This is a genomic window from Paenibacillus sp. FSL H3-0286 (assembly GCF_045040705.1).
Classification (GTDB): domain Bacteria; phylum Bacillota; class Bacilli; order Paenibacillales; family Paenibacillaceae; genus Paenibacillus_AQ; species Paenibacillus_AQ odorifer.
This window is the reverse complement of the sequence record NZ_CP150285.1, coordinates 2,364,533-2,422,203: the sequence shown is the minus strand read 5'-3', so window position 1 is coordinate 2,422,203 and position 57,671 is coordinate 2,364,533. Positions and strand designations below refer to the sequence as shown.

The window sequence follows — 57,671 nt, the reverse complement described above, 5'->3', positions numbered from 1 at the left end:
TCGCTTAAGAAACTGTAGCGTTCCTGAGGATGAAACTGCAGGCTATGTGCCTGATAGGAGTTATCATCGCTAATGGCCTTGCCGTGTTCACCGATGACGTACATCAGATTAATCTGGGGATACAGAATAAACAAAGAACGAAACAAATACTTCTGAATGTCATTCGTATATTGATAGTAGGAGAAGCTATCCTCCGGGTCCATATCCAAGAACTCCTTGACTTGATTGTAGGACAGGATGGAATCGCTAGCCTTTTCATAATTTTGCAAATACAGATCCGTTTGATAAGACGCACTTCTGATGACTTGAGCAATGGACTTCTCAGAAGACTTATCCAGCTCAGCCGAAGCCTGAAAATAAGAGATAAATCCAACCATGGACAAGGATAGAAGAATGACGGTCAGAAAGGAGGCAAACAGCTTGTTCGACAGACTCTTTCTCATCAATCGATCCCCAGCTGGTTGCGGTACTCAGAAGGAGCCAGCCCGGTGAACTTTTTGAACGTCTTCGTAAAATGAGGATGGTCTGCATACCCGACTTCATAGGAAATATCGGTGATCCGATAGCTTGCATCGGCAAGTAATCTTTTGGCCTTCTCCATCCTGCGTTTTATGCGGTAATGTACAAAGGTCTCTCCTGTTGAGTGCTTAAACATCTGGCTGAAATAAGAGGCATTTAGCCCAAGCACTTCCGCCACTTCTTCCAGCGATACTTCCTGGGCGAGATGCTTTTCAATAAATGCTTTAGCTTCCTCTATCGGATCCTTCGCTTTACCCTTGCGCTTTCTACGAAGCTCTTCCAATATAGCTGCTGACGCTTCTGCGAAGCAGTGAAATAACTGCTCAGGTCCAGCTGCTGCGGACAAGTCTAACACGCTTTTACCGGCTGTAACTGAATTGACAAGCAGCTTCTTCACGAGTAAAGCATAGCCCTCTTCCAGAAGCTCTTTTTGCTGAATTCGGCTCATCTTACGCTGGAGGAAGTCAGTTTCCCATTCCTTCAGTACAAGGTACAGCCTTTCTTTATCCAAGGTCCAGATGGCATCATCCATACGCACGACCCATTCATCGAGCTTAGCGACAGAGACAAAACTCTCTAACTTCTCTCTATGCGCTTCCAGTTTGGCGATCACATTTTGAAGGTTCCCTTTGCTCACGGGTTTCAGGAGATATTCTTTCACTCCATAGGACACGCATTGGCGGGCGTATTCAAAATCCCCATAACCCGAGATGACAACAGTCTGAATATCCGTCTCCATCTCCGACAGCCGCCGGCACAGCTCCAGTCCGTCTACCTTGGGCATACGGATATCTGTAAAAAGAAAATCCGGCTGCTCCTCCATAATGAGCTGGATGGCCTCCTCGCCATTCTGGGCCAGCTTAATGTTATACGGATGCTCGCCGCATTGCTGGATCATGATAGAAAGTCCCTTTCGAATCATGGGCTCGTCGTCTACGATTAATACACATCTCATCCATGGATACCACCTTCCGATTCGTCTCGCTTAACGCGTTCCTATTCTACCACACTATGATAGATCAGGATTTGACGGATCCGACCATCATTCCTTTAACGAAATGGCGTTGAAGAAACGGATAAATCATGATAATCGGAATAGTAGCGACAATGATAACAGCCATTTTGATGCCCTCAGGTGAGGTGTGGGCCAAAGAGCTATAAACTGAGGAAGCCGGATCAATGCTGATATCGTCCGTCTCGAAGAGCTTCTTCAACATCACTTGCAGAGGCCATAATGACGGCTTGTTGATATAATACAGAGCGCTCATGTACGTATTCCAGTGCCCGACGGCGTAAAAAATCCCCAATGAGGCCATTACCGGTTTGGACAACGGCAGTACCATATTGACTATGATCCGCAGCTCGCCACACCCATCGATTCTGGAGGAATCTATCAGCTCCTGAGGCAGCTGCATAAAGAAGCTTCTCATCACGAAAAAGTTAAATGCGCTGATGGCCCCCGGAATCATAAGTGCCCATAAGGAGTTCATAAGCCCCAAATTTTTGATCAGGATAAAGTTTGGAATAAGAGGGGCACTGAATACCATAGTGAACAATACCATCATGACGATGTATTTACGTCCTACGAATTCCGGCCGCGACACCGGATAAGCGAGAGAAGCTGTCGCAATCAGATTAATGGCGGTGCCCAGTACCGTAATATAGACGGAGACACCGAACGCCCGCCAAATGGAATGATCGCTGAAAACGTACTGATAATTGATCGCGGTAAATTCCTTTGGCAGCAAGCCTACCCTGCCATTAATAATTGCTTCAGAGCTGCTAAAGGACTGGGCAATCACATTCAGAAACGGCAGAAACATAGCCAAAGCGAGAGCGGTCAGAAACAAAAGATTGAACACATTAAATAGATTCTGGCCGCGAGTATAGCGTACTCTCATCATCCCTACCTCCATAAAGAGCGATTAATACAGCGATTCACCGGTTGTTTTTTTGCTCAAAATGTTGCCGATGAGCACCAGAATGAGTCCAACTACCGACTTGAATAGCCCCACTGCTGTTGTATAGCTGTATTGCTGAGACAGCAGCCCCGCCTTATAGATATAAGTGTCCAGAATCTCCCCGTTCCCGGTATTAAGCGCGTTCAGGAATACCCATACCCGCTCGAAGCCAAGATCAAGAAATCTCCCGATATGGAGAAGGAACAAAATCATAATCGTCGGTATCAGAGACGGCAGTGTAATGGCTAAGGTTTGTTTCCAGCGCCCGGCTCCGTCTACTTCAGCAGCCTCATAAAGATCTGGGTTTATTCCTGCCAACGCGGCCAGATAAATGATCGTACCGTACCCGGAATCCCTCCAGATACCGGAACTGATCAAAATCGTGCGAATGTATGAATTTTCACCAAGAAAATAAATCGGTTCAAAGCCGAAAGCTTGTAAAGCCTGATTCACAATCCCTGTTCCTGGGGAGAGGATACCCAAGGCGATACCGCTGACAATTACCCAAGATAGGAAATGGGGCATATAAACCACCGTTTGCAAAAACCGTTTGTAAAACACAAGCCGAATTTCATTCAGCAGAAGCGCAAGCAATATTGGAGCCGGAAAGGCGAATATAAGATCATACAAGCCTAGCAGAATTGTATTGCTCAAGATTCTTCCGAAATCCTGGTATTGGAACATCGTCCTAAAGTGCTCGAGTCCCACCCATTCACTGCCTGTAAAGCCTTTAAAAATATTGTAGTTCTGAAACGCAATAACTGAACCAGCCAACGGCAAGTACTTGAAAATAATAAAATACAAGATCCCGGGAATCGCAATCACATAGAGTGCTCTGAATTTCCACATGTTTAAAAGCAAGGACCTTTTCGTGTCGGCTTTGTAGTTAATAAGGTCAACCCCAGTTAACTTAGCTTTCATAACCGTTTCCTATAGTTCCTGTTTTCAGCAGGTTCGCCGGAGCATTCTCATCCAGGGGAATTTCTTGAAATTCGACGGTAATAAATCGTTCCTCCCGTTCAATAATTCGGGATAACTCCCGCGTGAATACGGTGACTATCTCCTCCTTCTGCTCACTCGTTCGGCCTTCGTACATCCTAATCTCAATATGTGGCATCGGCTTTCCTCCATTTCCTTAAATAGTGAATGAATCTAACCTCATTCTACCTACAATAAAGCGCTTGCAATATGGAGTTTCTATGAGTGAGCTTGTGTTTTCTTTAGGGTATAATCGGTAACGGCCAACCCTCTACTACTACATGATCATTTTTGAAATAATTGCAACTTATACTGTCAATAAGATTACCCTGCAGGATGATCCCTTTTCCAGCAAGAAGTCGAATACCGTTCGTATTGCCAATCAGCGAATTTGCGATCAATTGAACGTCCTGCGGGTCGCCCGCTCCGATATCATTTGCTTTGCTGTCGCCGGGATCATGCTCAAGGGATACAGCCCAATAATTCGACGCGGTGTTGTTGCGAATGATATTCTCCTTAATGATAGTACCTGGCCCGTTCAAAATCTGAATGCCCTTGGCGTTCTCTATATGCGTTGTATTCTCAATCACATTTCGCTCAATGACTGTATCCGGGGTGCCCATAGTTACATTGATTCCTTCTCTTGTATTACGAATCGTATTGTCATGGATATAGTTACGCGGTCCTGACTTACTGTGATTGCTGGGTGCTGTACCCCCAGTGTTTCCCAGTCCGATCGCCGCGCCGTAGGGAATATCGCTAATCACATTGCCGTATATCTCGTTCAAATATTCGAGTTCTCCGTGCAGATCGATGGCATCCAGCTTTGTATTCATAAACTGATTGTTTCGCAGGACATTGTTATGGGCAACAAATTGGATCAGCGCCCCATGCCGCAAATAAGGGCCTTCGAAATGGGAGTCCTCCACAACATTCCAAACCGTGTCGTTCTCATACCCGTTGCGATCCTGCTTGGCCATGCCCTGAATCGACACACCATAGCCAGCACCGCCCGGACCTACATCTGTCGCATTTCGGAACGTGCTGCGGCGTACGACGATATCACGGCTGTTGTCGATACGCACACCCATACGTGAATACTTCTCTACAGTAACTCCATCAACCGTGACGTTGTATGACGGAACCTCACCAAAATTTGCGATGGTAATCATGCTGTCGGGACCACCGGCGTCCGGGTTGTTCACTTTGTGATCCGTCGTGTAGACACCGTTCCATGTAGAAGTCAATGTGAGATTAGTTATGGACAGATCATGCTGTCCGGATACTTTCATCAGGGCGCTGTTTTTTACCTTATTGAGAGATGTCTTGAGGATGGTTGTTGATTGATCCTCACCGCGAAGGTTTACTCCTGACTTGAGCTTCAAATTGACAAGAGTATCCAATGTTGAGTTCAAATTATAAACCCCAGACGGCAAATAGACCTCATCGCCGGGCTCAGCACTGTTTATGGCAGCTTGAATAGCAATACCGTCATCTGTGTCGTTATCGGCGAGATCAGCATTATAGTCCAGCACGTTCAAGATGCGCCCAGTGGTAGTAGGTGAGGAATGAACCGGATGCACCGTACCCTCAGGTTCGGTTAATCCGGGAGCTGTGAATGGGATCGGTTCCCGGGGGGGATTAGGTGTGTAGTTCGGGATGCTGGCTACAGGTGTATCGCCATTTGCGAACGGCGCATAGATGTTTACCTCCGATAAACTTGTAAACGCGCTGCCATCAGAATTTCCAAGACCCACGATCCGCACATATCTGGCTTCTGTGTCAGGAAGATCAAAAGGTTGCATCTCTATGGTTCTGTACATGCTTGCACCAGTCCATATGGTAGTCCAAGCCAAACCGTCATTTGAAGTTTCGATACTCAATTGAGCCGTACGCGTGTCACCTTTATAAACGGCAATACCTAAATAACTGATCTGCTTCCGTTCGCCTAAATCGTATTGGACCCACGGGCTGTTACCTGCGGCGGACCAACGGGTGAACAAGTTATTATCGATGGTATTCGTTGCGATATTGCCATCGCTGTCGCTGGCTGTCACGTTTGCAATCGCGTAAGGAATGATGGGTTCTGTAAGCGTTGACCGCGTAAAAGAAAGCGGTACGGATGTATTGCCCGACTGATCCACCGCTTCAACCTTAAAGCTGTACGCCGTGCTAGGGCTAAGCCCAACGGCTGTGTACGTTGCACCGGTAACATTGGATAACAGGGTGTTATCCCGGTATACGCGATAGGAGCCGATACCTTGATTATCGCTGGCGGCCGGCCATGAAAGTTGAATGAACTCTGTACCTATATTGACAGCTTTCAGAGAACTTCCATCCGGCCAGGAAGGTTTCTCATGGTCGCTTGAAGGTGTAACCGCTTCTTGAACAACAAGCTGTGGACGGGGGTTGCTGTTGCCATTAGCTTCTTTCGAATAGACATTGAGGGAAATTCCAGTGCTTGCCGCATCACCAAGCAGAAAAGCGATATTACCGCCCGATGCGGACAATCTTTCTCTGACAAACTCGGACACATCGATGCTGTAAACCTGTGGAGCTCCTGATTTGTCTGCCGTTACGGTAAATTTCCCACTTAACGAAGCAATGGTCAGATCCGTGACAGGCGCATTGCTCCAAGTCAGCTCCGATTCAGTCCAATTTGTATCCTTTAGGCCGAATAACGAAAGTTCGAGGTCCGCATTGGATGAACCCTTTTTGGCAGCAACATTAAAAATGTACCTGTTTGCAGGATTGCTATATAAAGAGACATCAAATTTAAAATACACATATTTCTTGTTCTCGGCGCCAGAAGAAATACTGAACAATCCATTGCTACTGCCCGTCGCGCTATTGAAGTTTACAGTGGGCATGCTGCTGTCGATGACTGCATCGTCGCTCGGTGCCAGACTGGCTAGATCGCGATATACAACCTCATCATCAGGTGTTGTTGCCATTCGATTCTTTACATATTGATCCATAAAAGCCCAAGCCTCGGCGCTTGCTTGCTCAGCCGCTTCGCCTATAAAACCGTGACCTTGTTTAGGTACAATTTTTACATCGACCACTTTCACGCCTGCATCCTTCAATTGATTGGAGAACGTAATGCTGTCCGTGTATGGGATCGTTGCATCCACATCCCCATGGCGGATGAAAAAAGGCGGATCGTCCGGTGACGCATAAGTGCCAGGCATGGCCAACCTTGCCTGGTCTGGCACAGAGAACGCGTCGTTCCCGCCTAAAAGCGCTTTCACAGATTTATAGCTATTAGCGAAGTTTGTTGTAAAATCCGCTGGACCGTAGAGATCGACAACGGCTTGCACTTGATCAGAATATTGCTGCCAACCGCCATTCCCAGCCAAATCCGGAACATTTACGGTATGTCCTGTATCCAATGTGATTGTCTCGCCTGACTTATTGTTCCCAGTCGTACCGAGCAGTGAGGCCAGATGCCCCCCTGACGACGAACCCCATACACCGATCCGACTCGGGTCCAGATGGTATTCTGCCGCATGCGCGCGCAAGTAACGAATAGCAAGCTTCACATCCTGAATTTGCGCCGGGAATGGCGCTTCCGGGGTTAAGCGGTAATCCAGCGATACTCCGATATATCCTCGCTTGGTTACATAGTTGCAGATACTGGCAAGGGCTTGCTTCCGGTCTCCGTGATTCCAACCTCCGCCATGAATGTATACCATCACTGGCACGGGTGCTTGAGGCAGGATCTTGGGTACGGCAATCGAAGTATAAATCGGCCGCGTTCCAGCATTCCCAATCCGCACATCTTCATACAGCTTAACGCCTTCAGGAACCACAAACGGCTTAGGTTCAGCCGGTGTAGGGATTGGCACCGGTGTCTCTGCGGGTGGTATTCCGGGAATCGTTTGAGCTTTGAGGGCGACACTATCGATGTACATATTCGCGCTCATAAGCTCCCCCACACGAACCCGGATTTTGACGTTCGGGTTGTTGTCAGCTCCGCTGCCCAAGTTTTGGACTTTGAGTTGGTTCGGCTCACTGTTCTTTTGTTCCAGCGTTCCTGGGGGCAGCTTAAATTCCTCCAGCGTTGTCCAATTTATCCCTCCGTCACTTGACCATTCTACGATGACGCTTCCTCCGATGTAGGAGGATGCCCGTGTATAATAACTCAATTGAAGATTGCGGTACCCCGTCGAATTCACTGGCAGCGCCAATGCATCCTTGCCATCGATTTTCACCAGATTCGGTACGGACGGGGCCGTGGACGAAACCGAAGTTTTCGCCATACTGTTTCCTTCGCCTTCCTGCAGCCAAGGCCCCGGAATGGCAATACCACCGGTAGATCCAAAATTGTCAGGGTCATCGAAGTTTTCCTCGTAGAGCGTAACATAGTCATCGGTTATTCCGTCTGCATAAACTTCAGTAAGCGCTTGCATTTCCAAAGGCGAATATAACAAAGCCAAAGACAACAGTACTCTAATGCCCACTCGAAAAGCTTTCCTATATAGTCCGTTTCTCAAATAAATTCCTCCTTGACATGGTATAGGTAATCACAAGCATTATGGAGTTCAAACCTCTTGTGAGATGCAGCTTATTAATGTCGGGACAAAATCACACCGTCGTTATTGTTATAACGTTCTGTTGCTTCCTTGACGACGTCACTTCCCCCTTTCTGCAGCCATTCCTCCACCACCTTCGGATAGTCGGAAATCGGCTTTTTTCCGTATACCATATTGATCACATGCGTCAATATAACTGGTGGCAATTTATCTCCACCTGGGGTGATGTCCGGGTTTTTCTGATAGCCTTTTACTTGCGGTTCAAATTGAATCCCGTCGCGTCCCTCATTCGCAAGTACTGTGTCGTAGAGCTTCATCAAATCTTTTCCTTCGGGTGTGAGACTAAGCGCACCTTTATTGTAGGTAGTATCCTGTACGAACCACAGCAGGATTTGACGGAACGTTTCTTCATCAACTTCATCAGCTGTTTTCGGTCTGTTATAGTTAATATTTCCGTTCTCTACAGTGTAGTTTTCCCCTTCAATTCCGAAGGTAAAAAACTTCTCCGCTTCGTCACTAACCATCCAGTTGAAAAACTTGACGATCCCGGCAGGGTCTTTCGCATTCTTGTTAATTAAATACGCTCGCGGCACCGTACCGACAAGACGAAGTCCCCCCTTACCGTCTGGCCCTGTGGGCGAGGCGATCAGCTTCATTTTACCTGTAGGCACCTGTTCTCTTAGCTGCTGATCCCATTGGATCAACAGGTTCGCATTCATGTTCCAGATGCCCGCCTTGCCTGCAAGAATATCGTTCTTAAATTTCGTGGGATTAATTGTGACGAATTCCTTGTTGATCAGTCCTTCGTCGAACATTGTCTTGTACGTTTGGATCGTCTTTTGCATATTTTCGATATTCATAAATTTCGGGACAATTTGATCCCCTTGTTTCATAAAGAAATTAGCAAAGGTATCGTAAGATCCGAAGAACATATCCGAATATACAAAGTCCTCCCGGCCCATATAAGGATTCTCCACACCCAGCTTCTTAAAAGCACGCATGACATTCAGGAAGTCATCTACTGTTTTAGGCTCTGGCAGCCCTGTTTGTTCCAAAAGATCCGCACGAATCCAAGTTGCCCGGCGTGACGGATTGGACAGCCATTCCGGAATCGCATAGATATTACCTTTCGCATCGGTCTCCTTCTCCCATGCCTCCTTCGGGACTTTCTTGAGAAGATCCTGCCCATACTGCTCAAGCAATTCATTTAGGGGCATGAATACTCCGGCCTCCACGGAACCTGCCAACTGAGGGTTCGTCAGCCCAGAGCTTGCTTGCACGACATCCGGAATGTCGTTGATCGCGAACATTTGAATCATTTGCGAATCAAAATTTTTCTGCTGCATCAAACGGATGTTAAGATCTGTATTTGTAAGTTCCTCCAGCTTTTTGACCCATTTGTCATCATTAATATCCGGATGATTGTCTGCATACGAAATGTTTCCGCTCCGGAACGATATGGAGAAAGCAGTGGTTTTTTCCGGACTCTCCCCTGCTTGTTCTTCTCCCCCCTTATTAGAAGAGGAACATCCATTCATAGAGGCGGCTAATAATGAAACTGCCACCATGATAAGCATCCAACGCTTCATTTCCATCAACTCCCTATTATAAAATTGGGGACACTTCAGTAGAATGACTAGAAGTTCGGAGGGGTTCGATCATGGGCCGCAACAGCTTTGCTAAATGCTCGCTCATTAGCGTGTGTCCATAATCGGAAGGATGAATAAGATCGGAGGTCAGCGAGGTAAGATCGCGCATGACTGATGCGCCATCCAGCAGATGTAGTTGTGGATGTTTATTGCTCTCACAGTAACGAAGCAGCACTTCGTTAAAAACCGCCTCTTGGACATGAAGAAGATGGCCTGTATCAAGAAAATACGTTGCACGATTCGGATAAATCGTAGTAACGAACACAGGTTTGTCAGGATGATTTTTGATAACCCGGTCCAGCATGTAAGACACTCTACGCTTGAATTCCTCGGGAGACACTACAGCACGCATATTGACACCAAGTTCCAGAAACAGAAAATCCCAATCCTCACGTTCAGCCAGATGATCGGCAACTACGTCCTCGCAATAACAAGATCCGCTAAGCGCAAGATTTAGCACATCCACACCAAGTCTGCGCGCTGTCTGCTGTAAGTAACCATTGAAATGATGCGTGGATCCCGCGCTCTGGCTGATGGAAGATCCATAGGCGAGCATCGTAAGCTTCGGTACCTCTTCCGGTCTAGGCGCACGTACTTCACAACCAAAAGCATCCACGTCGTAGAAAACAGCTCCGAAACGATCAAAATGCAAACGCCATACGTTAGAGGAAAATCCAGACTGATTCAGCCGCTTACTTGATACCTCTGTAAAACGTTCCGGCTCCTCCAAGTGCAGAGTAGTTACCGTACCCGCCTGCAGAAAATGCTGAGAATGAAAAAAATCCCCTCTGCATACCACAACGCGGCCGTTACTATCATTCGATCCGACAGTGACCCTAACATGCTTGGATTCGGTGACAAACCGCAATTCGCAGCCGTTCGATTGTATAGCTTTGGTTCTTCCTTTCTCTGACAAGCCATTGCGCACATGCTGTGGAAAACGCTGGAGATGCAATCCAGATTGATAGGGTTTATGAACCAGCTCCGAAACATTGTGAAAATAAACGCCTTCCTTTTCCATCTTTGCAGCTACACCACCTTAATAAAATCGAGTTCGCGTTAACTCATATCTGACTTCTATTGCATCATATAATAACAACAAAAGCACAGTCAACAAGTTTTTATGTTTATTATGAGTCATATATGAGTCAAGTCTTGTGCAACAAACAAATACTTCAACATAACAAAAAGCACAGATTCAGAATTGAACCTGTGCCGGGATTTTCACATAAACTTTCAGTCCTCAAGAGTGCTGAGTCTCCTGATTTACCGCATTCAATATTTCCTCAAGTCTGCGGCATAACTCGTCGTTGTCCAGTAGACCTGAAACAAACAACATGATATCACGTTGAATCTCTTTCAACTGGAGGTTGCTCAAACCCAGCTCTGTAACCAGACGATAGGTAGGGAAGATCTCACGATAAAGCTGAAAACGGGCCGGACGATAACCCACTTCCTCACCTTCCCAATCCATCACCAAACGGTTGGCTGCAATATTCAGCGTCTTGCGCCTAATGATCAGTTGCGCCTCATGTGAGGTGAGAAAATCAACGAGCAGCATGGATGCATCCTTGTTCTGTGATTTGCTGTTAACCGCCAGTCCATTTATAATCAGCAGCGTATCAGCATTTTGCAGCCGCGGCAATGGAGCAATATCGAATGCCAAATCGGATTGACGCAATTGATTCAAGAAGTAATAGGTCGTCATTATCATGGACACTTTGCCTTGCAAGAACAAGGCTTCCGCATCCGCATCGCTCTCAGACAATACAGCTGGAAATACATCTTTCATGCCTATCAGCTTTCGGATGGTTCCTAAACTGTCGAGTAGCTTTGAGCCGCTGAACCGGTATTTCCCTTCGTCATCCTGTTCTGCCGCAAACGTTGTGCCGCTTTGAAGCAGGAACAACGGCCACCGGTTACGAGAAGGCAAATAAAAATAAAAACCGTACCAGTCTTGACCTTCTGCTACCTTTCGACCATTAGCAAACAAATCGTCCCAGGTCCAGCTACTGTCTGGTGGTGATACGCCGGCTTCCTTAAAGTGCTGTTTATTATAACAAAGCACGACTGGAGAATAAATGAAGGGGCGAACGCGATTACGGTAACCATACCGGAACGGGTCGGAAAGAAAACGATACGTGTCCGGCTGTTCCTCCATCGGCTCCAGCAGCTCCGTACAGCCTTGCTCCAAAAAATCCTGATAATTGTTATTATTCATCAGTACGACATCCATGATTTCCGACTGCAAATATTCCTTCAAAGATGTCGAGTAGTTTCCTGAAGACAACTCGAGCGGCTGAACGTCGATATGCGGATAGCGTTTGCCGAACTCATTCAGTAGCTCTTGCATCTCTACAAGCTTGGGGATGGTGTTCACATATCCGAACTTGATCGTCGTTCTGCCTTCCTCTACGGGGGGAATTACCCGATTGCCAACACGCGGAATTTTCTCAATTAAGCCTTCATCCACCAGCACCTTGAGCCCGTTGCGCACAGAAGCGTTGCTAAGTCCGAAGCGCACCTCTAAGTCGCTTTCTGAAGGAAGATAACTGCCGATCGCTATACTTCCCGAATGAATTTCATGTCGCAAGGTTTGAATCATTTCCTCTAGCCTGATACGGAAAAATTTTCTGCTATTCCTTTTCTGCATTGGGTTTCCTCGCCATCTTCCGATTAATCGAGCCCATAGGGACAAGTTTATATAGTATTCATCATACTGAAATCCTTTGGGAACGACAAGTATCGGAGTCTGGCCCCATATAGCGTATGTTCTGCACCCACGGTGTCATACAGAGCGTCAATACACCGTAATCCTCTTAATACCCCATATAACTCTCCAAACCGGCTGGATCTATAATGAGCATTTGCTTGTTTCCGATTAGCTCAATAAGACCTGAATCTTCAAACCTTGAGAATTTTCTGCTAATAGTTTCGCGGGTGACCCCAACATAACTGGCCAGCTCTTCACGAGACAACGGAAGGTCAATATGAATATGAGTGCCACGCTGCTTACCATATTTGTCGCTGAGTTCCATGATCATATAAGCAATTCGTATTTCGGGATCTTTGGTCGCCAGGCTTTGCGCCAGATTTTCCGTATGGGCTAGTCTTTTGGTCACACTCTTCAGTAGTCTGAGCGAAATATCCGGATTATCCCTCATCAGCTGCTCCATATCCGTTCGGGTCAGCATGCAAATGTTAGTGTCTTTCAGAGCATAAGCACTGAAGTTACTCAGCTCATCGCTGTTAAAAATGCTCAGTTCCCCGAAAAAGTCTCCATTCGTCAAGATGTGCAAAATTTGTTCCTTGCCCTCAGGAGTTGTTTTGGATAATTTAACATGCCCTCGCTGAATAATGTACAGCGTATCTGACGGCGCCCCTTCCAGAATTAAAGGTTGACCTTTAGTAAACTTACGATGCTTGATCATAGCGCTGATCCGGGAGAGATCGTCATCACTTAACGCAGCAAAAATAGGCACCTTGCGGGTACAAGGTTCAGCAGCGTATTGGCAAGAATACTCCTTCATAACTGTCCCCCCTGTTGTTCATTTTTTTGTACAACTCCTACTTTCCTTTAGGATACAGAAGTTTTTTTATCTTCAACCGGCGCAAAATGACTGGTATCTTCACCGCATACCGGACAGACCCAATCTTCAGGCAAATCTTCAAATGCAGTGCCTGCAACAACATCCTCATCGGGATCGCCTAATGCCGGATCATAGATATAACCACAGGGTAGACAAATGTATTTTTTCATCTTTATCATCTCCTAAAAAGTTAATAGTTTAGTTCAACCTGGTTTGTACTTCAGCCATAATCTCCTCGATGCTACTCCCGTTAACATCGATCCCCTCAAGGGAGATGCCATACTCTACAGCGGTTTTATACCCCAGAGAAGCAGCTGCACCTTGCCAGGATATCGCACCGATCATTGTGTTATCTTTCACATAGATACGCGTATACGCCCCATTGTCATCTCCGCTTACCGCCGTATCGCAACACTGTTCATCCACGTTGCCTATCGAAAATAAAGAGATACCAAAGGCGGTAAACAAGGTAACCGGAACAGCTCTACGATACGCCGTCAGATTGGCAACCATATTACTGCCGGCAATCCTGCCCTGCTCAATCGCTCCGCCCCACAGTCCTTCCACATGCCCGTTAATTTCAGCCACATCTCCGGCTGCATACACATGCGGATCATTTGTTTGCATTTGTTCATTTACGATAATGCCCTGCCGGACTTGAATATTCGAGCCACTTACCAGTTTCGTATTCGGTACAATACCAATAGAGTAGACTACATGGTCACAGGAAAAATGAGATTGGTCGTGCAGCGTAATTCCGGTAACATACTCAGTTCCTGTTATAGACGCTACATCAGCTCGAAGAATAACCTTCACACCTGCTTGTTCAAGGTTCTCTTTAAGGAGCTGTGAGGATTTCTCATCAAGCTGTCTGCCCATCAACCGGTGAAAAGCTTCGATCACCGTTACCTGATATCCAGCTTTATGCAGCGCCCAAGCGGTTTCGATTCCCTGCACTCCCCCACCGATTACGGCTACATGGCTGCCATCCTGCAGGTTTTCTTTCAATCTGTCCGCGTCGTTCATATCCCGGAGGGTATGAACATTGTTCAGGGCGAAGCCCTCAAGGGAGAGTGCACGATTCTTCGCTCCCATACACAATAAAAGCTTATGATAAGAAACACTCTGCCCATCTTCTGTCACAACTATTTGCCGGTCCGGGTGGACAGAACGGATTCGGGTCGAGGTTTTTACGGAGATACGGTTATCGCGGTACCATTTTTCCTTTTTAATCAGCACCTTCTCACTGTGCAGGTCGGTAAACAGCCCTTTGGTCAGCTTAATCCGGTTATAGGGCAGTTGACTTTCCTCCCCGAGGATCGAAATTTCCGATTCTGCGTCTTGATCACGGATGGCTTTGGCGGCATGGACGGCGGCTACTCCTCCGCCAACAATAACGTAATGTTTTGTCATCCTATGTTCCTCCTCCCTAAAATGAACTCAGCAGCAAATCCGAAACAAATTCAGCCGCATTTTTAATTTTTTGAACTTTCTCTGGCTCTTTCGGGGAAAATCTAATTCGTACAGGGAACTCTACATGTGTCATCCCCGTGGTTTTAATAACCTCAGATGTGCTTTGCACCGTCATGTTTGTTCCATTCAGATAATCCTGAATGACTTCAATGGCTTCACCACTCCAGCCGTAGGAGCCAAAGGCTGCAGCAAGTTTACCTTCCAGATTCATATTGTGCAATTCTTTCAGAATGTTCTCCAGGTTCCCAATCATGTCCGCGTATTTAGTGGAGCTGCCAATAAAGACCGCGTCCGCTGACGTTATGCTGTTCAGAATATCGGTGGCACTACTTTTATCTGCATCCCAGACCTCTGTCTCTATATTATTTTCCTGCAAGCAATCCTGTATGATTTTGGCCATCTTCTTGGTACTGTTTTTGATGGTGGTATATACGATGGTTGCCTTTTTTCCTTGCGTCGTTTCACGGCTCAATGTGGCGTACATCCCGATATATTTACGTATGTCCTTCCGGATCACAAACCCATGGGAAGGAGCGATCATCCGGATCTCAAGATCCTTAACAGCCTCTAACAGGGTTCTTACATATCTTCTGTGAGGATGAATAATTGCTGCGTAATAGCCCTCGAAATCTTCCGTAATATCAAACCCGGCTTCATCGCTGAATAGATTCTCCACCGCAACATGCGTGCTGAAAATATCACAAGGAAATAAGATTTGATCTTCGATACAATAGGTGATCATCGTTTCTGCGGTATGGAGATACGGTGTTTCTTTAAACAGCAGCGTTTTCCCGCCAATATCCAGCTTATCTCCGTCTTTAACCACCAGGAAGTTCCGGCTATGAAGCTTGTACATTTCCTGCAATTCGGGAACAGCAATCTCGGTGCATACGATCGTGGCATTTGCAGCCTTGGCAGCGAGAGCTGCCAGTCCACCAGAGTGATCAGGCTCTGTATGATTAATTACAATGTAATGGATATCTAGAAGATCAATCATTTCACCCAGACACTCGGCATATTCACGTCCGAATTCCATATCTACGGTATCAATGACAGTTGGCTTACCTGTTTTTAATAAATAAGAATTATAGGTAGTTCCTTTTGCCAGAATCAGGCGGTGAAATGGAACCTGGCGGTTATCGATTTTGCCTATCCAGTAAGTATCCTCGGCGATTTTTTTGAATTGTGTACTCATTTCTTTAACCTCCAATGTTTGATTGATAATGTTTATCAACAACCTTATTTTATTATGGCTGCCAAACAAAAAAGAGGATTTGAATCAAATTATAAAAGTTTGAAAAAAATGAATACCTTAAATTTAGACGATCTAAATAAAGTGATTATGCGTTGAGTCACATTTTAAATAAAAAGCCACACAAATGTTTGCACTTCGCCTTAAAGAAAGAATAACCCATAACAACTTTATGCCATATCCTAATGAAAATAATAAAAAGGTGGATATCCATGACTGAAATACAAATAGCTGCTGTGGGAGATCTAATGGTCAAACGTTATATTATTTCGGATGCTAAACAGCCTGACGGAACCTATTCGTTCAGCCCCCTGTTTGCAAAAGTAGCTCCTTATCTGAAACAGGCTGATTTGACGATTGGCAATCTCGAAACCACCTTTGCTGGAAGTGGCCCCGAATGCCGGAAAAGTCCCCGATCAGGCGGTCCGATATTCAAATGTCCAGACGAACTGGCCCCTGCACTTAAGGAAGCCGGATTCGACGTATTAGTAACGGCCAACAATCATTGCATGGATTATGGTGCCCCGGGTCTGGTTCGGACGTTACGAGTTCTGGACCGTAATGGAATCGACCACACGGGAACAGCTAAATCATTAGAAGAATCCAAAAGAACGCTTATTAAAAACGTCAAAGGAATTACGATTGGCATCCTCTCCTACACAGCAGGAACCAACCGAATTCCTGTACCAGTGAGTAAGCCATGGCTGGTTAACCGGATATCTACGCCCAAGATCATTCGGGAGATTCGAGATTTAAAAAAGAAAGTCGATCTAGTCTTGCTTTATCTGCATTTCGGAAGCGAATATCGTTACACTCCAAACAAGAGGCAAAAAGAGCTGGTCAATCTCTTCTTTAAAAATGGCGCCGACATCATACTGGGGTCTCACCCACATGTTCTTCAACCGTTAGCGCTTCGTGGAAAAAAACAATTCGTTATTTACTCATTGGGGAATTTTGTTTCGACTAAACTAATGAATATTCCTTATACACAAAGCGGTATCATTCTTACGCTTAAAATAAAGAAGGATGAAAAAGGACACACGAGTATAACTAACGTAGGTTACATCCCGACTTGTGTAGATCGAAGAATAAAAAGCGGCAGGAAAATTACAGAGATCATCCCCATCCGCGACGCATTAAAGAGAAGCGACACCGACATAAAAACAGAACGGCGAAATCTCATGAATCGAATGTTGAAACATACGACAACAATCTTAAAGAGGGAATAGAGTCGTTACAGAAAAATAACGTTCCGCGGAATTTACCGCGGAACGTTATAGATTTAGACCTCAAAACTGTGTTTGGGTTTAGCGTAAACGATCAGGCATCATTAATTTAAGGAATTCTAGAATACCATTCTCTACTACAAGTTCTTCTCTATCTTGATCAGCAAGTACTCTTCTGATGATATCTTCTTTACCCTCCAGCACTTTACTTGTCCAATGAGGATCAATGATAAGAGATCGTCCTACTGCTACTAATTCAGCATTTGTCGACGTGTCCTCTGCGTCCTGTTTGGTACGGATATCTCCTACCCCAATTAAAGGTACACGGCCATTGATTTTCTCATGCACATATTGCAGGATTGATTTTTCTTTAAAATCTTCTGATGCAGATACTTTCTTAAAATCCCCTAATGAAATATGCAGATAATCCAGCTTTTTATCAGCTAATTTATCAATAAGATAAAAGGTATCGGTGATTTTAATTCCAGGCTCTTCATATTCTTCTGGAGAAAAACGATAACCGACAATAAAATCCTTAACCTTTGAATTGTCAACGACAGCAATAACTGCATCCACTAATTGGTTAATGAAATTAAATCTTTTCTCTAAGCTTCCTCCCCATTGATCTTCACGACGGTTGGAGTGTGGAGAGAAGAATTGTTGGATTAAATATGTGTTTGCTCCATGAATTTCTACCCCGTCAAATCCAGCTTGAATAGCACGTTGAGTCGCTTTTTTAAAATCCTCAATTACACCGAAAATTTCATCTTCTGTTAATGCTCTTGGAATTTCTGCATTCGGGCGTTCGGCAGCAATGGCGCTGGAGGAAACGGGTTGTACGCCACGCAATATTTTTGAATCTGTCATTCTTCCTGCATGGAATAGCTGTAAAATAGCCTTTGTTCCATTTCGTTTAATAGTAGATGCTAATCGGCTGAGGCTAGGAATAAATTCATCGGAGGAAACACTAAGTTCACCTTCCCATCCTTTTCCACCCTCTTGTACATTTGCTGCCGCAGTGATGACCGCACCTACTTCGCCCGTTCTTAGCGAATAGTATTTCAATTCATCTTGTGTTACTACACCGTCATAAAAGCTCATTCGCGTGGTCATTGGAGCCATAACCACTCGGTTTTTTAATGTCAGCCCTCTGCGAAAAGTTAATGCTGTGTCTAGTGCTATCATCTTTTTCCCAACTTTCATTAAATTATATTTAGAGAAATTATTATATACATGCGCATACATATAAATTACAGCAATGATTTATTCTTGTCAACTAATAAAGAACTGCTGTTGGATACAACAAAAAGCGCTGTTCCGCTGAACAGCGCTTTTCGCTCGTTATGAATCGTCCTTATTATTCTAGTTCGGCCGGTTTTACAATGGCTGCACCTTTATTATTTTTGGAATATTTAGCTTCGATTTTCGTGGTGTATGTATCTTTAGCTCCATCACTTACCAGCACATAACTCAGATCGACTGTCAGCTTTTCCGTTTGCCAGGTCTTAGTATTGACGAATAATTTCCACGTTACGCTTTTGGGTTGAACTGTCTCTCCATCCCAGAGGTTCTCCTGATCATAGAGTTTGATTATCCCCTTAGCTGCTGTCGGATCGGTTACCGTGAATTGTAAGACTGTTTGTGCGCCAGCAGTGCTGACTTTCATGGATTTTTTATAACTTTTGACCGAATCAAGCATGGAAACAGGATCGTATTGGCCTTTAGAGTAAAAGGCATCCCATTCCGTTTTCTCCAGTCCAAGCCAATATTGTGCATCAGGATCGATTGGCTCCCCGTCATCGTCGTAACCTTCATCTTCAGATTCATCGATCAGTTCACTTCCGTCTACAAGATAGTAAAACTCCTTGTCATTGGCATATAGACTGTACGATGTTTCTAAAAGACTACTAGCGACAGTGCCTGCTGCGGCAAAATTCGGCAGACGGTTGATATCCAGCTTCAGAGTGTTGGTGTTGCTGATACGCACCCCGCCGCTTTGAATATCCTGTTTTTTGGTCACATCCAGATGGAAATTCTTTATTGCTTTGGAGGCTGCCGTTACTTTGCTGATCATCTGATCCGCGGTTACTACTGTTGAGGTAGCTGCTGACACTACTCCTGGATTAGACATCCATCCGATCGTTCCGGACAGCAATAAAGCACCTACTGCCAAACTAGTACCTATTGTTTTGAAAAAACTGTTCATGTACTTCCCCTTTCGGCCCCTTGCGATAATGTAACGCCGTATAGGTCGAAATAATAAAAGAGCTCAAAATAGACTACATATTCTTAGAGCTATCCTTTATGCTTCATAAGACATCCCTATGGCGGCCTGGCGATCATTTCCTTCTGTCGAAAGGTTTTAGACCCATGGCTTTGTGTCATCATCTTTCGATGATTTTACCTTTAACGCGGACATTCAATTAGTTTTAATAGATTACGGACGCATGTCCCACCGCTAATTTTATCATGGTTATAATTACCTGTAAACGACTTATCTTCCATTCGAATTCGCTATGATACTCAGAAGAAATACTACAATCAAAATGAAAAATGAACGATTACATACGCTTATAAGTCTTATTAATGAGAACAGTAAAGACAGGGGGTGCAGCAAAATGAGTGACCGGGAAATTTTCGAGCTCTATAAAGAACAAGTATATTATTTTTGTTACTACTTAATGAAAAATCAGGCAGATGCGGAGGATATTTCCCAAGAGGTATTTGTAAAAGTTATCTTAGCGGATAAGTCGAAGGTAAGAAACTTGAAAGCTTGGATTTTACGAATTGCTTCGAATGAGTGCAACAGTGTGATCAAAAGGCGTAAGACGGGGTGGATGAAAGAAGTACGTAATTATTTACTATCCAGGTTTGAGGAATCAAACCCTGTAGAAAAACGTTTGGATCGACAGGAAACTAAAAAAGAATTACAAGGGTTATACAGTCAGCTTCCTGACAAAATCAGAATGGTAGTAGTCCTTCGTTTTATAAACGAATTGACTGTACCCGAGATCTCTAAAGTTATGAGCATACCCGAAGGAACTGTAAAATCCAGACTGAACAAGGGACTTAAAATACTAAATAGAATGGGTGGAACCCAACTAAAGGAGCTGAATAGTAATGAGTCTCTTTATTGAAAAAGATAAACATATTCCCCGACCGGATTATGATTTGATGTGGACTGCCATAGAACAAGAAGCTTATACACGTCAAAGAAATCTGCATGCCTCCCAGAATACTCCTAGGTCTAATAAAAAGGTTATTCCTATCAGTATTGTCTTCTCTTGCCTCTTACTTGTAGCCATTCCTGTATTCGCTAGTATGACGATTAATTGGGATAAAATTGGTGGTCGAAGTGTGAGCAATGCATTAAATAACGGCATCGGTCAACAGTATAATCTTCAAACTTCCAGTTCAGGAGTAACAATGAATTTGAACGGTGTTGTAACTGATGGAGAAAAAATGAAAATGCTGTTATCACTTGATACTAAATCTGATCTATCCAAATATACTGGATTTGCTACAGAGGAAAACATCATGACTAGTGAATCCGGTGCCAAGGCAAAGGTATACGGTTATTTAGAATACGATCCTGAAAGCCAGAAACTCATTGGAGTATATGAGACACCTGATACATTAAAGGATGATAAAAAGGACTACAGGTTTGAAGCACGGAATCTCATTTTTTACAGTGATCGGAATATTCCCTTACAATCTAATCATCAAGCAGGGGATACTATCAATACTGGAGTTAAGCAATATCCAAGCATTCAAATCGAATCCGTTCGATATGTTTCCAATCAAACCATTATCCGTTACAAAGTCGCTGCATCACCATCTGACTTAGGACGGGGTAATCCACATTTGGTAGTTAGTACTGGTGGTCAAAAGAATGAAGCAATTCCAACCATCATGCCTAACGAAGGATCGGATTTATTTATTGAACAGGTTTTCAATATAACTGAATCAGATTGGAAGGAAGCTAGTCTTCATTTTAGTTACATTGAAGAAGCGAAACGATTTTCAGGTACGTGGAAGTTCGATTTTAAAGCAGATGGACAAAAAGCAAGTGAGGCGATTTACACTAAGAAACTGTATAACAGTCCTGAATTTCAAGAAAAGACCGGCATAACCTTAGATCAGCTAGTGGTTACCCCTTTGGATATCCAAATTCTAATAGATGAAAATGATTCGCTTAAAAAAGGAATTGTCCACTATAATACCGCTCAGTTGGTTATAGGTGATCAAACAATCACTGGGGGTTGGAATTTGAAAGGAGATCATTCCGAAAGCTACCAGCATTTATTTCAATTCGAATCTCCGGAATGGTATAACGACTGGTCCGATGTTCCAATGAAACTTATATTAAAGGATGCTGTCATTGAGAAACGTGATACTACTAAGAATTGGATCACTATAAACAAACCTAAAGAAGAAAAGCAGTTCACTTCACTTGATGTCGATGGGTTAAAAATTGAATTCACTTACTATACTGAGGGCGAAAATTTGATTGTCGAATCAACATCCAAATCTTCTGGCTTCAAAAGCGTTAACCAAACTACGTTACGGATTAATGGCAAAGAAGTGGTGCCTGAAATTACACCTAAGGGCATGATATCTACAGGAACTAATATTGATAGCTACAAAGATATCCCTTTCGACGAAAAAATCGAACTGAACCCTGGAATCTATAAATATAGCGATCCTAGCCGGAACGAGGAAATTAAACTTTAATGCAGGAAGTTAATCTATGTCCCGCCCTTTCTAGTTAATCCTAAGGGCGGGTTATTTATGGATAAAATCATTTCTGTTTATGTTTCTCTTTTATTTCCTTCACAACAAAAAAAGCATAGAACGGACTCAAGTCCGCTTTATGCTTTCCATTATTAAGATAAACAATATTTAACCAGCGCATCTCGCACACCATGCTCGTTGTTAGACCCCGTGACAGCATTCGCTGCCGCTTTGACCTCAACCGGAGAATTATCCATCGCAACGCCCATACCCGCGTATGTAAGCATAGAAATATCATTAAAATAATTACCGATCGAAAGAACTTCCTCTTGCGGAATTCCCAGCTTCACAGCCAGATTCTTTAAGGCGTTGCCCTTGGAGGCTTCCGGATGCATCAAGTCAACGAAAAATTCACCACTGCGCAAAATATTGTACTCATGGGTCCAAGTACGCCATTCACGTTCAGCTTCGTCAAGGATTTCTGGTTGTGTAAATACAGTAAACTTAACAACCGGTTCACGGAAATCTTCCCATGCTGGCAGTGTAGCCGGCACGATACGGAAGTGTTCATACATATAATTGGCTTCTTTGGTCAGGTTTTCTACATTATCTACATACATATCAAAAGCCGTATTCACATCATAATGAATATCATGCTTTCTACAATAATCAATATAAGGGTCAAGACCACGAGCATCCATACCGTATTGATGCAGCACTTCCCGATCTTTCACACGAACCGTTGCAGCTCCGTTATGACCCAGCACATAACCAGACAACCCCATTTCCTCCATAAAAGGAATCGAGTTCTGCGGACTGCGGCCGGTACATAACACGATTTGTCCTCCAAGACGTGTAACCTCAGCAATGGCTTCTTTATTCTCAGTGCTCAAGTGGTGATCATCATTCAACAGTGTACCATCTACATCTAGTGCAATCAGTTTGTATCTCATACTCCCACCATCCTTGTCTTTCTTTTTCTATATATATTGAACCTGGCTATTTGAGTTAAGTTTCAGTCGCTGTTGTTTCCAGATTTCTTGATTTATACCGTTTACTAGTGGTTGAAATCCGGAAACAAAGGCGGCCGCTATCGCTTTTACAGTTCCAAATTTCCCCTCCGCCACTCCATTCCCTAATCCCAAGTTTCCAAATTCAATTTACATACCATTTTTTCTCTATATTATTGTTCTAATGCTTCTGTACTTAAGAGTGCCAGTTCCTCTAGCGTAAGTTCACGACTAGCTCCCAGTGGCAGGCTTTCGTCCAGCTTCAATTCTCCCATAGATACTCGTTTCAGAAAAGTGACTTTTTTGCCGACAGCTTGGAACATTCGCTTCACCTGGTGAAACTTTCCTTCTGTGATGATCAGCGAAATATGTGAGATTACTTTACTGCCGCGTTCTCTTCCCAATATAGTTAGCTGTGCAGGTAAAGTAACATATCCATCTTCCAGCTCGACACCTGCCGCAAAAGCCGCTACATCGTCTGCATCTACGTCTCCCTCAACTGTAGCTTCATACGTCTTAGGGACATGCTTGCGTGGCGATAGTAGCTCGTGAGCAAGCTTTCCATCATTGGTGAGCAGAAGCAGCCCTACTGTGTCCTTATCTAACCTTCCTACAGGAAAAGGTTCAAACTGTACATATTCCTGCTTTAAAAGATCCAGAACGGTCCGATCCCGCTTGTCCTCTGTTGCCGACAGGACTCCCGGTGGCTTATTCATCATAAGATAAATAAATTCACGATAGGTAACAAGCTCGCCGCCAACCACAATTTTATCGTGATACGGGTCTACATGAAATCCACTATCCTTGACGACTGCACCATTCACGGTAATTAAACCTTGCTTGGCTTGTTTACGAATATCGCTGCGTGATCCTACCCCCATATGGGACAATACTTTATCTAAACGCTGCTTTTTTGCAGTTTTCCCTGATAGGCTCATTCTTACATCCACCTCCAGCCTGCGGGATATTCATTCTTGAGCACACCGTCCTGCCACTTCCCCCAGCCTGCACTATAACCATCTATGCAGACCAGTACGTATCCTTTTTGGGTAGTTCCTATTTTAATAGAGAGACGTTCTTGACTAATCAACAATGTCTCTCCTTTAAGATAGGAAATAGCTTCATTACTCGTACTGGAAAGTGAGACACTTCGGCAGCTCTCTTCAGGGTGTAACGCGGTAGCCATTGGATGTCCTGGGATAAATCTGCCGTTACGGACATGTCCTACATACCATCCTGGACGAATCGCCTTTAATCCATTTAATCTTTCCTTAGGTAGTGGGGAGATGTACAGATGATCACCGAAGAAAATCGGATACCCTTTTGGCTCCCAGCCAAGCTGGTCTTTTATAAAATCTCCATATGCAGCCAAGGCTTGCTCTTCTCCTGAACCTTGACGGCCACGTTCAGCGCCAGCAGCAGATTTATTAGAGAACTTACCTTCTTTCCCTCGTCTGGCTTCTGGTTTGTTTGCGGATTTAATATGAGCAGTGCCTTTTTTATTCGTATTCCGTGTAACTGCACTCAACTTAACTTCGGCTTGATCACGTTCCTCTGCAGATACCTTTGGCCCCACATGCTGCAGCACAGCCATGAAATGTCCTTCACCTTTTACTTTATGCGGCCATAGTCTTGCTGTCCCTGATAGTTCTCCAAAACCAGGAGCAAATGAGCCAGTGCCTCCAACTGTAATCACCGAAAACTGTGGATGTTCAGAAATAAACTCCGATATAATTTCTTCATTTTCTTCTGTAGCAAATGTACAGGTTGAATAGACAAGTGTACCTCCCGGTGCCAACGCTGTTGCAGCAGAACGTAAAATATCCCGCTGCATGGCAGCATATTTGGCAGGTGTACCTGAATCCCACTGCTTCACCATGTCTTCATCTTTACGGAACATCCCTTCACCTGAGCAAGGAGCATCAATCAAGATTTTGTCAAAATAAAGCGGGAATGCCGCTGCAATATGATCTGGACTTTCGTTTAGTACGATACCGTTGCGCACCCCATATAGCTCTAGATTTTTGGCTAAGGCTTTCGTGCGTTCTGGATGAAGATCATTGGTAACCAACAAGCCTTCTCCTGAGAGCTTGGCAGAAATCTGTGTGGATTTGCCCCCAGGTGCAGCGCATAAATCAAGGACACGATCTCCTGGCTGTACATCAAGCAGTTCCACAGGTGCCATAGCGCTTGGCTCTTGAATGTAATACAATCCCGCGTGATAATGTGGATGTTTACCTGGTCTGGCCCCATCCTCTGTATAGAATCCGGTTGGACACCACGGAATGGGTTCCAGCTCTAAAGTGGAAAGAGCTTGCAATTTCTCCACTGAAATTTTCAAGGTATTAACACGAACGCCTCCGTTAGGGGTCTCCTTGTACGAATCCGCAAATTGATTATAATCCGTTCCCAGCAAGTCCATCATACGCTCGCTGAAAGAACTGGGCAGTTGTGCCGCCATGATGCCGTCCTCCTGATAGTACTGCTAAAATTTAGGTGTTTAAAGATTCAAGGAACACCCTTACGGGTGTCCCTTTGGCAATACTCATTTATAGAGGATCATTATTTACGATGAGAAGAGGTCGGTCTTTGAGGACCTCGTCGTTGAGGATTATTCGGTGTGATCACCTCAGCCGCAGAGTTCACTTCATCCGCTAGACCTTGATCAATGATTTCTATAGTCAGATCATAATAAGAAAATGGCTGCTGCTCACACGACTCCATGCGGCGAACATAATCCTTCACTTCCACCACTAGCTTAGCCAAATTAATGCCGAGTGTCACTGCTGAATATTCTTCCAGCTTGGCAGCAGCCCCGCTTAGCATAATCGTTGCACCACGCATATTATTATTGCGGCAATGGTACAACCCAACAGCTACTTGGAGAAGTGCTTTGTACAATGGGTCGCGTTGCTTGGCAAGCCATAGCTCTTCGAGCACCTCGTGACATTCGAAATAATCCCGGTCACGATTAAAGTACACTAGATACGCCAAGTACAACGGATCATAAGCCATCCGGCAAACTATCCTTTTTAGCTGCGGAGAGAAGTCCCCGTACATGATCCAGAAGCTCCTTCATCGCTTCCATGTCCTGAGCCTGCCATATTTCGTTAAATCGAGCCTGAGTATCTATAGCCTCATTCACCAAATGATAGAAATACAATTGATGAATAGATTTGAGAATTTGAGTCGTCATATTCGAGTTTTCCTCGAAGGTCTTTTGTGCTTCCAGGATTTCATCACGAATACTGGACATTTCGCTGTCCAAGATGGAGGCTGCTTCAGCTGCGGTTTTCAGGCGCACTCGCATTTCATCCGGTAAGCTTTCCCGATATTTATAATTCAGAGAGTGCTCTATGGTTGCCCAGAAATTCATAGCTAGTGTACGAATTTGGATCTCTGCGAGCACTATTTTTTGTCCCAGAGCTGTCTGCACAGGATATTTAATAATCATATGAAAGCTGCGATACCCGCTCTCTTTATAATTGGTGATGTAATCCTTCTCATACAGGACTTCAAGATCCTTACGAGCCCGGATATATTCGGCCACTCTGCGGATATCCTCCACGAACTGGCACATAATCCGGATCCCGGCTATATCTTCAATGCCTGTCTCCAGATCCTCCATCTTCACATTCAGGCGCTTAGCCTTCTCCAAAATGCTTGACAGCCGCTTTACACGACCAGTTACGAATTCAATCGGCGTGTATTCCTCTCTTTTCTTCAACTCCGAACGCATTGTTTTGAATTTAACTTTCAATTCTTCCACAGTCTGTTCATATGGAAGCAAAAAAGTTCCCCAGTCCCTGCCGTCCATCGCCTTCGTCCTCCTGTCCTTTCGACTCCTTCAATCAGTGATGATCAGCACCCACTGCTTCAGAGATATGACTGAATCCGTCCCGCCGTAAGAGCTGCCGTAATCCGGCATGCAGCCTGCGGTTAACCTCCGGTCCTTCGTAGATGAGTGCTGTATAAATTTCGACCAGACTTGCGCCTGCTCTTATCTTGTCATACGCATCCTGACTGGTGAATATGCCCCCTGAACCTATGATCGGCATCTTCCCTTCAGTCTGGCGATAAATCCTACGAATGATTTCCGTTGACCGGTCACGAAGTGGCTTACCGCTTAATCCACCTGTCTCATTAGCCTTTTCATGACTAAGTCCATCCCGGTTCAATGTAGTATTCGTAGCAATAATACCATCCATACCAGCTTCTGTCAGTGATTGAACCATATACTCCAATTCAGAGTCACTTACATCTGGAGCAATCTTAACCAACAAGCTCTTATTCATGCCGGTGGCTTTACGCTGAATCTCCATTTCTTCCTTTACTTGTGCTAGCAGGAACGCTAATTCGCTGCCATGCTGGAGACTGCGCAGCCCCGGTGTATTTGGTGAGCTGATATTGACCACAAAAAAATCACCGTACGGATAAAGCGTACGGATACACTGACGATAATCTTCATGAGCCGCTTCATTACTAGTTATTTTATTCCGTCCAATATTTACTGCTATTGGAACTCTGCGATTTTTTAATTTTTTTAGACGCTCTGCCATAGCGTCAGCCCCTTCGTTATTGAAGCCCATACGATTGATCAGAGCTTCATCAGAGGGAAGACGGAACAAACGCGGGCTATCATTTCCCGGTTGACCCTTAGGGGTAACCGTCCCCACTTCCATAAATCCGAATCCGATCGAAGAGAATCCAGAAACAGCCTCGGCATTCTTATCCAAGCCTGCTGCCAGTCCAACTGGAGTCGGAAAATGTATGCCAAACAGATCAACTGCTAAATCTGCCGTTTCAGGAACGCCATACATTAAACGCAATGCCGCGCTTCCCCCTGGAACTGACGATGATTTATCCAATCCACCTATGACGAGATGGTGAGCCTTCTCAGGGTCCAGCTTAAAGAAAATTGGTTTACCAAAATTACGATACAACACCGTTCTCGCTCCTTAAGGGGTACTTCACTAATCCACGTGTCTACCCGATTCTGTAGGTTTCTTCTTAATTTTAGCCTTTTCTTGAACAAAAGAAAAGCATTTTACCCTGTAAGTGTGCAGAGAGCTTAACCCAAAGTATAGTAATTTTCTTGTAAACGCATTACAATATAGGGGTAATCAGCGATTAAGAGAGAAAGAAGGTATGCTGGATGTCAACTAAACGTAAACCACCAACTTTGCAGCAAAAGAAAGAAGAAGTTAATCGTAAAGCGCTAATGTGGATCGGCGTAAGTTTAACTTTACTAATTCTTCTCATCATCGTTCTGTTTATAGTTGCCGGGAACTAATTCAGCCAGTGGTATACTTTGTGGGGGTTGGTCTGATCATATGGAGCAGCAGGGTTGAAGCGTTTCGCCGGCAGCAGCTGCTTGTCAGGCAGAACCCCTTTACTAATCACCACTTTTGTTCCTTTTGGAATCATAGCGAATAGTTCTTCCACATCTTCTCGACTCATCCGAATACAGCCAAGGGATTCATCCTTGCCGATACTTTCTGGCTCATTGGTGCCATGAATAGCATAATTACTATCTGAAAGTTGTAGTCCGCGGCTTCCGAACTCCCCATTATCATGACCGTTTGGATTGACCACTTTATCTGTAATGATGAAGTTGCCTTCCGGGGTCTTGTCTCCCCCAAGCCCTACCTCATAATTTCGTAGAATAACAGAGCCGCTGACTACTGCCAAGCGGTGTTTTTGTTTATCCACAATCACTCTAAGCGGCTGGTCAAAAAAAGGAACGCCCTTTCCACTACTTCCACTCTCGCTTAACGCCGTCGGTATGCCCATTCCCGCCTCAGCAGTTGAGCTTGGAGGCTCACCCGCAACTTCCGGTGTACCCAGTGCCTTAGCAGTTGCTATTTCCTTAAGAGATTTGAACTCACGTTTCATAACTGGTGTCGTCCCGCCAATCCAATTTTCCGGAAAAGGTCTGGTCAATTCCGCCAGAGAAGCCGGAAGCTTGCCTTTATGATTCTGATAAGACCTCATTGCACTCCATAATGTAGCTAGCTCCTCTTGATCCCCCTGCCACTTAGCTGCATCCACCGCAAGTTCCCCTTGCTCTGGCGGTTCGCATGCACATGCCGCTGGATCATAGGATTGGTATACCAACCGTCCGTTCCCATTCTTCTGCAGTGTGGAATTAAGCGGAAGCTTCTCTTTCCACAGCAGCCACTTCCCTTCCCGCTCCATGCCCAAAATAGCAGCTTGAAACGGTTCCTCGCGCATTAGCATAGTTGCCATCAGCTTCCCTGACGAAGCCGAAGCTCCACTCTCTTGCGCTGTATACATCATTTTTCGTGCCTCTAGAACGGGTTCCTTCTTAACATCTTTTTGGTCAAGCGGATCTTTGACTTCAGAAGCAACCGTGTCTTGGACCATTTCCTGATCTTCCGCAATATCTAGACCCGGAGCCACAGCCGATGGCACCATAACCAGTAATAGAAGCATCAGCCCAAGCATAATGTAGCGGAATCTTTGCTGCCTTCGGTCCCGCTGGCGGCTTGCCTGAAGCAGCCCTTCCTCATATTCCCGTAGCGTTTCCGCAGGCACCTTACTATGCTCGAAAGCTTCATATACTTCTCCAGCCTGATTGAAGCAATAGTTAGCTTTCCCCTGTTGACCGTTCTTATAGTATTCCTTACCCAGCAAGTACCATGCCATCTTATTGTCTGGATGCATCTGTACATATGCTTTGAGGTGCTGAGAATTTTTCATCGGAACCTCCGAAATTTTATAATTCCTTCCTACATTAATATCGGTCAGACATCGCAAAAAAGACATCCCTAGCTGAACAAAAGTTCGCGAGAGATGTCTTTATGTTGTGCTAGAAGTTACAAAATCCCGGCTAATTAGCCCTCTTTGTTAAAAGGCTCATCCGCAATTTTAATAGAGTCGGTTGGGCATCCATCACAAGAATCCTGGAGATCATCAAACAAATCATCCGGAATCGCTGTGATGCCGTGGTTTCCGTCATTTTCATAAATAACTTCTGCCAAACCTTCGTCATCGTAATCAAAAATATCAGGAGCCGTTGCGCCACATGCACCGCAAGCGATACAAGTGTCTTTTTCGACCCAAGTGTACTTAGCCATTTTATCTCTGCCTCCCGTTGAACAATACAGCGCTGTTGTACCAGCGTCTTATATTTTCTCATATTAATATAAAAAGAATACAATTTCAATTGATTTTCAATACGTTTGCATTTCTGACGCATTCTACGGCATCTATTTTGACATGTCGTAGAATGATCTTGTTACTCTTTATCAGACTCGACAGATAGAAGATTATCCTTTTGCAACGAAGTGCCACGTTCTTTATGATTGCGGAGCCTTGCAGAGTGAGAATCGCTTAACATCCCGGCGGTCAACACTGCATTTTCACCGAATTTATTACGTAGCATGTCCATAGTCTTGTTAAGAGACTCTTTCTTAGGCTGACGTTCGTAATCGAACAAATCAAGCTGAATGGCAGAATCCTCTTTAGCAATCAAGCCCTGCAGGGTCACACCCAGCAGCCGCACAGGCTTCTCCCCATTCCAATGACGAACATATAGATCGCAGACGGACTTGTAGATATCCTCCCCGCTCTCCGAAGGAGCCTCTAGCTGACGCGAACGGGTTATGGTCTTCATATCGGGTGTCCGAATGGTCAGCTGCACCCCTGAGGCAACAAGACCTTGCTTACGCAAGCGCCGGGCTACCTGATCACTTAAATTCAACAAAATCGGTCGTACCTCAGCAAGACCTATGACATCCCGCGGCAATGTTGTGGTGTGTCCAATCGACTTACTCTGCTCCCGCTCAGGATTAACGATCCCATGATCAATACCGTTGCCAGCACGCTTTAGCCATGAGCCCATAACTCCGAAATTCTCAACCAGCATATTTTCATCAGCCGCTGCTAATTGACCAATACTGTAAATGCCCAGTTTGCGGAGCTTTTCTGCTGTTTTTCCACCAATGCCGAACATTTCGTTACAAGGCTTGTCCCATAAAATCTTAGGCACATCCCGCAGCCGCAGCACTGAAATACCGTTTGGCTTTTTTAAATCGGAAGCCATCTTCGCAAGCAGCTTATTGGGAGCGATCCCCACTGAGCATGGCAAGCCCAATTCTTCCATTATACGGCGCTGAATCGTCTCCGCTATTTCCATGGGTGTACCGAATTGTCTGGAGCCAGTTATATCAAGGTAACATTCATCGATGGACACTGCTTCCAGTAACGGAGTATAGCTATATGCAATCTGCATAAAAGCATTAGAATATTTGCGGTATAAATGGAAGTCCGGTTTAATAACGATAAGCGATGGACAAATACGAAGCGCCTTCTGAACCTGCATTCCCGTCGAAATCCCCATTCTGCGGGCGACGTAGGAACAAGTCACTATGATCCCTTTCCGCAATTCAACACTACCCGCAACCGCAGTAGCTTTGCCTCTATATTGGTCAGGGTCCTCTGCCTCATGCACAGAGCAGTAAAAAGCATTCATATCAACATGCAGGATAACCCTGCCACTCGTTGGATAATACTGATCAACATTCTGCACAATATCTACCTTCTTATCCTCAGGTTTTCTATTGTCCAACTTAGAATAACTCTCCGCTGCGGTTAGGTCAACTTAAGAGGCTGTAAAGTTCTTTGTTACATTCCCGCGTAAAAATGCTATAATATATAAATTCATTTCCCTATAAGGAGGACTCTCATGTCTAAGTCCATCTCCATCTTCGATACTACATTACGCGACGGCACCCAAGGTGAAGGCATCAGTCTGTCGGCTGACGACAAGCTGAAGATTGCCAAGAAACTCGATGATCTGGGTGTGCACTATATTGAAGGTGGCATCCCGGGAAGCAACAATAAAGACATTGAATTTTTCAAAAGAGTCAAGGAGCTTCATCTGAACGCCAAAATTACAGCGTTCGGCAGCACTCGGCGGAAGAATTCCTTGGCCGAAAACGATGACAATTTAAAACGTATGATTGACGCAGGGGTTCCTGCTGCTACACTCGTCGGAAAATCTTGGGATTTCCATGTACACACTGCATTACAGACTACGCTTGAGGAGAATCTCGCCATGATCGGCGACTCCATATCCTACTTGAAACACCAAGGCCTTGAAGTGATTTTTGATGCCGAGCATTTCTTCGACGGATACAAGAATAATCCTGAATATGCAGCAGCTGTTCTGTCCAAAGCCCAGGAAGCCGGAGCAGATTGGCTTGTAATGTGCGATACCAACGGTGGGACCTTACCTTACGAAATTCATGAGATTGTTACCGCTCTAAATCAACAATTGCCCGGAGCCAATCTCGGAATTCACACTCACAATGACTGTGAGCTAGCGGTTGCCAATGCACTTAGCGCCATCGGAGCTGGAGCACGGCAAGTACAAGGTACCATTAATGGTTACGGTGAACGGTGTGGCAACGCCAACCTATGTTCTATTATTCCTACACTACAGATCAAAATGGGTTATCACTGTATTCCAGGCGATTCATTATCGCAGATTACCAACACTGCCCGCTACATTAGTGAAGTGGCCAATGTTAATCTGCCGGTAAATCAGCCTTATGTCGGAAATGCAGCTTTCGCACACAAAGGTGGAATCCATGTCTCCGCCATCATGCGTGATTCACGGACCTATGAGCATATCGCTCCTGAGCTTGTCGGGAACAAGCAGCGGGTGCTGGTCTCCGAACTTGCCGGACAGAGCAATGTACTTTCCAAAGCGCAGGACATGGGTTTAAATCTGGATCCAAGCAGCGAGCAGGCTCGCCGGGTGATCGAGAAAATCAAAACGATGGAACATCAAGGCTATCAGTTTGAAGGTGCCGATGCCTCACTGGAGCTACTCCTTCGGGAAGCTACTGGCGAGATGAATGAAACCTTTACCTTTGAATCCTTCAAGATGTTAGTTGAGAAAACCGCAGAACATCCAGTAGTATCTGAAGCGTTCGTGAAGCTGAAAGTTGGCAGTGAGAATCTTTATACCGCTGCTGAAGGTAACGGTCCAGTCAACGCACTCGATAACGCGCTTCGTAAAGCATTACAGACCTATTTCCCACAATTAAAGGAAATGCATCTATCCGACTATAAAGTCCGTGTAATAGATGAACAGGATCAGACTGCAGCGAAGGTAAGGGTATTGATTGAATCCAAGAACTTCACAGACACCTGGAGTACGGTTGGTGTCTCCAGTAACGTAATTGAAGCCAGCTGGGAGGCACTTGTTGACAGTATGCGCTACGCGCTTCTCAATGAGCTCTCATTGGAGAATGAGAAGACGACCAGCAATGAACCTAGAGGCCTGGTCAATCATTAATTGATCACTTATAGAATTTTGTAAGACAAAAAAGAAGCTTCCCAAAAGTAGAATTCTACTTATAGGGCAGCTTCTTTTTTATTAAATAGGCTATATAACGGACTATTACTTTAGCCCATAGACTATGGCCGGTGGGCAGTGTGCGGTGCGGGGTGCGTGGGGTGCGAGTTCGGGTGCGGGTGCGGGTGCGGGTGCGGTAGAGTAATTAGGGAAAAACTCCCTGAAAATAGCCGATATTCGCTATAAATGAACAGAAATAGGGAATTCCTCCCTAAAAACCAAGGTAATTTCATTATTTCCCACCAAAACAGCTAGATTAGAGGGATATTTTCCCTAATTATTCGTTGAATGACCCGAGATCTCGAAATAATAGGGAGAAATTCCCCAATTGTTCTAACTCGGCTTCCTTCGGGGTTCAAACCATTTCTGCTCCACGGTATAGTGAAATTAATGCTTGCTGTCTACTAAAGTAAATCGCGGCTGACCAAAAACGCAGATCAGCGATCCTCCAATAAGAAGAATCGCTGATCTGTAGACTTTTGCTGTTTGGAGAAAAAAGCAGATCTGTCTCCACATGGGATAGCCTGCTTCATGATTCGGTAAGCTTGATTATTTTCTCCTCCAACTCTTCAGGACTAAGAATACCTAGAATAATCTCTGAGATCACTCCATTCTTATCAATGAGCACATTGGTGGGAAAAACAGCTCCATTATATTTGCTGTACACCTCATCTTTTACATCAAACATAACCGGAAACACAAGACCGTATTTCTTGATAAAACGTTCAGCATTGGGTTTATAATCCTGACTGCTCACATTAATACCGTAAATATCTAGAACATCCTTATACTTAGTGGCCATGGTATTAAGTTCAGGAGCTTCCTGCTGGCAGGGATCACACCATGAAGCCCAGAAATTAAGGATTACCGCTTTATCTCTGGGGCCATCAACAACATAGGTAGTCCCATCTGTTCCCTGAAGTGAAAACGAAGGTGCACGCAGTCCAGCCTTAGGTCCGCTCTTCATCGGCAGCTCATTTTGTTGCGCAAGCACAGCTTCTGCTTTGGGCTCACGATTATGCCACACCGCAAACACAGCAACACATACAACTATGAGTAATACTGTTATATTTAATTTATTACTTGCTTTCATAGTCATCTGTTCCTTTACGATTGGAATAGTTTTCTACTATTGTACCCTCAATAGGTTAAATTTCAAACCATCCATTTTTTACACAATAATATATACTTTTATAATAAAAAAGAGGGTTTCGTCTGCGACGAAACCCTAATGAAGAGAGAGGGGTGAACAAATGGCAGCATTCCAGGGAAATGTCCAGCCTATTAGACTGAAATATTCCGTACAGCAAGCACTGGGGAAGCACCTGCTGTCCTGTTATCCGCATGAAGCATGCGGAGTCCTGCTGGGTGCTGCCGCAGCGGGTGGCATGCTCATAGATACTTACGTACCCTTGCGCAACGTAGCGCCAGACCCGCTGCACACCTTTACTCCCCACCCTGAAGAGTGGATTAATGCACTGTACAATGAACCAACTATCATCGGACTATTTCATTCCCACCCACATTCAGCACCTATCCCTTCAGTTGCCGATTATAAAGGACTAACAGCACTAGGACCTGAGTTTGCGCTTTATCTTATAGGTTCTCCCAACACCAAAGATAGCGGCAATCCCATTCTGAACGGATTTTATATTGAGCGTTTGCCTGATGACCGCGGCGGTAATTTGTTCCGCGGTTTATCTCAAGCCCCGCTTCACGTTCTACTTAAATAAGCATAAAGATCACCCAAGGTATCCACTTGGCCGCGCTCCGAAATTTCCCGCAGGTAGATCACCCACAGCTGTGCTGTCATCTTTGCGTCTTCCAAGGCATGATGACGGCCATGAATCGGAATTTCATGCACATATAGCAGCTCATCCAGCGAATAATTACTTCGCTGTGGCTCAAGCCATCGCGCTAACATCATCGTGTCCAGCACACGGTGTGTTAGCTGAACTTTAGAGGTTTTCCATAAAGCAGCATTAAGAAAAGCCTTATCATGTGAGCTTGCATGTGCAACCAGCACATTCTGACCTACAAAGGACATAAAATTATGAAGGCCATCCATTAAGGAGGGAGCGGATTGTGTCATTTCTTCCGTAATCCCAGTCAGCCTTGTAATATCCTCCGGAATAGCCGTCTGACAGTTCACCAGTGTATAAAAGCATTCCTCTTCTTTGATCTGCTCTCCAACAACCTTGACGGCTCCAAAAGACATAATCTCATCCCCATGCTGATGGGAAAAGCCTGTAGTCTCTAGATCAAAGATCACTGTCTCTAATTCAGACAATGGGGTATGCAGCACCTCAGGCCGCCGTTTCTCTCGCATCAAAGATCTAATAAAGGCCATTTGCTGCGCAGTCTGTTGTGCAGTTTCTCCACCTCTCATCGAAGCAATTGCCGAGGGCATTCCACCTTGTCTTAGATTACTCCAGAATCCTCCGCTTTTGTTCGGCTCCCTCATGACCGCCACCTTTCCGCTGAGCGGAGCTGACGCTGCAGCGCCCGATGAAGGCGTCTGACAAGCAGCAGGCTTTCACGCAGCTCAGACAGCAGCTGCTTATTCTTCAATTCACTCTCAGCTACATAATCACTGCTGATTAACAATCCATCCTGAACACTATATGGCGTGTTCACTCGCAACCGCATTGCTAATAAGAAAGCTCTGCGGATATCCTCTAAATGTTGATATTTCCCAAGCCTATCAAGCGCTTCAATCCGCTCTAATGTCGAGCCAGCTCTAATGCCATGTAGTAATGACAACCGTCTAACAATGTTCACTAACGGAATATAGACCCCATACTTAACATCAAATCCGCCTGCATAATCACCAAACCGTTCTGTTAACACCTGTCCCAGTAAATTCAAAGTCGCTTTGTGGCGTACTGTATTGCGAAGAACAGCATTAGACAGCTGCTCATTTTCCTCAAAGCCTTCATAGAAAGCTTCTTGCCACTTCGCTGATAACTTCACGCTTCCTGCCACATGACGCATATCAGAAGAGATAATAAGATACCGGATCGGCTCCCATTCCAACTGAGTTCTCCAGCTATCAAGCTGCTCTATCCATTCAGATAATGTCTTACGCCACATGACTTGGGAGCACATTACCTTCCCCGCACATTTCTCATATCCTACTTCTTCAAGCATATCGGATAACAAAGTTCCGAAAAATTCGAAATAGCGATTTTTTTCCCCATCAGGCTCTCCTTCGACTATCAGGCCATTATCCTGATCGCTCCAAAGCGTTGCCTCCTGCCTCCCACTGCTGCCAAACACAATAAAGGAATAAGCACAGGGAGGCGGGCCATAGCCCGCCTCTTTCATCTGCGCCTCACATATGAGTACTGCGGTTTGGGCAATAAGATCATGCATAGTATTCACACGGAACATCCATTCCTCTATAGGAATAACATTCAACTGTTCGAGAAGTACTTTTTGACAGGCAACACGCCTCTCCCTAAGCTCCTCTGACGAACCGGCCAATACGATGGTCCTAAAGCTTTCTTCATTATACTCATCTGTTAACTCCATCGATGCCACACGGTCCGCCTCCCTGTCCGAGTTGAAATGTTATTGTTTAAGGGTTTTGGATTCCGAATCTGCGATCAATTTCATTTGCTCAGGGTATCCGTAAGTACCATGCTCACTGATATCCAGACCCATTAATTCTTCTTCTTCTGTAACGCGAAGTCCGATAGTTACCTTCATTACATACAAGATGATGAAAGAAAGAACGGCTACGAAAACAAATGTTCCAACCACACCAAGCACTTGAACGCCTAGTTGATGGAAACCGCCACCGTAGAACAACCCAGCTTCACCTACCAAGCCGCCTTTAGTAATAAGCTCAGGTACAGCGAACAGACCCGTTGAAACTGCACCCCACATCCCCGCAATACCATGCACCGAGAAAGCATAGATTGGATCATCAAGCCCTGCACGTTCCAGCCATTGGGAAGTCATGAATGTAAAAGCACCGGCTACAAAACCAATAATGATTGCTGCCCATGGATCAACGAAAGCACACGCTCCTGTGATTGCAACCAATGCAGCCAGAACACCATTCAGCATTGCTGGAATATCAGATTTACCAAAGTACAACCAAGAAGCAATCAATGCTGCCAAACCACCTGCTGCTGCTGCGATGTTCGTTGTTAGGGCTACGTGACCGAAGAAACCGCCCATTGGGGACAAAGCACTACCTGGATTGAATCCGAACCAACCAAACCAGAGGATAATAACACCGAGTACAGTAAATACTTGGTTATGACCTGGAATGATCACGGGTTTACCTTCTTTATTAAACTTACCAAGCCGAGGCTTAAGCAATATGGTTGCTACCACTGCTGCCGTTGCACCTGTAAGATGGACAACCGTGGAACCTGCATAATCTTGCATACCCAGCTCAGCCAACCAGCCACCGCCCCATACCCAGTGAGCTACAACTGGATAAATTACGACGGAGAACAAAATTCCGAAAATGATATACACACTTAGCTTCGCACGTTCTGCCATACCACCAGATACGATAGCCAAGGAAACTGCTGCAAAGGCCATTTGGAATAAGAATTTAACATTTAAAGTAACATCAGAAAATGCAAGTGATTCAAAAGAAGCTGCGGTTGAATCTCCTCCGTACAAGAAGCCTGTAGTACCGAAGAAGCCATTGCCGTTACCGAAACCAAGTCCAAAGCCGATAGCCCAGAAGCAAAGACTTGCGATAGCCAGAGTAAGTACTGTCTTACCTGCTACGTGCCCTGCATTCTTCATCCGAACCGAACCCGCTTCGAGCATTGCAAACCCTGCTTGCATAAAGAATACTAAAATGAATGCCAGGAAGGTAAACGCTGTGTCCAATCCGACTTGTAAGTCAACGTTCGTCGGACCGTCCGCTGCAAAAGCACTTACCGGATAAATCATCAGTGTAATCATGGCCAGTAACATCATCAACCATTTCTTTTTCATTTTTACCCCACTCCCCAATGTTATATTTTCTAACAAAGCGTGAAACTCTTAATGTCATTATAATCAGAAGTCAGGTAAATTGACAAGACTATTTTAGGAATGTTTTTATTTTATTTTATTTGAGCACACGAAATTTTCACAGTACTAATGGACTAGAGGTCCTAAAGGCCTGATTCTAGCTGCATTTTCATTAAAATAACTACGCGCACAACCTCATTTATATTACCTGATAATTGAACGCATCTTTTACCAAAATCACAAAATACATAACATTTAATGTTATATATTGGGGTAACTTATAGTTTTCAACCCCAATCATTCTTCAAATTTGATATCCCTTTGAGTTTGAGTGTATTGTATAGAAACTACAGATCACCGTTCATGAATTAACCCTTCTTTACTGCATATACTTTATGAAAGTATGACGTTTGACTGTATGGTTTCCAGTTTGTTATCATTACAGATAGCATAAGAAACCATCAATTTAGGAGATGACCGCCACTTATCGGCAGTCGTATTCAATTAGTGAGGCGAGATTAAATGGGGATATGATTTTGTATCGAATTGGAGAATTAGCTAAGGCTGCTCACATTAGTGAACGAACTATTGATTATTACACGAAACTGGGATTAATCTCCCCGGAATCTAGAAGCACCAAAAATTATCGGCTATACAGCCATGAAACCTTGGCTGCTTTAGAACGTATTACTCAATTAAAGCATGACAAGTATTCATTGGAAGAAATCAAATCTATGCTAGGCAAATGGAACGAGGCAACACCAGAAACTGACGTCTCTGATAAATTAGTTGAGTTAGAGCAGCAAATGCAGCGGCTAGAACGGGAAGTTAAAGCCCTTGAACCTCTTATTAGTGGTTTGAAGCCAGGACAGGCCAGTCGCGTACTTTCAAATCTGCTCCCTCAGGGATTAGCCTGCATGGAAGCGATCCGGCTATTGCTTACGCAAGGACCGCCAATGTAAATACCATATTTACAATACAGTGGAGGAATGCATCTATGTTTATGTACCTATTAGTAATTATTGCTTTTCTTTTCTCATTGTGGGCACAGTTTAGAGTTAAAGGAACCTTCAGCAAGTGGTCAAAGGTAGCCAATTCGAACGGCCTGACTGGATATGAAGCCGCGAGACGTATGCTCGACGCTAATGGCTTACACGATGTTCCGATTGAACCTGTAAGAGGTACACTCTCAGACCATTATGACCCCATCCACAGAGTTGTACGCTTATCTGAGCCTGTCTATTATGAAAGTTCCATCTCTGCAATTTCTGTCGCTTGTCACGAAGTAGGCCACGCGATTCAGCATAAAGTAAGTTATCCTATGTTGACACTTCGTCACCGGATGTTCCCGGTAGTTAATTTCGCATCAGGCATCGCGCCTTTCATGCTGATGGCAGGTTTCATCTTCGGTTACTTTAATCTTATAGGCTTGGGTATCATTTTCTTCTCAGCAGCTGTTGCATTCCAGCTCGTAACGCTGCCTGTAGAATTCAACGCCAGTAACCGGGCTCGTCAGGTCATGGTAGAACAAGGTTTCATCCGCAACGAAGAAGAACGCGGAGTAGCAAAGGTTCTCAACGCCGCTGCTTTAACTTATGTTGCAGCCGCTCTAGTATCGTTGCTTGAATTGCTCCGCTTGATCACCGTCTTTTTAGGCAACCGCGACTAATATCACATACCTCTAAACAACAAAAACCCCGGAAGGCTAAGAGCCGACCGGGGTATTATTTTGCCTAGCTTTAAAGTAGGAGATTAAAAAAGTCCGAAAGGAACGTGCCACCAGCGGTAATTTACTATCTGTACGGTAGATCAAGCCAACCGTTCTCGTCACCGCAGGCTCCACAACCTTCACCTGGGCTGGTTGAAGAGGATTCGTCTGATAGAACGCCATCTCCGGAAGCAGGCTTACACCCATCCCTGCGGCCACCAAACCACGAATGGTATCGGTCTCTCCACCTTCAAAAGCAATCTGCGGTTGGAATCCCGCCTGCAAGCAAGCTTGCCAAACGATAGGTCTCAACGAATAGCCTTGGCTGAATAGAACAAACTTCTCTTTTTGCAGCTGTTCCAACCGAATTTCAGATTCTCCTGCCAGCCGGTGATTCTGAGGAAGAATCGCAAACAACTCTTCAGTCATTACAATATCCCCCGAGACATGCTCATCATTCTCCGGAAAAGGCGAAATGAAAGTTAAATCCACTTCGCCAGACAATACGTCTTTTATCAAAGAAGGGTAAGATCCTTGTTTAAAACGAAATTTGACATGAGGATAATACTTACGAAAATCTGCAACGATAGTCGGGATGAGATGTGTGCCAAGGCTATGCGGGAATCCAATCCGAATCTCACCACGCTCGGGATCCAGAAATTCATGCACCTCATTTACCGAATGCTCCAGCTCCTTAAGGATACTCTCAACCTTCTTGCAAAAGAGCTGCCCAACAGGGGTAAGCTGCAGATTGCGCCCTTTTTGCATAAATAGATCAACCCCAAGCTCTTGCTCCAGCTGATGAATCTGACGGCTTACCGCAGACTGCGCTACATGAAGCTCTTCTGCCGCTCTTGTTACGTGTTCTTTTTGAGCTACCTTTAAAAAATATTGCAGCTGTCTTAGCTCCACTCCATCATCGCCCCTGTCTTAGGCTTTTTTTGAATATACGAATAATTAGCCCATATACGAAAAAGCCAGAAACCAAACCTCCGAGATGTGCAACCCAATTCACATTCGGTGTAGCAAACGACATAATGATCCCGATCATTAGCAATCCGTATAAAGTCTTACGCGAGCCCTCATCCATCATCGCCCGTTGAATAACGGCAATGTATAAAAATGCACCATAAATGGCGTAGATTGCTCCAGAAGCACCAACCGAAACCGTACCAACCTCTACTACTGAGCGGGCACTAATCGCAATTGTAAGCAGATTTGCCAGAAAACCACCCGCCACATAGAGCAGCGCATAACGCCACCAGCCCAGCAATCGCTCCAGAGGCGGTGCAAACACCAGGAGAGCGAAGCAATTAAAGAACAGATGGGAAAACCCATTATGTAAAAAAATAGCGGCCAGATAGCGCCACAGTTCCTCTTTGTACGGACTCACATCTACTATAGCACCAAAATCAATAAGCGTTTGAATATTTGTTGATCCTCCGTTAATTACCGTCAGGATAAACATGATCACATTGGCCAATATGAGCAGACAGGTTACCGGATAATACCGGACATAACTTTTCCAATTTTCGTATCGAATAAATATCATAACACCCATCCCTTTACATATATATCTTGTCCGGTTGGACATCTTCCTGCTATTAAGATTATAATTTATTGTGGCAGTAAGAATCCAATATTATAATTCGAGGAGGAAAACAAGGATATGACGCAAGAAAAAACAGGCGTAGCTACTTTTAAAGGCAACCCCATCACTCTCGTAGGACCTAAGCTAACAGCTGGTGATCCTGCACCCGATTTTGTTCTGAGCAAGAATCTTCTAGAAGACGTGTCTCTAAGTGATTATGCCGGTAAAATCAAGCTAATCAGTGTTGTCCCTTCTCTTGATACCGGGGTATGTGACGCACAGACCCGCCGGTTCAACAGTGAAGCCGCAGAGCTTGGTGACGATGTGGTAATTCTCACGGTAAGCACGGACCTGCCGTTTGCCCAAGCTCGCTGGTGCGGTGCTGCCGGTATCGATCGAGTTATTACTCTATCCGACCACAAAGCAACCTCATTTGGACAAGCCTATGGTGTGCTGATTAAAGAATTCCGCTTAGATATGCGCTCCATCTTTGTTCTGGATAAGAACGACAAGATCGTATATGTTGAATATTTGAGTGAAATGACCGAGCACCCTAACTATGAAGATGCTATTGCTGCTGTGAAGAAGCTGCTCTAATTCTTTAATCAGTAGCGGTTATTCCAACAATACTTAATTATCTCTGTTAAAAAAGCGGCAGAAGGTCCATCCTTCTCCCGCTTTTTTTTGTAATAGAAAGATTTATCGATAACACACTGAGCAGCTCACCGTTTACGTAAACGCATTCATACTATCCCTAAGCAAGAAGGGTTTGACGGGCCTCTAAAAATCAGTCTGCTTTGTATTTTCCTAATTTTTTGTCCAAAGATGCATACAAGCGTTGAATCACACGGTAATTCGCCCCGAGATCACCAAGTGAACCTCTAGATGCAGAATACATGTCTACACCACAACGAACAGGCGTCGTATTTAGCACCGATACCGTAATGTCCAGCGTACGGCCAAATGCCGTTCTTTTCTCAAGAGTAATCTCACCTACAGACTCCACTTCGTGAAGCACCTTAAATCCAGGAACTTTCTTTAAAGTTGATGAAACTTCTTCCCATGCTTTGTCTTTAGTTAGATTGTAATAACGCGTTTTTAATGTCGGATCTTTGGCGCGGTCGCTTGTTCCATCATGACTGCGGAATAAGCCAACCAAGGTTCTTTTTAACGACAAAATTCTTCCCCCTCTACAAATCCCAAGTTCATTATTCTAAGTGTAACACTCTTGTCTCAGGAACAAAAGGGTATAACTCACTTTCCCTTTATTCCAGACATACAAAAAAGCGCCCGCTCCCATTATTCACGGGAAACAGGGCGCCTTGGCTTAAACAAGAGAAAACCCGCTTATGCCGTCCGGCTACAGTGTCTTCTGAACCTGCTAGAGCAGGTGGGTGATCGCAGAAAACGTTTTTGAATTCCCCAAGTCATATAGACAGGGCGGTTCAGCTGCGCTTCGTGTAGATCTCCCAAGACATTATCATTGGTTCAAAACAACGAGTAACCGTAACGTACATCGCAGGATTTGTTATTATTATATTGCGTTTTAACGAAAAAGTAAACCTGTATGCGCTTTATTTTTACACAGGAATTAATTACCTGGAAATATCCAACGCTTAATCCAGCATTTTGTTAAATGCGTTTGGTGTCCTTTTCATCAATTTCATCCTCGTAGTCATCATCATCATCATCGTCATCGTCGTCATATTCATCCGCCCGATTGTTCAATGCTGCTGCTTCTGCTTCTTCCTGCTCTTTTAGTTTCTTCTTTTCTACTTGCAGCTGTAGCTTATTATAAGTAGCGTAGAAGTTAAAGAAGGCCGCCATTGCAATCAACGTTGGAATACAAATGAAATACAGAGCCGGATATCTAAGACCGATATAAACAAGAACCGCGGCTGCAATCAATGTAGAGAACACACGAATTGGGCGTGCTATAGTCAGCAATATAGAATTGGTCATCACTTGCTTGAAGCCCATTTGGTAATGAACCACAATGGAAAAGAAGTTAAACATGGATACCGACAAAAGTATCATCAGCACCAACATCAAAATACCAACAATTCTGAAGTTAGGCATTTGTGTCATGTAAACTGTTACATCAACGTACATAACAACGAACATCAATGTATAGATAACTCCTCCGAGCATACTTTTTACATAGTTCTCTTTATACCCCTGAAAAAATGTACGAAAAGTTCCTACATCCGTATTCCCCATTACCCACTTACGTACTACAGTAAATAAAGCGGCTGAAGCTGGAAACACCGTAAAGGGCGCTAGAATCCCCATTGCCCAGTTCAATGTAATTTGCTCGTTCGCTCCACCTGCGCCTGTCCCTAACATAATCATCTTTAAAACACCAAAAAACAAAAACGGGGCGGAACATAGTGCCCATAAGATATTACTTCCTGCGATACGTGAAATCCATTCTGTGACGCGGTATAAGCCGCCCATTGCTCCTTTAAACTCCAATTCCCTTCCTCCTCTGTCTCTTACATACTACATATCTTAACTATACCTCATTTGACCTCCTCATTTCCATAGCCCAACTTTCTGAATTATAGACTATCGTCTATACGTAAAGCCTTTATAGTCCATATATTAGGATTGTAACCATAAGAAATACCAAAATCCCCACATTCTAAAGGAGGTTATCTCATGTCTACACCTGTTGGCTTCGGCGGTTGGACTTCTACAGGCACGATCCTCGTATTGTTTATCTTGCTCGTTATCATCACTCGTACATTCGGATACTAATATCTCACAAAACAAATTCGCGCCCTACTAAGGACACAACAATTCACCAAACATCCTTATATTTCAGCAAAAAGAAGACGAGAACCGCAATGCGGCATCTCGTCTTCTTTGGTATCTGGACGAAGTATTAATTATCGAAATCTTCACGTTTTGCAGGACGAGTGCTCGTGCTGCTTGGACGAGTGTATGGTTTACGCTCTGCGCTGCGGTTTGCACCACCGTCACGAGCTGGTGCGCCATCACGGTTGCCTTTATAGCCACCGCCATAGCCGCCACTGCCGCTACCGTAGTTGCTGCCACCGCTGCTATAGCCACCACGACTACCGCCACCGTTATTATCACGGTTACCACGGTATCCGCCACCGCTACCGCTGCCACCGGAAGTACCACGGTTTCCGCCATAACCACCATTAGGTTTACGGCCACTGCGGATATCGTTTTTGCCACCACGACGTTTAGCACGAATTGGATCTTCAGGAGTCAATTCAATTGCGGAATCCTTCTTGTCGCCAGTGAGAAGCTTCATAGCTGCGGACAACAATTGTACGGAATCATATTGCTCAAGCAATTGAATAGAAATTCCTTTGTACTCGTTCAATTCTCCGCTTTCTACCACTTCAAGCAAACGCTCAGCAGTAACGCGTTGTTTACCTTCAATAGCTTCAGCCATTGTTGGCAAAGGTTTACGAGTAATCCGGTGACGAGTAACACGTTCGATCAAATGCAGGTGATCGATTTCGCGTGGAGTAACGAATGACCAAGCCGTACCTTCTTTACCTGCGCGTCCTGTACGACCAATACGGTGTACATAGCTTTCAGGATCTTGTGGCAAGTCAAAGTTAATTACGTGAGTTACGCCGGATACGTCCAGACCACGTGCCGCTACGTCAGTAGCTACCAGCACGTCAATGCTGCCATCACGGAATTTACGCATTACAGCATCACGTTGGTTCTGTGACAAGTCACCATGCAATCCATCAGCAGAATATCCGCGTTTTTGCAAAGCTTCAGCAAGCTCATCAACCCGGCGCTTAGTACGTCCGAATACGATAGCTAATTCAGGTGATTCCATATCAATCAAACGACTAAGAGCTTCAAACTTTTGACGCTCAGGCACTTCCACATAAGCTTGATCAATCAGTGGGGCACTGATTTGTTTCGGAATAACGGAGACATGTTGCGGGTTGTTAAGAAATTGTTGAGCTAGGCGTTGAATGTTTGGTGGCATTGTAGCAGAGAACAACATGGTTTGACGTTCTACAGGAACGAGCTTCAAGATAGTCTGAATATCTTCCATAAAGCCCATATCCAGCATTTCATCTGCTTCATCCAATACAACGGTTTGAACATCATCCAAACGGATCGTTTTACGGTTGATGTGATCGAGCAAACGACCAGGTGTACCAATAATGATTTGTGGTTTCTTTTTCAATCCACGGATTTGACGTCCAATATCCTGTCCGCCATAAATCGCCAACGAGCGAAGACCTTTGAAACGGCTTAGTTTGCCAATTTCTTCTGACACTTGGATGGCCAACTCACGAGTTGGTGCCATAATAAGGGCCAAGATTTTTTCGTCTTCACGGTTAATCTTCGAAATGAGGGGGATACCAAAAGCAGCAGTCTTACCTGTACCAGTCTGAGCTTGACCGATCAGATCCGACCCAGTCAATGCTAATGGGATCGACTGTTCCTGTATCGGTGTTGCCTCCTCAAATCCTAACTCTGTGATTGCTTGTAGCACTTTTGGCTCCAAGCCAAATTCTGCGAATGTTTTCAAATTATTCATGCTCCTTCTATACAGTGGACATTCCACATGCTTGTCTGTATTCTTAAGTAGCGGTAAACACATTTATAGGCTGTCCAATCATGCTCTATTTTCTGCATGATATAGCGCTTTTGGGACGAAAAGCCTCCCTAATCATCAGGTACCTTGTTGTACCTGAGCAACTGTAGCTTTACATCCGATGCAATGCAAAAATACCATTGTAACGTTCTACTCAAGAATATCCTATACATTATATCACAAACACATGTGAGAATACCAGTGGGTTCCTTTCTTTTCATTGCTTTCATGTTTTATTTTTTTAAATATATATATAAGGGTGGATTTACTTGTTAAGACAGATTTTGAATTGTTTGGTTGTTTTTTTAGGGGCAGCACTGATCGCCAGTGGATTTAATCTATTTTTAATTCCACACCGTTTACTAAGTGGTGGCGTATCTGGGCTTTCCATGTTAGTGGGTTATTTCACTCCATTAAACATAAGCCTCCTATACTTGCTCTTTAATATTCCTCTGCTGGCTGCAGGCTGGTTCCAGTTAGGCCGGAGATTTATTATTATGAGCATGTTATCCGTTGTGTTTACAACCTGGTTCTTAACGGTGATTCCTGAGCATCTGGTGGCTACAGATATGCTGCTGTCCTCTGTATTTGGCGGAGTTCTCGTTGGGATTGGCTGCGGTATCTCCTTCCGTGCAGGAGGTTCTTCCGGAGGTTTTGACATCTTGGGTTCAATTATCACTAAATACCGTGATTTCCCGGTCGGCAATGTAGTGGTAAGTTTAAATGGACTAGTTATCCTGGCGGCCGCTTATCTTGACCAGAACTGGAATTTAGCACTTTCATCAATGGTATCTATATATGTAACAGGTAAAGTGTTGGATATGATTCATATCAGCCACTTAAAGGTAACCGTATATATTGTAACAAACCGTACAGATGAATTACTGCAACATCTAATAGGCCTTCAACGAGGTGTCACAAAGATTAAAACAGAAGGCGCTTATTCTCACGTTGAAAAGGACATGCTAATGACGGTAACAACCCGCTACGAACTTGCAGAGCTGCAACGTATCATCCGCACGACAGATCCGCAAGCTTTTGTAAATATTGTTGAAACAGTGGGTGTTATGGGTTCCTTTCGGAAAGACAAAATGAGGAAATAAAAATTCCTAGTATTGGAAAATGCACCAAACTCAGAATTATGATATATTATACACACGCAGAACCCTAACAATTTCATAAAGATTGAGATTTACCCCTCTTTTTTCCAAAGCACTTCGTTTTCCGATGAACACTGAATCTATTCAGAACTATCGAAAAAGGAAAGGGTGATTTTTGTGGAAATGGAAACGGTAAAACTGTCAGCAATCGTCATGAGGTGGTATCCTGATATGATGCCGTTTCTCAAACAGGACGAATTAAATTCAGTAATCGTTCTGCGAGACGGGCTAAGTATTCTGGAACCTGCAGATGCCATGGATATTATCCATTACAGCATCTGTGAACATCAGAATTCTGCGTATCTTCAATGAGCAAGCCGCAAGAGAAGTCTTGATAGTTGCCGCCTTGGGTTCGGCCCTGTTGCCGATTTAAGGCGGCATTTACTTTTTTCATACCGTTTCGAATCCATACATCTCGTTTATAAACAACAAAGGCGGTTTTTTATTCCCAATCTGAGCTAATATTGTTACAACACTGTTCTTTTTGGGAGCAACCGTTCCTATATAATTTAGGGGAAAGTACATAAAGGGAGAGAAAAACGAATGAACATCACCTGGGCTCTACTGATGATGGCCTTGGGAAGCGTAGGCGTACAACAGAACCAACATGACGCTGAAGTGGCGATCGCTTTGAAGTCCGCCATGAATCCCCCCATCATTGCACAACAAAACAACAATTCGAATGTAGCAACTCCAGCTCCAAGCGCTTCACCTGAAGCAACAAACTCAGAAAGTATGTTACACACCGATCCACAGCCAGACGCACCCAAAGTAAAAGGCATTTATGTTACCGCCTACAGTGCTGGTGGGGAACGAATGGAAAAGCTGCTTACATTGCTTGACCAAACCGAACTTAACTCAATGGTTATAGACATTAAGGACGATGCGGGTTATATCACATATAAGACCGATAATGCCGACCTTCAGAAGCTCGGTAACCCTCAGCCTTTTATTGGAGATATCAGCAAGTTAATGGAACGTTTGAAGAAACATGATGTTTATCCTATCGCCCGGATTGTTGTTTTTAAAGATTCCATTCTTGCCAAGAAGAACCCGCAGATGTCTTTTGTTAATTCTGATGGCACTGTATGGAAGAATAAAGGCGGCGACAGCTTTGTTAATCCTTATAATGAAGATGTTTGGAAATACAATGTGGATATCGCCAAGGAGGCTGTCAAGCTCGGCTTCAAAGAAATTCAGTTCGACTATGTTCGTTTTCCGGAAGGATTCGAAAAACGCGCTGAAACCCTTAAATACACTAAAACCAGTGATTCACGCGTAGAAATTGTATCTAATTTTGTTAAATATGCCAAAGCAGAGCTAGCTCCACTTGGTGTCCGTGTGTCCGTAGATATTTTTGGATATGCCGCATCTGCCCCTGCTGAGGGTATCGGCCAAGACTTTGTTAAAATATCCAAGAATGTGGATGTTATCAGTCCAATGGTTTATCCAAGTCACTATTCAACGGGATGGTTTGGCGTGAAAGAGCCCGACTTAGATCCTTACGCTACAATCAAAGGCTCCATGGTTGATACACATAAGAAGCTTGATCCACTGGGCAGCTACAAACCCGTTATTCGGCCTTGGATTCAAGACTTTACAGCAAGCTGGCTCGGAAGTGGTCATTATGTGAAATATGGTAAAAAACAGGTGGAAGATCAAATCCGCGCTTTGAAAGATGAGAATGTGGATGAGTTCCTTCTCTGGAACGCCAACAATCGCTATACAGCCGATGTTGATTACGAAAAACAATGAATACAGCCCTTATTATTTATAGCTGATCTGATATACGTATGCTAAAGACCCGGCGTTTGCCGGGTCTTTTAACGGAAACTTATTGAACTATTTAACCTATTCCATGAAAAATCATAAAGAATGAGGCACAGAATTATGATACAGACCACCTCTTTAAAACAAAAGGCAGGACAATTTTTTCATATTTTATTCCCAATCCTTGTTACACAAATTGCTTTATCCGCGATCACCTTCTTTGATACTAATATGTCCGGTAAATTCGGGACCGTCGATCTGGCAGGAGTTGCGATAGGAACTAGTCTTTGGATTCCAATCCAAACCGGTCTCAGCGGTATTCTTATGGGGATCACACCTATTGTTTCACAGCTCATCGGGAGCAAAAAAGATAAGGATGTCGCCTTTCAAGTCACACAAGGTATTTGGCTGTCACTAATTGTTTCGATCATCGTCTTGCTGATTGGCAGCTTTGCCTTGTCACCTATTCTTAATTTTATGAACTTGGAGCCTGGTGTAAGAGATGTTGCTTTCCGCTTCCTCAGTTCTATTTCGTTCGGAATTATCCCCCTGTTTGGATATACGGTACTTCGTAGCTGTATAGACGCTTTAGGGCAAACACGCGTATCCATGTGTATTACACTAATAGCTTTGCCTGTAAATGTAGGTTTGAACTATTTGCTCATCTTCGGGAACTTCGGATTCCCTCGTCTCGGGGGTGTTGGTGCAGGGGTAGCTTCAGCCATTACCTATTGGGTTATATTTGCCGTTGCTCTATTGTTCATATATCGTTCTCAGGCCTTTGTAAATCTCAGATTATTCCGTAATTTCTACTTCATATCGTTAAACAGCATTAAAGATTTGCTTAAAATCGGAGTACCCATCGGTTTCTCGATTTTTTTCGAAACGGCTGTCTTTTCCGCTGTAACCTTGTTAATGAGCCGATTTGATACCGTAACAATTGCCGCGCATCAGGCAGCAATCAATTTTGCAACAACACTCTATATGATTCCGCTCAGTATTTGCATCAGCCTTACCATCCTCGTCGGCTTCGAGACCGGGTCTGGCAGACAAAAGGATGCACGCCAATATGCCATAATGGGTATCGGGCTGGCGGCAATCCTTTCGCTGGCCACAGCTTTATTACTCTTGTTTGCCGGAAATCATGTAGCTGGTCTATATTCAGATGAACCCGATGTCATCTCGTTGATTCAGCATTTCCTGATCTATGCAATCTTTTTTCAAATCTCAGATGCAATTGCTACACCTACTCAAGGGGCGCTTCGCGGATATAAGGATGTTAACCCAGCCTTTATCATTTGTTTTATTGCCTATTGGGTAATTGGCTTACCTACAGGTTATATACTTGCAACTTATACAGATCTAGGAGCATTCGGCTACTGGATTGGTCTTATCACCGGTCTTGCCATCGGTGCGACCCTGCTATTGTCTCGGCTTATCAAAGTTCAACGGCGTTATGCCGCACAATACACACAGGAACAACCACAGAGTTAACGATCCATATTACACAAAAAAGGAACAGTGCGCATCTCGCAGCTGTTCCTTTTTATATATAGCGTCGCTAATTATTGGGAAAGACGGGAAGCCAGCTCGTACAGCTCCAGGTCAAAGCCCTTTTTCATATTTACAACGAGATCAATATCTGTAAGAGTTAATTCACCTTTGATGATACCACAAGCCTTGTCGGATTCACCTTCGATTAGCTTACGTACGGCAAAATCGCCAAGACGGCTAGCCAGATTCCGGTCTCCAGGAGTTGGTGTTCCACCACGTTGGATATGTCCGAGTACAGTAACACGTGCATCCAGAGAAGCATGACGGTCTTTCAGAGCTTGAGCCACATCTTCACCTTTGCCAACGCCTTCGGCAACAATTACGATACTGTGACGTTTACCTCTGATAAAGTTATCGCGCATCCGGTCAGCAACTTCATTCAAATCATACGGCATTTCCGGCACAAGAATTGTTTCTGCTCCGGAGGCCAGTCCAGCATGCAGCGCGATATCGCCACAGTGGCGTCCCATAACCTCTACAATCGAAGAACGTTCATGGGAGGACATAGTGTCACGCAACTTGTTAATAGCGTCTACAACAACGCCAACCGCTGTATCAAACCCGATAGTGTAGTCTGTGAAGGAGATATCGTTATCAATCGTACCTGGCAAAGCCATAGTCTTGATACCAAGTTTACTTAATTTGTTAGCTCCTTTATAAGAACCATCTCCACCGATAACTACTAGACCATCGATACCCAGTTCATTAAGGATATCCGCGCCTTTTTGTTGTCCTTCCGGTTTCGTGAACTCCAGACATCTTGCAGACTGCAGAACAGTACCGCCACGTTGAATAATATCCCCTACACTGCGAAGATCCATTGGGAAAATATCGCGATTCAGCAGACCTTGATAACCACGTTGCACCCCAAATACCTCAATACCGAAATAAAGTGCGCTTCTTACAACCGCACGAACAGCGGCGTTCATTCCCTGTGAATCTCCACCACTAGTCAATACTGCGATTTTTTGAATTTTAGACATTCTGTTGTTCCTCCTTAAAATTGTGCGAAGCCTGATACATCTTATAAAAACAACTTCGCGACATGGTTACAAAAAGCGTTTGCGTATCCAACGGCTGTTAGCGAAGAAGAACAGTCTTGTAAGCGGACTGCCTTTCATCAGGCTTTTAGATACAGAGCGAACTTCCCGCTGTTCGCTAACTTTGGGATCAGATAAATAAAGTGCCAGCAATCCCTCAATCACCATACGATGCATCGAAGACTCTGGAAGATTTCGAACATCCTTACGGGCCCACTCAACCATTGCAGCGATCCGACTCAGCATGGTATCTGTGTCATCATAATAATTGCAGAAATTAAGATCACCGCCTGCTCGGTCCTCTTCCTGATCAATCAGATAATCCAGCATAATGTGCAGACCACATACATGCGGAAAATACGCAGCTCGAATCGAAGCCGCAGAAGCTTGGTTCAGCTTCGGATCACATGCGGAAAGAAATAACATAAATACACCTAGTGTTGATCCCGTTGCAGCCGAAAACTCATTCCATTGCAGATGCGGCGCTCGACTGCCCTGTTCCTCCCACCACTCCTTCAGGGCTGTTTCCCTGAGTTCCGGGCGGATGTGCTTATACACTTGTAAATCTGTATAGAGCACAGCCAGTTCTCGAATCTCCGCTGCAGCAGCGGAATAACCTGGCAACAAAGAAATCATTTCTTGGCATTTACGAACCAGCCTGTACAAATATCCGCCGTCATTCTGTTCACTTCGAAGCGCATAATAATTACCTGGCTCAGCATTTGGATCAATAGCATCCAGCATAGATTGATGCAGCAGCCTGAAATCTGCAGGATCAAGCGAAGTACTGCGATCACATAAGTTGTCCAGATAATCACTGATAGTTTGATAAGCAACAATTAGCGGAATCAGTATATGTTTCATCGATAAATTGCCGGCGGCATAAATACCACCGCCTATGCAATGAAACTCTTTAGTTTCAATGCTGGCAAGTGCTTGCTTCCGGAGCTCGGGATCGGGAATCCCGTTCGCATCTTGGCGCCAGAAATGGAGACATTCTCTCACTTCCGGCAGCACGTACTTATAGACCCTGTTCATAAGTCCCAGTGGACCACGCGGGCTAAGGTAACGGCCTTGCTCTAATTCACTCAATGACAGTGCCTCCACATTGTTGTCTCCTTATCCAAATCACCACTTATTATAATATGATCAGGCGTATTTGTACAAACAACAAAATCACTTTCGTAAAATCATGAAAGATTCAGAAATACAGCAGTTTTTAAAAACATCTCCCCATTGCTTTATGCTATACTAGGCATATTTCAATTTCGGAGGAGTGCAATCCATGTTTTCAAAACGGACCGGCAGCCTTTACAGTGATCAAAACTGGCTGCGTTCCTTTCTTTTTACCATATATGGTACCAGCGTCCTTGTAGTATCCTACTTTCCTTTATTCTACACACATTTAGGGTTTAGCAGTTCTCAGATAGGCTACTTGTATTCCCTCGGTCCCCTTATCTCCATCCTATCCAATCTATTCTGGAGTATGATAAGCGATAAGTTAGGCACCGTTCGAAAGATCATGTTCATACTACTTGCGGGTCAATTAGTAACTGGTCTTCTATTAGCCAGAGCGGCCGAATTTTCATCTGTCATGCTTATTTTGTCCTTCTTCTACTTCTTCTATTACCCAGTTTTTCCGCTTGCCGATACAATGGCTATCAAAGTTGCCGAAAGACACGGACGGAACTTCATTACCATTCGCGTTTTTGGCTCCTTAGGCTATTCTTTCTTTGCTCTAACCGTTGGCTATGCATTAAGAGCATTGGGCTCTACTTGGAGCTTGACCCTATGTATCATCATCATTATTGCTGCACTTTTAATTACCCTAGGTCTTAAGGATGTTAAAAGACCTGCTGTTATAGAAACAACGAATCAAGATAAGGACACAGCTGAAGCTGATAATAGCAAAAATGGACTTAAAGATATATTGTTGCAAAAAGAGGTGTTGTGGTTCTTCGGCTGTGTGTTTGTACTCGCGTTGGGCCATAGAATGAACGAAGCCTTTCTGACGATCAGTCTAAAACAACTAGGCGCAGGTGAGGAAATCATTGGCTGGGCATTGCTCGCGTCAGCTCTTAGTGAGATCCCTGTATTATTTATCCTCAGCAGATACGGCGACAAATTCAAAGAATTGCCCTTGCTGGCCTTGGGGAGTCTGATGTATGCTCTGCGTTTTCTTTTGATGTCCCTGGCGGATCATCCAGGCTCAATGATTGCCATTCAAGCCATGCACAGTATATCATTTGGTGTTTTTTATGTAACATCTGTCCGTTATATCACCCGGATTATCCCGGATCGCCTTCGGGCAACAGGTCTTGCCATTTTCACCGTCGTTTGGTCAAGTGCCTCTGGGCTGCTTAGCGGTACCTTTGGCGGCATTATTTATCAAGAGGCGGGGCGTTATATTTTTTATATAGTGGCTACAGGTTTCAGCTTGCTTGCTTTTGCAGGGTTTCTGGGACAGCATTTATTGAAATCCAACCTGGAGCCGATCAATTATTTCAGAAAAAAGAACAAAAAAGCCTCCCTATAATTAGGGTTGGTATGATTCCATAATACAAAGAGGTCGTTGCACTCCCCTTCAATGGAGTGCAACGACCTTTTTCATTTAGGAGAACATCTATAGTGGGCGTAAAAAAACACAGTTCCCGAAAGAACTGTGTTCTGTAAGTTGGTAACCACTCTTGCAAGGGCTTGCCAAGTAAATTATATATTTGTAGCAGACAGCTTAACTGTCCTGCTGTTTCTTATAATTTTACTACGTTTTCAGCTTGCGGTCCGCGACTACCATCAGTGATGTCGAATTCTACTTCTTGACCTTCGTCCAAAGTCTTGAATCCTTCACCTTGAATTGCTGAGAAGTGTACGAATACATCTTCGCCGCCTTCTACTTGAAGAAAACCATAACCTTTTTCTGCGTTAAACCATTTTACTGTACCTTTCAATTGAACAACCTCCTAAAAATAACCGCCATATATGGCGTATAACTATAGTATACTGCAATCTTCTGTTCAAATCAATCAAACCCAACCCTTAATATATGATTTAATTTGCTTTTCCCTTCTCCAGTGCGTTATCATTGAGCCAAAAGCCAAAAATCGCCAGGGTGGTAATGATAATGATCAAAAAACATGAAATATACAAAACAGACAAATGGAATATGATGACGGTAGAAGTTCAAGGCCGCTACATTGTACTCCGCGAAATTTCCGATCAATGGGGAGAAGAAACACATACCTTCCTTAGTCGTCCAGCGATGATGCAATGGGTGAATAACCGCTTCAACAAAGAATCTTATAAAGACAATGAAGAAGAGTACAAAAACATCATTGCAGCTTTCAAACAGGTATAACAGGAAATGAATAACGAAAATCTCACGATTTATGTTGTCCTAGTCCTCTGTCTAGGCGCAGTATTAATTATGACCAAGGATCGTGTCCCGCCGAAACTAAAGCGGGGCATGGCCATGGCTGCGGTCGTAATGATTCTGTTTGCTTTCATCTTTGTTATTTATAGCTTGTTGGCATAACTACCATATAAAGAAGACTAAATATTAATAATCAGGACTTAGCAGGACATAATAAGCTGACTCTACTTTTCAAAGAGGAGGACGTCATGCCTATTACACTTAAGTCCATCCCTCTTCTACTTGTGCTCAGCTTGCTACCGGGTGAAATATCATCCACAGTATTGCCGAGGGAGATTATGCCTACTACATCTCATCATTCTAGGAGGGTTTCTATGGAACAATTATTGAAGAGAAGTGAAGTACCTGCTGAGAATCGTTGGAAGCTTGAAGATATATTTGCCTCTCAGAAGGATTGGGATGCAGAATATGCTGAAGCTAAATCACTGATCAAAAAAGCTGCTGATTTCCAAGGTAAACTTGATTCCGCAGAAGCTGTGAAACAATGTTTTGAGCTGGATGACAAGCTGTCCGTCTCCACTGAGCGACTTTTTGTCTATGCTCATATGCGTCAGGATGAAGACACTGCTAATCCTGAATATCAAGCTTTGTCCTCCAAAGCGAAGAAGCTTGGGATCGAAGCAGGCGAAGCCTTTTCTTTTGTAACCCCAGAAATCTTGGCACTGCCTATTGAGAAGTTGGATCAATTTATTGCTGATCCTGAACTGTCCGCTTACACCTTCACTTTAAAAGAGATGAAACGTGAGAAAGCGCATGTATTGTCCAAGGCTGAGGAAGCTCTGCTTGCCCAAGTTGGAAACCTAGCACAAGCGCCTCAGAATATTTTTAGTATGCTGAACAACGCAGATCTGAAATTCCCTAAGATTAAAGATGAAGATGGCAAAGAGGTCGAGCTGACTCACGGCAACTATATCAAGTTCTTGGAAAGCTCCGATCGCGAGGTTCGCCGAAATGCTTTTAAAGCAGTCTATGACACCTATCGTAAGCAAAAAAACACCATCGCAGCAACGCTTAGCGCCAATGTGAACAAAAACGTCTTTTTCTCACACGTCCGCAAGTATCCATCTGTAATGGAAATGTCTCTTTACGGTGATAACATTCCAAAAGAGGTATACACCAACCTGATCGATACGATTCATGAGAGTCTTCCTTTAATGCACCGTTACATGAAGTTGCGTCAAAAGCTGCTTGGTGTGGATGAGTTACATATGTATGACCTATTTGCACCACTAGTAGATGAATATAAGCTGGATATCACGTACGAAGAAGCGAAGAAAATTACCAAAGAAGGCCTCAAACCGCTGGGTGAAGATTATCTGAATGTGCTGCAAAAAGGCTACGACAATGGCTGGATTGATGTCTATGAGAACGAGAATAAACGCTCTGGAGCTTACAGCTGGGGCCCTTATGGCACACACCCATACGTCCTGCTGAACCATAACGATAATCTGAACAGTATGTTTACTCTGGCACATGAGATGGGTCATGCTCTACACTCTTATTTTTCAGACAACGCTCTGAACTATCGGGATGCACAGTATACCATTTTCCTTGCAGAGGTTGCTTCAACTACCAATGAAGCTTTGCTTATGGATTATCTACTCAAAAAGTCTACAGATCCTAAGGAAAAAATGTATCTGCTCACTTACTATGCCGATCAGTTCCGGACAACGATTTTCCGGCAAACAATGTTCGCAGAATTCGAAAAGATCATTCATCAGCGTGTTGAAGAGGGCGATTCGCTTACCCCACAAGATCTTTCGAGTATCTACTACGACCTGAATGTCAAATACTACGGCAAAGAAATGGTTGTGGATCAGGATATCGAGATGGAATGGGCACGAATTCCGCATTTCTATAACAGCTTCTATGTTTACAAATATGCAACAGGCTTCTCGGCAGCGACTAGCTTTGCCAAACAAATCCTTGAAGAAGGTAAACCGGCGGTAGATCGTTACGTCGGCTTCCTGAAGAGCGGTGGCAGTGATTACTCCATCAATATTTTGTCAAAAGCAGGCGTTGACATGTCGTCTCCTGAGCCGATTCGCGAAGCGATGAGTGTGTTCGAAAGTGTTATCGAGCAAATGGAACAGTTGACCAAATAAGGCAGAGAGCTTAGTATTACATTAATCCCTTGCCCTATCTGGGCAGGGGATTTTATATTGTTATATCCCCCTGAGGAGGAAGAATTCAATGAGAATTCAATGGTCACTAATTGCGGGTCTAATCTTCGCGCTGCTAACCGCCATATTCGCAGTCATCAACGTTGATCCCGTTCAAGTCAATTTCGGTTTTGATGTGGTTAATATACCACTTATACTCGTTATTCTTGGCTGCGCGTTAATTGGCGGAATCATCGTGGGCTCTTACGGCATTTTTCGTCAATACAAACTACAAAAGCAAATTAAAAGCTTAACTGCTGAGCTTACCAAGCTTCGTGATGCCGACACTTCACTGGATTCTTTTAACACAGACAATGATGGCTTAACAGGAGGGCTTAACTAATGAT

Annotated in this window: 56 protein-coding genes, 1 other RNA gene and 1 riboswitch (2 of these 58 running past the window's edge); of the genes, 20 read left to right on the top strand and 37 right to left on the bottom strand. The window is 44.3% G+C overall.

Features of this window, described 5'->3' with window-relative positions:
• The 13 genes from MHB37_RS10385 to MHB37_RS10325 form a co-directional block, all read right to left on the bottom strand.
• On the bottom strand, window positions 1-443 hold the 5' portion of the coding sequence (locus MHB37_RS10385) for a sensor histidine kinase (protein WP_076280254.1). It extends 1,354 nt beyond the left edge of the window; only the first 443 of its 1,797 coding nucleotides appear in the window; its start codon is at window positions 441-443; its stop codon lies off the left edge, out of view.
• Window positions 443-1,474: a response regulator gene (locus tag MHB37_RS10380; protein ID WP_405169207.1), complete on the bottom strand. Its 1,032-nt coding sequence runs from the start codon at window positions 1,472-1,474 to the stop codon at window positions 443-445. The genes MHB37_RS10385 and MHB37_RS10380 overlap by 1 nt, the downstream gene beginning before the upstream one ends.
• A gap of 64 nt (window positions 1,475-1,538) precedes the next feature.
• Complete coding sequence (locus tag MHB37_RS10375; protein ID WP_139329962.1) at window positions 1,539-2,423, bottom strand: carbohydrate ABC transporter permease; 885 nt, start codon at window positions 2,421-2,423, stop codon at window positions 1,539-1,541.
• Window positions 2,424-2,444: 21 nt separating this feature from the next.
• Window positions 2,445-3,401 (bottom strand): sugar ABC transporter permease, encoded by a 957-nt coding sequence (locus MHB37_RS10370; RefSeq protein ID WP_076130130.1) that lies wholly within the window; start codon window positions 3,399-3,401, stop codon window positions 2,445-2,447.
• Window positions 3,391-3,597, bottom strand: coding sequence for a 4-oxalocrotonate tautomerase family protein (locus MHB37_RS10365; protein WP_405169206.1), 207 nt, complete (start codon window positions 3,595-3,597; stop codon window positions 3,391-3,393). Before MHB37_RS10365 ends, MHB37_RS10370 begins: the two co-directional genes overlap by 11 nt.
• Before the next feature lie 103 nt (window positions 3,598-3,700).
• Window positions 3,701-7,954 carry an alpha/beta hydrolase fold domain-containing protein gene (locus MHB37_RS10360; RefSeq protein ID WP_405169205.1) on the bottom strand — a complete coding sequence of 1,418 codons (4,254 nt, stop codon included), beginning with the start codon at window positions 7,952-7,954 and terminating at the stop codon, window positions 3,701-3,703.
• Between the two features lie 74 nt (window positions 7,955-8,028).
• On the bottom strand, window positions 8,029-9,582 hold the full coding sequence (locus tag MHB37_RS10355) for an extracellular solute-binding protein (RefSeq protein ID WP_405169204.1): 1,554 nt from the start codon (window positions 9,580-9,582) through the stop codon (window positions 8,029-8,031).
• 16 nt (window positions 9,583-9,598) lie between these two features.
• On the bottom strand, window positions 9,599-10,663 hold the full coding sequence (locus MHB37_RS10350; protein WP_076191358.1) for a GDSL-type esterase/lipase family protein: 1,065 nt from the start codon (window positions 10,661-10,663) through the stop codon (window positions 9,599-9,601).
• A gap of 222 nt (window positions 10,664-10,885) precedes the next feature.
• Complete coding sequence (locus tag MHB37_RS10345) at window positions 10,886-12,295, bottom strand: extracellular solute-binding protein (protein ID WP_405169203.1); 1,410 nt, start codon at window positions 12,293-12,295, stop codon at window positions 10,886-10,888.
• Window positions 12,296-12,461: 166 nt separating this feature from the next.
• Window positions 12,462-13,172 (bottom strand): Crp/Fnr family transcriptional regulator, encoded by a 711-nt coding sequence (locus MHB37_RS10340; protein WP_051491610.1) that lies wholly within the window; start codon window positions 13,170-13,172, stop codon window positions 12,462-12,464.
• 47 nt (window positions 13,173-13,219) lie between these two features.
• Complete coding sequence (gene rd / locus MHB37_RS10335) at window positions 13,220-13,402, bottom strand: rubredoxin (RefSeq protein WP_076130123.1); 183 nt, start codon at window positions 13,400-13,402, stop codon at window positions 13,220-13,222.
• Window positions 13,403-13,430: 28 nt separating this feature from the next.
• Entirely contained in the window at window positions 13,431-14,645 is a 1,215-nt protein-coding gene (locus MHB37_RS10330) for an NAD(P)/FAD-dependent oxidoreductase (RefSeq protein ID WP_405169202.1), read from the bottom strand.
• Between the two features lie 16 nt (window positions 14,646-14,661).
• Window positions 14,662-15,900 (bottom strand): FprA family A-type flavoprotein, encoded by a 1,239-nt coding sequence (locus MHB37_RS10325; RefSeq protein ID WP_036689344.1) that lies wholly within the window; start codon window positions 15,898-15,900, stop codon window positions 14,662-14,664.
• Window positions 15,901-16,169: 269 nt separating this feature from the next.
• Between MHB37_RS10325 and MHB37_RS10320 the strand changes: the two genes are divergently transcribed.
• On the top strand, window positions 16,170-17,186 hold the full coding sequence (locus MHB37_RS10320; protein WP_076130122.1) for a CapA family protein: 1,017 nt from the start codon (window positions 16,170-16,172) through the stop codon (window positions 17,184-17,186).
• Window positions 17,187-17,264: 78 nt separating this feature from the next.
• On the opposite strand, the gene MHB37_RS10315 is transcribed toward MHB37_RS10320, so the two are convergent.
• Complete coding sequence (locus tag MHB37_RS10315) at window positions 17,265-18,368, bottom strand: NADH-dependent flavin oxidoreductase (protein ID WP_405169201.1); 1,104 nt, start codon at window positions 18,366-18,368, stop codon at window positions 17,265-17,267.
• 172 nt (window positions 18,369-18,540) lie between these two features.
• Window positions 18,541-19,389 carry a DUF6612 family protein gene (locus tag MHB37_RS10310; RefSeq protein ID WP_076186691.1) on the bottom strand — a complete coding sequence of 283 codons (849 nt, stop codon included), beginning with the start codon at window positions 19,387-19,389 and terminating at the stop codon, window positions 18,541-18,543.
• 117 nt (window positions 19,390-19,506) lie between these two features.
• Window positions 19,507-19,598, bottom strand: a riboswitch (cyclic di-GMP riboswitch).
• A gap of 203 nt (window positions 19,599-19,801) precedes the next feature.
• Here MHB37_RS10310 and MHB37_RS10305 point away from each other — a divergent pair.
• Together MHB37_RS10305 and MHB37_RS10300 are read left to right on the top strand one after the other, a co-directional pair.
• A complete protein-coding gene (locus MHB37_RS10305; RefSeq protein ID WP_342410659.1) occupies window positions 19,802-20,320 on the top strand; it encodes an RNA polymerase sigma factor in 519 nt (172 codons plus the stop codon).
• A complete protein-coding gene (locus MHB37_RS10300) occupies window positions 20,304-21,917 on the top strand; it encodes a DUF4179 domain-containing protein (protein ID WP_342410658.1) in 1,614 nt (537 codons plus the stop codon). Before MHB37_RS10305 ends, MHB37_RS10300 begins: the two co-directional genes overlap by 17 nt.
• Window positions 21,918-22,069: 152 nt before the next feature.
• Here the strand turns inward: MHB37_RS10300 and MHB37_RS10295 are convergent, their stop codons facing one another.
• The 6 genes from MHB37_RS10295 to MHB37_RS10270 all read right to left on the bottom strand — a co-directional run bounded on the left by MHB37_RS10295 (window position 22,070) and on the right by MHB37_RS10270 (window position 27,873).
• Entirely contained in the window at window positions 22,070-22,870 is an 801-nt protein-coding gene (locus MHB37_RS10295) for a Cof-type HAD-IIB family hydrolase (protein ID WP_036689337.1), read from the bottom strand.
• Window positions 22,871-23,100: 230 nt separating this feature from the next.
• Window positions 23,101-23,865 (bottom strand): pseudouridine synthase, encoded by a 765-nt coding sequence (locus MHB37_RS10290; protein ID WP_076186699.1) that lies wholly within the window; start codon window positions 23,863-23,865, stop codon window positions 23,101-23,103.
• 2 nt (window positions 23,866-23,867) lie between these two features.
• A complete protein-coding gene (locus MHB37_RS10285; RefSeq protein ID WP_339281916.1) occupies window positions 23,868-25,388 on the bottom strand; it encodes an RsmB/NOP family class I SAM-dependent RNA methyltransferase in 1,521 nt (506 codons plus the stop codon).
• A gap of 101 nt (window positions 25,389-25,489) precedes the next feature.
• Window positions 25,490-25,942, bottom strand: a complete 453-nt coding sequence (locus MHB37_RS10280) for a DUF309 domain-containing protein (protein ID WP_076130116.1) — start codon at window positions 25,940-25,942, stop codon at window positions 25,490-25,492.
• On the bottom strand, window positions 25,932-26,744 hold the full coding sequence (locus tag MHB37_RS10275; protein ID WP_036689325.1) for a GTP pyrophosphokinase family protein: 813 nt from the start codon (window positions 26,742-26,744) through the stop codon (window positions 25,932-25,934). The genes MHB37_RS10280 and MHB37_RS10275 overlap by 11 nt, the downstream gene beginning before the upstream one ends.
• A 34-nt stretch (window positions 26,745-26,778) precedes the next feature.
• Window positions 26,779-27,873: a quinone-dependent dihydroorotate dehydrogenase gene (locus MHB37_RS10270; protein WP_036689322.1), complete on the bottom strand. Its 1,095-nt coding sequence runs from the start codon at window positions 27,871-27,873 to the stop codon at window positions 26,779-26,781.
• Between the two features lie 209 nt (window positions 27,874-28,082).
• On the opposite strand from MHB37_RS10270, the gene MHB37_RS10265 reads away from it, so the two are divergent.
• Window positions 28,083-28,220 carry a hypothetical protein gene (locus tag MHB37_RS10265; protein WP_167348489.1) on the top strand — a complete coding sequence of 46 codons (138 nt, stop codon included), beginning with the start codon at window positions 28,083-28,085 and terminating at the stop codon, window positions 28,218-28,220.
• Here the strand turns inward: MHB37_RS10265 and MHB37_RS10260 are convergent.
• The 3 genes from MHB37_RS10260 to MHB37_RS10250 form a co-directional block, all read right to left on the bottom strand.
• Window positions 28,217-29,650 (bottom strand): L,D-transpeptidase, encoded by a 1,434-nt coding sequence (locus MHB37_RS10260; RefSeq protein ID WP_248549260.1) that lies wholly within the window; start codon window positions 29,648-29,650, stop codon window positions 28,217-28,219. The two genes, MHB37_RS10265 and MHB37_RS10260, sit on opposite strands and share 4 nt — an antisense overlap.
• 134 nt (window positions 29,651-29,784) lie before the next feature.
• Window positions 29,785-30,027 (bottom strand): ferredoxin, encoded by a 243-nt coding sequence (locus tag MHB37_RS10255; protein ID WP_036689316.1) that lies wholly within the window; start codon window positions 30,025-30,027, stop codon window positions 29,785-29,787.
• Window positions 30,028-30,188: 161 nt separating this feature from the next.
• The gene (locus MHB37_RS10250) at window positions 30,189-31,520 is read right to left on the bottom strand and encodes a DNA polymerase IV (RefSeq protein ID WP_282579938.1); all 1,332 of its coding nucleotides are present in this window, start codon (window positions 31,518-31,520) and stop codon (window positions 30,189-30,191) included.
• A 117-nt stretch (window positions 31,521-31,637) separates the two neighbouring features.
• Here MHB37_RS10250 and cimA point away from each other — a divergent pair, with 117 nt between their 5' ends.
• On the top strand, window positions 31,638-33,257 hold the full coding sequence (cimA, locus tag MHB37_RS10245; RefSeq protein ID WP_405169200.1) for a citramalate synthase: 1,620 nt from the start codon (window positions 31,638-31,640) through the stop codon (window positions 33,255-33,257).
• Between the two features lie 589 nt (window positions 33,258-33,846).
• Here cimA and MHB37_RS10240 read toward each other — a convergent pair.
• Entirely contained in the window at window positions 33,847-34,410 is a 564-nt protein-coding gene (locus MHB37_RS10240; RefSeq protein ID WP_076220683.1) for a TlpA disulfide reductase family protein, read from the bottom strand.
• Between the two features lie 160 nt (window positions 34,411-34,570).
• On the opposite strand from MHB37_RS10240, the gene MHB37_RS10235 reads away from it, so the two are divergent.
• Complete coding sequence (locus tag MHB37_RS10235) at window positions 34,571-35,050, top strand: M67 family metallopeptidase (protein ID WP_076125127.1); 480 nt, start codon at window positions 34,571-34,573, stop codon at window positions 35,048-35,050.
• Here the strand turns inward: MHB37_RS10235 and MHB37_RS10230 are convergent.
• The 3 genes from MHB37_RS10230 to MHB37_RS10220 are packed head-to-tail and all read right to left on the bottom strand — an operon-like array spanning window position 35,032 to window position 38,285.
• A complete protein-coding gene (locus tag MHB37_RS10230; protein WP_038569828.1) occupies window positions 35,032-35,781 on the bottom strand; it encodes an exonuclease domain-containing protein in 750 nt (249 codons plus the stop codon). The two genes, MHB37_RS10235 and MHB37_RS10230, sit on opposite strands and share 19 nt — an antisense overlap.
• Window positions 35,778-36,851, bottom strand: a complete 1,074-nt coding sequence (locus MHB37_RS10225; protein WP_076125162.1) for a DUF294 nucleotidyltransferase-like domain-containing protein — start codon at window positions 36,849-36,851, stop codon at window positions 35,778-35,780. Before MHB37_RS10225 ends, MHB37_RS10230 begins: the two co-directional genes overlap by 4 nt.
• 39 nt (window positions 36,852-36,890) lie before the next feature.
• Entirely contained in the window at window positions 36,891-38,285 is a 1,395-nt protein-coding gene (locus tag MHB37_RS10220) for an ammonium transporter (protein ID WP_036689307.1), read from the bottom strand.
• Between the two features lie 548 nt (window positions 38,286-38,833).
• On the opposite strand from MHB37_RS10220, the gene MHB37_RS10215 reads away from it, so the two are divergent.
• Window positions 38,834-39,265 (top strand): MerR family transcriptional regulator, encoded by a 432-nt coding sequence (locus tag MHB37_RS10215; protein WP_036689305.1) that lies wholly within the window; start codon window positions 38,834-38,836, stop codon window positions 39,263-39,265.
• Window positions 39,266-39,300: 35 nt separating this feature from the next.
• Window positions 39,301-39,972: a zinc metallopeptidase gene (locus MHB37_RS10210; protein ID WP_076125126.1), complete on the top strand. Its 672-nt coding sequence runs from the start codon at window positions 39,301-39,303 to the stop codon at window positions 39,970-39,972.
• A gap of 36 nt (window positions 39,973-40,008) precedes the next feature.
• Here MHB37_RS10210 and MHB37_RS10205 read toward each other — a convergent pair whose 3' ends face one another.
• Window positions 40,009-40,923 (bottom strand): LysR family transcriptional regulator, encoded by a 915-nt coding sequence (locus MHB37_RS10205; RefSeq protein ID WP_076125124.1) that lies wholly within the window; start codon window positions 40,921-40,923, stop codon window positions 40,009-40,011.
• A gap of 4 nt (window positions 40,924-40,927) precedes the next feature.
• Window positions 40,928-41,563, bottom strand: a complete 636-nt coding sequence (locus tag MHB37_RS10200) for a rhomboid family intramembrane serine protease (RefSeq protein WP_076125160.1) — start codon at window positions 41,561-41,563, stop codon at window positions 40,928-40,930.
• A gap of 117 nt (window positions 41,564-41,680) precedes the next feature.
• Between MHB37_RS10200 and tpx the strand changes: the two genes are divergently transcribed.
• Window positions 41,681-42,199, top strand: a complete 519-nt coding sequence (tpx, locus tag MHB37_RS10195) for a thiol peroxidase (protein ID WP_076125122.1) — start codon at window positions 41,681-41,683, stop codon at window positions 42,197-42,199.
• Window positions 42,200-42,389: 190 nt separating this feature from the next.
• Here the strand turns inward: tpx and MHB37_RS10190 are convergent, their stop codons facing one another.
• The 3 genes from MHB37_RS10190 to MHB37_RS10180 form a co-directional block, all read right to left on the bottom strand.
• The gene (locus MHB37_RS10190; protein ID WP_036689295.1) at window positions 42,390-42,779 is read right to left on the bottom strand and encodes a DUF1499 domain-containing protein; all 390 of its coding nucleotides are present in this window, start codon (window positions 42,777-42,779) and stop codon (window positions 42,390-42,392) included.
• 159 nt (window positions 42,780-42,938) lie between these two features.
• A non-coding RNA gene (gene ssrS / locus MHB37_RS10185) (6S RNA) lies at window positions 42,939-43,130 on the bottom strand.
• A 104-nt stretch (window positions 43,131-43,234) separates the two neighbouring features.
• Window positions 43,235-44,077 (bottom strand): YesL family protein, encoded by an 843-nt coding sequence (locus MHB37_RS10180; protein WP_076301222.1) that lies wholly within the window; start codon window positions 44,075-44,077, stop codon window positions 43,235-43,237.
• A 186-nt stretch (window positions 44,078-44,263) separates the two neighbouring features.
• Between MHB37_RS10180 and MHB37_RS10175 the strand changes: the two genes are divergently transcribed.
• Complete coding sequence (locus MHB37_RS10175) at window positions 44,264-44,362, top strand: hypothetical protein (RefSeq protein WP_036689290.1); 99 nt, start codon at window positions 44,264-44,266, stop codon at window positions 44,360-44,362.
• A gap of 127 nt (window positions 44,363-44,489) precedes the next feature.
• On the opposite strand, the gene MHB37_RS10170 is transcribed toward MHB37_RS10175, so the two are convergent.
• Window positions 44,490-46,142, bottom strand: a complete 1,653-nt coding sequence (locus MHB37_RS10170) for a DEAD/DEAH box helicase (protein ID WP_036689288.1) — start codon at window positions 46,140-46,142, stop codon at window positions 44,490-44,492.
• Between the two features lie 335 nt (window positions 46,143-46,477).
• Here MHB37_RS10170 and MHB37_RS10165 point away from each other — a divergent pair, with 335 nt between their 5' ends.
• The 4 genes from MHB37_RS10165 to MHB37_RS10150 all read left to right on the top strand — a co-directional run bounded on the left by MHB37_RS10165 (window position 46,478) and on the right by MHB37_RS10150 (window position 50,632).
• On the top strand, window positions 46,478-47,311 hold the full coding sequence (locus MHB37_RS10165; protein ID WP_036689285.1) for a YitT family protein: 834 nt from the start codon (window positions 46,478-46,480) through the stop codon (window positions 47,309-47,311).
• 180 nt (window positions 47,312-47,491) lie between these two features.
• Window positions 47,492-47,680, top strand: coding sequence for a hypothetical protein (locus MHB37_RS10160; protein ID WP_036689649.1), 189 nt, complete (start codon window positions 47,492-47,494; stop codon window positions 47,678-47,680).
• Between the two features lie 231 nt (window positions 47,681-47,911).
• Window positions 47,912-49,123, top strand: coding sequence for a putative glycoside hydrolase (locus tag MHB37_RS10155; protein ID WP_076125118.1), 1,212 nt, complete (start codon window positions 47,912-47,914; stop codon window positions 49,121-49,123).
• Window positions 49,124-49,258: 135 nt separating this feature from the next.
• Complete coding sequence (locus tag MHB37_RS10150; protein WP_340395402.1) at window positions 49,259-50,632, top strand: MATE family efflux transporter; 1,374 nt, start codon at window positions 49,259-49,261, stop codon at window positions 50,630-50,632.
• Window positions 50,633-50,703: 71 nt separating this feature from the next.
• Here the strand turns inward: MHB37_RS10150 and pfkA are convergent, their stop codons facing one another.
• Together pfkA and MHB37_RS10140 are read right to left on the bottom strand one after the other, a co-directional pair.
• Complete coding sequence (pfkA, locus tag MHB37_RS10145) at window positions 50,704-51,675, bottom strand: 6-phosphofructokinase (RefSeq protein ID WP_405169199.1); 972 nt, start codon at window positions 51,673-51,675, stop codon at window positions 50,704-50,706.
• Window positions 51,676-51,741: 66 nt separating this feature from the next.
• A complete protein-coding gene (locus tag MHB37_RS10140) occupies window positions 51,742-52,824 on the bottom strand; it encodes a tetraprenyl-beta-curcumene synthase family protein (protein WP_036689648.1) in 1,083 nt (360 codons plus the stop codon).
• Window positions 52,825-53,017: 193 nt separating this feature from the next.
• Between MHB37_RS10140 and MHB37_RS10135 the strand changes: the two genes are divergently transcribed.
• A complete protein-coding gene (locus MHB37_RS10135) occupies window positions 53,018-54,268 on the top strand; it encodes an MFS transporter (RefSeq protein ID WP_076125115.1) in 1,251 nt (416 codons plus the stop codon).
• A 214-nt stretch (window positions 54,269-54,482) separates the two neighbouring features.
• Here the strand turns inward: MHB37_RS10135 and MHB37_RS10130 are convergent, their stop codons facing one another.
• The gene (locus tag MHB37_RS10130) at window positions 54,483-54,680 is read right to left on the bottom strand and encodes a cold shock domain-containing protein (protein ID WP_036689272.1); all 198 of its coding nucleotides are present in this window, start codon (window positions 54,678-54,680) and stop codon (window positions 54,483-54,485) included.
• 173 nt (window positions 54,681-54,853) lie between these two features.
• On the opposite strand from MHB37_RS10130, the gene MHB37_RS10125 reads away from it, so the two are divergent.
• From MHB37_RS10125 to MHB37_RS10105, 5 genes are all read left to right on the top strand, one after another.
• Window positions 54,854-55,087: a hypothetical protein gene (locus MHB37_RS10125; protein WP_036689271.1), complete on the top strand. Its 234-nt coding sequence runs from the start codon at window positions 54,854-54,856 to the stop codon at window positions 55,085-55,087.
• Window positions 55,088-55,093: 6 nt separating this feature from the next.
• On the top strand, window positions 55,094-55,264 hold the full coding sequence (locus MHB37_RS10120) for a hypothetical protein (RefSeq protein ID WP_036689267.1): 171 nt from the start codon (window positions 55,094-55,096) through the stop codon (window positions 55,262-55,264).
• 212 nt (window positions 55,265-55,476) lie between these two features.
• A complete protein-coding gene (pepF, locus tag MHB37_RS10115) occupies window positions 55,477-57,267 on the top strand; it encodes an oligoendopeptidase F (protein ID WP_076280964.1) in 1,791 nt (596 codons plus the stop codon).
• A gap of 88 nt (window positions 57,268-57,355) precedes the next feature.
• Window positions 57,356-57,667 (top strand): lipopolysaccharide assembly LapA domain-containing protein, encoded by a 312-nt coding sequence (locus MHB37_RS10110; protein ID WP_042126298.1) that lies wholly within the window; start codon window positions 57,356-57,358, stop codon window positions 57,665-57,667.
• Window positions 57,668-57,669: 2 nt separating this feature from the next.
• Window positions 57,670-57,671, top strand: partial view of a M42 family metallopeptidase gene (locus tag MHB37_RS10105; RefSeq protein ID WP_405169591.1) — a 2-nt sliver only. It continues 1,039 nt past the right edge of the window; just 2 of its 1,041 coding nucleotides fall inside the window; the start codon is cut by the window's right edge — 2 of its three bases fall inside, at window positions 57,670-57,671; its stop codon lies beyond the right edge, outside the window.

What these genes read in the sequence shown, in the direction of transcription:
- MHB37_RS10380 (WP_405169207.1), bottom strand. Translation starts at nt 1,474, where the DNA reads ATGAGATGTGTATTAATCGTAGACGACGAGCCCATGATTCGAAAGGGA.
- MHB37_RS10375 (WP_139329962.1), bottom strand. Translation starts at nt 2,423, where the DNA reads ATGATGAGAGTACGCTATACTCGCGGCCAGAATCTATTTAATGTGTTC.
- MHB37_RS10370 (WP_076130130.1), bottom strand. Translation starts at nt 3,401, where the DNA reads ATGAAAGCTAAGTTAACTGGGGTTGACCTTATTAACTACAAAGCCGAC.
- MHB37_RS10365 (WP_405169206.1), bottom strand. Translation starts at nt 3,597, where the DNA reads ATGCCACATATTGAGATTAGGATGTACGAAGGCCGAACGAGTGAGCAG.
- MHB37_RS10355 (WP_405169204.1), bottom strand. Translation starts at nt 9,582, where the DNA reads ATGAAGCGTTGGATGCTTATCATGGTGGCAGTTTCATTATTAGCCGCC.
- MHB37_RS10350 (WP_076191358.1), bottom strand. Translation starts at nt 10,663, where the DNA reads ATGGAAAAGGAAGGCGTTTATTTTCACAATGTTTCGGAGCTGGTTCAT.
- MHB37_RS10345 (WP_405169203.1), bottom strand. Translation starts at nt 12,295, where the DNA reads ATGCAGAAAAGGAATAGCAGAAAATTTTTCCGTATCAGGCTAGAGGAA.
- MHB37_RS10340 (WP_051491610.1), bottom strand. Translation starts at nt 13,172, where the DNA reads ATGAAGGAGTATTCTTGCCAATACGCTGCTGAACCTTGTACCCGCAAG.
- rd (WP_076130123.1), bottom strand. Translation starts at nt 13,402, where the DNA reads ATGAAAAAATACATTTGTCTACCCTGTGGTTATATCTATGATCCGGCA.
- MHB37_RS10330 (WP_405169202.1), bottom strand. Translation starts at nt 14,645, where the DNA reads ATGACAAAACATTACGTTATTGTTGGCGGAGGAGTAGCCGCCGTCCAT.
- MHB37_RS10325 (WP_036689344.1), bottom strand. Translation starts at nt 15,900, where the DNA reads ATGAGTACACAATTCAAAAAAATCGCCGAGGATACTTACTGGATAGGC.
- MHB37_RS10320 (WP_076130122.1), top strand. Translation starts at nt 16,170, where the DNA reads ATGACTGAAATACAAATAGCTGCTGTGGGAGATCTAATGGTCAAACGT.
- MHB37_RS10315 (WP_405169201.1), bottom strand. Translation starts at nt 18,368, where the DNA reads ATGATAGCACTAGACACAGCATTAACTTTTCGCAGAGGGCTGACATTA.
- MHB37_RS10310 (WP_076186691.1), bottom strand. Translation starts at nt 19,389, where the DNA reads ATGAACAGTTTTTTCAAAACAATAGGTACTAGTTTGGCAGTAGGTGCT.
- MHB37_RS10305 (WP_342410659.1), top strand. Translation starts at nt 19,802, where the DNA reads ATGAGTGACCGGGAAATTTTCGAGCTCTATAAAGAACAAGTATATTAT.
- MHB37_RS10300 (WP_342410658.1), top strand. Translation starts at nt 20,304, where the DNA reads ATGAGTCTCTTTATTGAAAAAGATAAACATATTCCCCGACCGGATTAT.
- MHB37_RS10295 (WP_036689337.1), bottom strand. Translation starts at nt 22,870, where the DNA reads ATGAGATACAAACTGATTGCACTAGATGTAGATGGTACACTGTTGAAT.
- MHB37_RS10290 (WP_076186699.1), bottom strand. Translation starts at nt 23,865, where the DNA reads ATGAGCCTATCAGGGAAAACTGCAAAAAAGCAGCGTTTAGATAAAGTA.
- MHB37_RS10285 (WP_339281916.1), bottom strand. Translation starts at nt 25,388, where the DNA reads ATGGCGGCACAACTGCCCAGTTCTTTCAGCGAGCGTATGATGGACTTG.
- MHB37_RS10280 (WP_076130116.1), bottom strand. Translation starts at nt 25,942, where the DNA reads ATGGCTTATGATCCGTTGTACTTGGCGTATCTAGTGTACTTTAATCGT.
- MHB37_RS10275 (WP_036689325.1), bottom strand. Translation starts at nt 26,744, where the DNA reads ATGGACGGCAGGGACTGGGGAACTTTTTTGCTTCCATATGAACAGACT.
- MHB37_RS10265 (WP_167348489.1), top strand. Translation starts at nt 28,083, where the DNA reads ATGTCAACTAAACGTAAACCACCAACTTTGCAGCAAAAGAAAGAAGAA.
- MHB37_RS10260 (WP_248549260.1), bottom strand. Translation starts at nt 29,650, where the DNA reads ATGAAAAATTCTCAGCACCTCAAAGCATATGTACAGATGCATCCAGAC.
- MHB37_RS10255 (WP_036689316.1), bottom strand. Translation starts at nt 30,027, where the DNA reads ATGGCTAAGTACACTTGGGTCGAAAAAGACACTTGTATCGCTTGCGGT.
- cimA (WP_405169200.1), top strand. Translation starts at nt 31,638, where the DNA reads ATGTCTAAGTCCATCTCCATCTTCGATACTACATTACGCGACGGCACC.
- MHB37_RS10240 (WP_076220683.1), bottom strand. Translation starts at nt 34,410, where the DNA reads ATGAAAGCAAGTAATAAATTAAATATAACAGTATTACTCATAGTTGTA.
- MHB37_RS10235 (WP_076125127.1), top strand. Translation starts at nt 34,571, where the DNA reads ATGGCAGCATTCCAGGGAAATGTCCAGCCTATTAGACTGAAATATTCC.
- MHB37_RS10230 (WP_038569828.1), bottom strand. Translation starts at nt 35,781, where the DNA reads ATGAGGGAGCCGAACAAAAGCGGAGGATTCTGGAGTAATCTAAGACAA.
- MHB37_RS10225 (WP_076125162.1), bottom strand. Translation starts at nt 36,851, where the DNA reads ATGGAGTTAACAGATGAGTATAATGAAGAAAGCTTTAGGACCATCGTA.
- MHB37_RS10220 (WP_036689307.1), bottom strand. Translation starts at nt 38,285, where the DNA reads ATGAAAAAGAAATGGTTGATGATGTTACTGGCCATGATTACACTGATG.
- MHB37_RS10215 (WP_036689305.1), top strand. Translation starts at nt 38,834, where the DNA reads ATGATTTTGTATCGAATTGGAGAATTAGCTAAGGCTGCTCACATTAGT.
- MHB37_RS10210 (WP_076125126.1), top strand. Translation starts at nt 39,301, where the DNA reads ATGTTTATGTACCTATTAGTAATTATTGCTTTTCTTTTCTCATTGTGG.
- MHB37_RS10200 (WP_076125160.1), bottom strand. Translation starts at nt 41,563, where the DNA reads ATGATATTTATTCGATACGAAAATTGGAAAAGTTATGTCCGGTATTAT.
- tpx (WP_076125122.1), top strand. Translation starts at nt 41,681, where the DNA reads ATGACGCAAGAAAAAACAGGCGTAGCTACTTTTAAAGGCAACCCCATC.
- MHB37_RS10175 (WP_036689290.1), top strand. Translation starts at nt 44,264, where the DNA reads ATGTCTACACCTGTTGGCTTCGGCGGTTGGACTTCTACAGGCACGATC.
- MHB37_RS10160 (WP_036689649.1), top strand. Translation starts at nt 47,492, where the DNA reads ATGGAAACGGTAAAACTGTCAGCAATCGTCATGAGGTGGTATCCTGAT.
- MHB37_RS10155 (WP_076125118.1), top strand. Translation starts at nt 47,912, where the DNA reads ATGAACATCACCTGGGCTCTACTGATGATGGCCTTGGGAAGCGTAGGC.
- MHB37_RS10150 (WP_340395402.1), top strand. Translation starts at nt 49,259, where the DNA reads ATGATACAGACCACCTCTTTAAAACAAAAGGCAGGACAATTTTTTCAT.
- pfkA (WP_405169199.1), bottom strand. Translation starts at nt 51,675, where the DNA reads ATGTCTAAAATTCAAAAAATCGCAGTATTGACTAGTGGTGGAGATTCA.
- MHB37_RS10135 (WP_076125115.1), top strand. Translation starts at nt 53,018, where the DNA reads ATGTTTTCAAAACGGACCGGCAGCCTTTACAGTGATCAAAACTGGCTG.
- MHB37_RS10125 (WP_036689271.1), top strand. Translation starts at nt 54,854, where the DNA reads ATGATCAAAAAACATGAAATATACAAAACAGACAAATGGAATATGATG.
- MHB37_RS10120 (WP_036689267.1), top strand. Translation starts at nt 55,094, where the DNA reads ATGAATAACGAAAATCTCACGATTTATGTTGTCCTAGTCCTCTGTCTA.
- pepF (WP_076280964.1), top strand. Translation starts at nt 55,477, where the DNA reads ATGGAACAATTATTGAAGAGAAGTGAAGTACCTGCTGAGAATCGTTGG.
- MHB37_RS10110 (WP_042126298.1), top strand. Translation starts at nt 57,356, where the DNA reads ATGAGAATTCAATGGTCACTAATTGCGGGTCTAATCTTCGCGCTGCTA.